General features: G+C 35.0%; 53 protein-coding genes, 2 tRNA genes and 7 pseudogenes. 41 read left to right on the top strand and 21 right to left on the bottom strand.

Annotation, left to right across the window (positions count from 1 at the left end; translation table 11 throughout):
* The 9 genes from OZD70_RS04085 to OZD70_RS04045 all read left to right on the top strand — a co-directional run.
* Nucleotides 1-498, top strand: a 498-nt coding sequence (locus OZD70_RS04085) for a transposase (RefSeq protein WP_275020072.1), incomplete at its 5' end; no start/stop codon positions are given.
* A gap of 11 nt (nt 499-509) precedes the next feature.
* Entirely contained in the window at nt 510-1,016 is a 507-nt protein-coding gene (locus OZD70_RS04080; RefSeq protein ID WP_182182943.1) for a phage major tail tube protein, read from the top strand.
* 61 nt (nt 1,017-1,077) lie between these two features.
* On the top strand, nt 1,078-1,278 hold the full coding sequence (locus OZD70_RS04075; protein WP_275021075.1) for a hypothetical protein: 201 nt from the start codon (nt 1,078-1,080) through the stop codon (nt 1,276-1,278).
* A complete protein-coding gene (locus OZD70_RS04070; RefSeq protein WP_275021073.1) occupies nt 1,262-1,435 on the top strand; it encodes a type II toxin-antitoxin system RelE/ParE family toxin in 174 nt (57 codons plus the stop codon). Before OZD70_RS04075 ends, OZD70_RS04070 begins: the two co-directional genes overlap by 17 nt.
* Before the next feature lie 191 nt (nt 1,436-1,626).
* Complete coding sequence (locus OZD70_RS04065; protein ID WP_275021088.1) at nt 1,627-1,884, top strand: phage tail assembly protein; 258 nt, start codon at nt 1,627-1,629, stop codon at nt 1,882-1,884.
* A 109-nt stretch (nt 1,885-1,993) separates the two neighbouring features.
* Nucleotides 1,994-4,267, top strand: coding sequence for a phage tail tape measure protein (locus OZD70_RS04060; RefSeq protein WP_275021071.1), 2,274 nt, complete (start codon nt 1,994-1,996; stop codon nt 4,265-4,267).
* On the top strand, nt 4,267-4,614 hold the full coding sequence (locus OZD70_RS04055; protein WP_275021086.1) for a phage tail protein: 348 nt from the start codon (nt 4,267-4,269) through the stop codon (nt 4,612-4,614). Before OZD70_RS04060 ends, OZD70_RS04055 begins: the two co-directional genes overlap by 1 nt.
* Nucleotides 4,611-4,820, top strand: coding sequence for a tail protein X (locus tag OZD70_RS04050; RefSeq protein ID WP_010081876.1), 210 nt, complete (start codon nt 4,611-4,613; stop codon nt 4,818-4,820). Before OZD70_RS04055 ends, OZD70_RS04050 begins: the two co-directional genes overlap by 4 nt.
* On the top strand, nt 4,821-5,765 hold the full coding sequence (locus OZD70_RS04045; protein ID WP_275021069.1) for a contractile injection system protein, VgrG/Pvc8 family: 945 nt from the start codon (nt 4,821-4,823) through the stop codon (nt 5,763-5,765). It begins immediately after the preceding gene.
* Here the strand turns inward: OZD70_RS04045 and OZD70_RS04040 are convergent.
* Entirely contained in the window at nt 5,737-6,510 is a 774-nt protein-coding gene (locus OZD70_RS04040; protein ID WP_275021065.1) for a potassium transporter TrkG, read from the bottom strand. The two genes, OZD70_RS04045 and OZD70_RS04040, sit on opposite strands and share 29 nt — an antisense overlap.
* 64 nt (nt 6,511-6,574) lie before the next feature.
* Here OZD70_RS04040 and OZD70_RS04035 point away from each other — a divergent pair, with 64 nt between their 5' ends.
* Nucleotides 6,575-7,375 carry a hypothetical protein gene (locus tag OZD70_RS04035; protein ID WP_275021063.1) on the top strand — a complete coding sequence of 267 codons (801 nt, stop codon included), beginning with the start codon at nt 6,575-6,577 and terminating at the stop codon, nt 7,373-7,375.
* A 35-nt stretch (nt 7,376-7,410) separates the two neighbouring features.
* Complete coding sequence (locus OZD70_RS04030) at nt 7,411-7,686, top strand: hypothetical protein (RefSeq protein ID WP_275021061.1); 276 nt, start codon at nt 7,411-7,413, stop codon at nt 7,684-7,686.
* 2 nt (nt 7,687-7,688) lie between these two features.
* On the opposite strand, the gene OZD70_RS04025 is transcribed toward OZD70_RS04030, so the two are convergent.
* Both OZD70_RS04025 and OZD70_RS04020 read right to left on the bottom strand, forming a co-directional pair.
* Nucleotides 7,689-7,847 (bottom strand): hypothetical protein, encoded by a 159-nt coding sequence (locus OZD70_RS04025; protein ID WP_182182936.1) that lies wholly within the window; start codon nt 7,845-7,847, stop codon nt 7,689-7,691.
* 19 nt (nt 7,848-7,866) lie between these two features.
* Nucleotides 7,867-8,883 (bottom strand): substrate-binding domain-containing protein, encoded by a 1,017-nt coding sequence (locus tag OZD70_RS04020; protein ID WP_182182934.1) that lies wholly within the window; start codon nt 8,881-8,883, stop codon nt 7,867-7,869.
* 330 nt (nt 8,884-9,213) lie between these two features.
* Between OZD70_RS04020 and dcd the strand changes: the two genes are divergently transcribed.
* From dcd to OZD70_RS03985, 6 genes and pseudogenes are all read left to right on the top strand, one after another.
* Nucleotides 9,214-9,771, top strand: a complete 558-nt coding sequence (dcd, locus tag OZD70_RS04015; protein ID WP_182182933.1) for a dCTP deaminase — start codon at nt 9,214-9,216, stop codon at nt 9,769-9,771.
* A 359-nt stretch (nt 9,772-10,130) separates the two neighbouring features.
* Nucleotides 10,131-13,475 (top strand): annotated as a pseudogene (locus OZD70_RS05925) (glycoside hydrolase/phage tail family protein).
* Between the two features lie 68 nt (nt 13,476-13,543).
* Nucleotides 13,544-14,335, top strand: a complete 792-nt coding sequence (locus tag OZD70_RS04000; protein WP_275021055.1) for a hypothetical protein — start codon at nt 13,544-13,546, stop codon at nt 14,333-14,335.
* A 351-nt stretch (nt 14,336-14,686) separates the two neighbouring features.
* Complete coding sequence (locus OZD70_RS03995) at nt 14,687-15,901, top strand: multidrug effflux MFS transporter (protein ID WP_458695147.1); 1,215 nt, start codon at nt 14,687-14,689, stop codon at nt 15,899-15,901.
* A 57-nt stretch (nt 15,902-15,958) separates the two neighbouring features.
* On the top strand, nt 15,959-17,041 hold the full coding sequence (locus OZD70_RS03990) for an ankyrin repeat domain-containing protein (protein WP_275021053.1): 1,083 nt from the start codon (nt 15,959-15,961) through the stop codon (nt 17,039-17,041).
* Nucleotides 17,042-17,082: 41 nt separating this feature from the next.
* On the top strand, nt 17,083-17,229 hold the full coding sequence (locus OZD70_RS03985) for a WPE palindromic element domain-containing protein (protein WP_265034299.1): 147 nt from the start codon (nt 17,083-17,085) through the stop codon (nt 17,227-17,229).
* Nucleotides 17,230-17,369: 140 nt separating this feature from the next.
* Here OZD70_RS03985 and OZD70_RS03980 read toward each other — a convergent pair whose 3' ends face one another.
* Nucleotides 17,370-19,508, bottom strand: a complete 2,139-nt coding sequence (locus tag OZD70_RS03980; protein WP_275021052.1) for a transketolase family protein — start codon at nt 19,506-19,508, stop codon at nt 17,370-17,372.
* A gap of 105 nt (nt 19,509-19,613) precedes the next feature.
* On the opposite strand from OZD70_RS03980, the gene rpsD reads away from it, so the two are divergent.
* From rpsD to OZD70_RS03935, 9 genes are all read left to right on the top strand, one after another.
* Nucleotides 19,614-20,228 (top strand): 30S ribosomal protein S4, encoded by a 615-nt coding sequence (gene rpsD, locus OZD70_RS03975; RefSeq protein WP_064125441.1) that lies wholly within the window; start codon nt 19,614-19,616, stop codon nt 20,226-20,228.
* A 9-nt stretch (nt 20,229-20,237) separates the two neighbouring features.
* Nucleotides 20,238-20,324: transfer RNA gene (locus OZD70_RS03970), tRNA-Leu, on the top strand.
* A gap of 30 nt (nt 20,325-20,354) precedes the next feature.
* Entirely contained in the window at nt 20,355-20,555 is a 201-nt protein-coding gene (gene iscX, locus OZD70_RS03965) for a Fe-S cluster assembly protein IscX (protein ID WP_064125440.1), read from the top strand.
* 269 nt (nt 20,556-20,824) lie between these two features.
* The gene (locus OZD70_RS03960) at nt 20,825-21,169 is read left to right on the top strand and encodes a hypothetical protein (protein ID WP_275021050.1); all 345 of its coding nucleotides are present in this window, start codon (nt 20,825-20,827) and stop codon (nt 21,167-21,169) included.
* A gap of 45 nt (nt 21,170-21,214) precedes the next feature.
* Nucleotides 21,215-21,556, top strand: coding sequence for a DUF721 domain-containing protein (locus OZD70_RS03955; protein ID WP_182182927.1), 342 nt, complete (start codon nt 21,215-21,217; stop codon nt 21,554-21,556).
* Between the two features lie 37 nt (nt 21,557-21,593).
* On the top strand, nt 21,594-21,908 hold the full coding sequence (gene rpmB, locus OZD70_RS03950) for a 50S ribosomal protein L28 (protein WP_006279619.1): 315 nt from the start codon (nt 21,594-21,596) through the stop codon (nt 21,906-21,908).
* Nucleotides 21,901-22,779, top strand: coding sequence for a lipoyl synthase (gene lipA, locus OZD70_RS03945; protein ID WP_275021047.1), 879 nt, complete (start codon nt 21,901-21,903; stop codon nt 22,777-22,779). Before rpmB ends, lipA begins: the two co-directional genes overlap by 8 nt.
* Nucleotides 22,780-22,817: 38 nt before the next feature.
* Nucleotides 22,818-23,534, top strand: coding sequence for a bifunctional demethylmenaquinone methyltransferase/2-methoxy-6-polyprenyl-1,4-benzoquinol methylase UbiE (gene ubiE, locus OZD70_RS03940; protein ID WP_182182923.1), 717 nt, complete (start codon nt 22,818-22,820; stop codon nt 23,532-23,534).
* Nucleotides 23,531-24,637 carry an FtsW/RodA/SpoVE family cell cycle protein gene (locus OZD70_RS03935; RefSeq protein WP_275021045.1) on the top strand — a complete coding sequence of 369 codons (1,107 nt, stop codon included), beginning with the start codon at nt 23,531-23,533 and terminating at the stop codon, nt 24,635-24,637. Before ubiE ends, OZD70_RS03935 begins: the two co-directional genes overlap by 4 nt.
* A 186-nt stretch (nt 24,638-24,823) precedes the next feature.
* Here OZD70_RS03935 and OZD70_RS03930 read toward each other — a convergent pair.
* Nucleotides 24,824-25,198 (bottom strand): annotated as a pseudogene (locus OZD70_RS03930) (nuclease/transposase family protein); the annotation flags it as partial.
* Nucleotides 25,199-25,397: 199 nt separating this feature from the next.
* Here OZD70_RS03930 and OZD70_RS03925 point away from each other — a divergent pair.
* A pseudogene (locus tag OZD70_RS03925) lies at nt 25,398-25,775 on the top strand (IS3 family transposase); the annotation flags it as partial.
* A 54-nt stretch (nt 25,776-25,829) separates the two neighbouring features.
* Here the strand turns inward: OZD70_RS03925 and mutS are convergent.
* The 4 genes from mutS to OZD70_RS03905 all read right to left on the bottom strand — a co-directional run bounded on the left by mutS (nt 25,830) and on the right by OZD70_RS03905 (nt 31,013).
* On the bottom strand, nt 25,830-28,340 hold the full coding sequence (gene mutS / locus OZD70_RS03920; RefSeq protein ID WP_275021082.1) for a DNA mismatch repair protein MutS: 2,511 nt from the start codon (nt 28,338-28,340) through the stop codon (nt 25,830-25,832).
* 215 nt (nt 28,341-28,555) lie between these two features.
* Nucleotides 28,556-28,681 carry a hypothetical protein gene (locus OZD70_RS03915; RefSeq protein WP_275021042.1) on the bottom strand — a complete coding sequence of 42 codons (126 nt, stop codon included), beginning with the start codon at nt 28,679-28,681 and terminating at the stop codon, nt 28,556-28,558.
* 176 nt (nt 28,682-28,857) lie between these two features.
* Nucleotides 28,858-29,685, bottom strand: a complete 828-nt coding sequence (locus OZD70_RS03910; RefSeq protein ID WP_275021041.1) for an ankyrin repeat domain-containing protein — start codon at nt 29,683-29,685, stop codon at nt 28,858-28,860.
* Nucleotides 29,686-29,870: 185 nt separating this feature from the next.
* Nucleotides 29,871-31,013, bottom strand: a complete 1,143-nt coding sequence (locus tag OZD70_RS03905) for a Fic family protein (RefSeq protein ID WP_275021040.1) — start codon at nt 31,011-31,013, stop codon at nt 29,871-29,873.
* 404 nt (nt 31,014-31,417) lie between these two features.
* Here OZD70_RS03905 and OZD70_RS03900 point away from each other — a divergent pair, with 404 nt between their 5' ends.
* Nucleotides 31,418-32,104 carry a TerC family protein gene (locus tag OZD70_RS03900; protein ID WP_275021039.1) on the top strand — a complete coding sequence of 229 codons (687 nt, stop codon included), beginning with the start codon at nt 31,418-31,420 and terminating at the stop codon, nt 32,102-32,104.
* A 676-nt stretch (nt 32,105-32,780) separates the two neighbouring features.
* On the opposite strand, the gene OZD70_RS03895 is transcribed toward OZD70_RS03900, so the two are convergent.
* Nucleotides 32,781-33,953, bottom strand: a complete 1,173-nt coding sequence (locus OZD70_RS03895) for a porin (protein WP_275021038.1) — start codon at nt 33,951-33,953, stop codon at nt 32,781-32,783.
* A gap of 32 nt (nt 33,954-33,985) precedes the next feature.
* Nucleotides 33,986-34,801: a hypothetical protein gene (locus OZD70_RS03890; protein WP_182182910.1), complete on the bottom strand. Its 816-nt coding sequence runs from the start codon at nt 34,799-34,801 to the stop codon at nt 33,986-33,988.
* 329 nt (nt 34,802-35,130) lie between these two features.
* Between OZD70_RS03890 and OZD70_RS03885 the strand changes: the two genes are divergently transcribed.
* From OZD70_RS03885 to OZD70_RS03865, 5 genes are all read left to right on the top strand, one after another.
* Nucleotides 35,131-35,208 (top strand) — tRNA-Arg (locus OZD70_RS03885).
* Nucleotides 35,209-35,290: 82 nt separating this feature from the next.
* A complete protein-coding gene (dnaJ, locus tag OZD70_RS03880) occupies nt 35,291-36,409 on the top strand; it encodes a molecular chaperone DnaJ (protein ID WP_275021037.1) in 1,119 nt (372 codons plus the stop codon).
* Nucleotides 36,410-36,748: 339 nt separating this feature from the next.
* On the top strand, nt 36,749-38,383 hold the full coding sequence (locus tag OZD70_RS03875; protein ID WP_275021036.1) for a ribonuclease J: 1,635 nt from the start codon (nt 36,749-36,751) through the stop codon (nt 38,381-38,383).
* 100 nt (nt 38,384-38,483) lie between these two features.
* Complete coding sequence (locus OZD70_RS03870) at nt 38,484-38,924, top strand: hypothetical protein (RefSeq protein WP_275021035.1); 441 nt, start codon at nt 38,484-38,486, stop codon at nt 38,922-38,924.
* A gap of 23 nt (nt 38,925-38,947) precedes the next feature.
* A complete protein-coding gene (locus OZD70_RS03865) occupies nt 38,948-40,210 on the top strand; it encodes a Tol-Pal system protein TolB (RefSeq protein WP_182184161.1) in 1,263 nt (420 codons plus the stop codon).
* On the opposite strand, the gene OZD70_RS03860 is transcribed toward OZD70_RS03865, so the two are convergent.
* The 6 genes and pseudogenes from OZD70_RS03860 to OZD70_RS03835 form a co-directional block, all read right to left on the bottom strand.
* Nucleotides 40,201-40,416: a hypothetical protein gene (locus OZD70_RS03860; protein ID WP_275021033.1), complete on the bottom strand. Its 216-nt coding sequence runs from the start codon at nt 40,414-40,416 to the stop codon at nt 40,201-40,203. The two genes, OZD70_RS03865 and OZD70_RS03860, sit on opposite strands and share 10 nt — an antisense overlap.
* A gap of 79 nt (nt 40,417-40,495) precedes the next feature.
* On the bottom strand, nt 40,496-41,089 hold the full coding sequence (locus tag OZD70_RS03855) for a Maf family nucleotide pyrophosphatase (RefSeq protein WP_275021031.1): 594 nt from the start codon (nt 41,087-41,089) through the stop codon (nt 40,496-40,498).
* A complete protein-coding gene (infA, locus tag OZD70_RS03850; protein WP_275021029.1) occupies nt 41,067-41,330 on the bottom strand; it encodes a translation initiation factor IF-1 in 264 nt (87 codons plus the stop codon). The genes OZD70_RS03855 and infA overlap by 23 nt, the downstream gene beginning before the upstream one ends.
* A gap of 96 nt (nt 41,331-41,426) precedes the next feature.
* Nucleotides 41,427-41,693 carry a hypothetical protein gene (locus OZD70_RS03845; protein WP_275021026.1) on the bottom strand — a complete coding sequence of 89 codons (267 nt, stop codon included), beginning with the start codon at nt 41,691-41,693 and terminating at the stop codon, nt 41,427-41,429.
* 5 nt (nt 41,694-41,698) lie between these two features.
* Nucleotides 41,699-42,838 (bottom strand): annotated as a pseudogene (locus OZD70_RS03840) (hypothetical protein); the annotation flags it as partial.
* A gap of 150 nt (nt 42,839-42,988) precedes the next feature.
* Nucleotides 42,989-44,266, bottom strand: coding sequence for an adenylosuccinate synthase (locus OZD70_RS03835; RefSeq protein WP_275021025.1), 1,278 nt, complete (start codon nt 44,264-44,266; stop codon nt 42,989-42,991).
* 180 nt (nt 44,267-44,446) lie between these two features.
* Here OZD70_RS03835 and OZD70_RS05920 point away from each other — a divergent pair.
* Nucleotides 44,447-46,116 (top strand): annotated as a pseudogene (locus OZD70_RS05920) (hypothetical protein).
* Nucleotides 46,117-46,166: 50 nt separating this feature from the next.
* Here the strand turns inward: OZD70_RS05920 and ccmC are convergent.
* Entirely contained in the window at nt 46,167-46,877 is a 711-nt protein-coding gene (gene ccmC, locus OZD70_RS03810) for a heme ABC transporter permease CcmC (protein ID WP_275021016.1), read from the bottom strand.
* Between the two features lie 142 nt (nt 46,878-47,019).
* On the opposite strand from ccmC, the gene OZD70_RS03805 reads away from it, so the two are divergent.
* The 4 genes from OZD70_RS03805 to OZD70_RS03790 all read left to right on the top strand — a co-directional run bounded on the left by OZD70_RS03805 (nt 47,020) and on the right by OZD70_RS03790 (nt 48,606).
* Entirely contained in the window at nt 47,020-47,838 is an 819-nt protein-coding gene (locus tag OZD70_RS03805) for a pyruvate, water dikinase regulatory protein (RefSeq protein ID WP_275021014.1), read from the top strand.
* A gap of 69 nt (nt 47,839-47,907) precedes the next feature.
* Nucleotides 47,908-48,036: a type B 50S ribosomal protein L36 gene (ykgO, locus tag OZD70_RS03800; protein ID WP_006279631.1), complete on the top strand. Its 129-nt coding sequence runs from the start codon at nt 47,908-47,910 to the stop codon at nt 48,034-48,036.
* Nucleotides 48,037-48,085: 49 nt separating this feature from the next.
* A complete protein-coding gene (locus tag OZD70_RS03795; protein WP_275021013.1) occupies nt 48,086-48,400 on the top strand; it encodes an FtsB family cell division protein in 315 nt (104 codons plus the stop codon).
* Nucleotides 48,401-48,411: 11 nt separating this feature from the next.
* Complete coding sequence (locus tag OZD70_RS03790; RefSeq protein ID WP_182184213.1) at nt 48,412-48,606, top strand: hypothetical protein; 195 nt, start codon at nt 48,412-48,414, stop codon at nt 48,604-48,606.
* A gap of 98 nt (nt 48,607-48,704) precedes the next feature.
* Here the strand turns inward: OZD70_RS03790 and OZD70_RS03785 are convergent, their stop codons facing one another.
* Nucleotides 48,705-49,634, bottom strand: a complete 930-nt coding sequence (locus OZD70_RS03785; RefSeq protein WP_275021010.1) for an AEC family transporter — start codon at nt 49,632-49,634, stop codon at nt 48,705-48,707.
* Between the two features lie 284 nt (nt 49,635-49,918).
* Nucleotides 49,919-50,002, bottom strand: a pseudogene (locus OZD70_RS06130) (N-acetyltransferase); the annotation flags it as partial.
* Nucleotides 50,003-50,018: 16 nt separating this feature from the next.
* Here OZD70_RS06130 and OZD70_RS05915 point away from each other — a divergent pair.
* Nucleotides 50,019-50,144, top strand: a pseudogene (locus OZD70_RS05915) (multidrug effflux MFS transporter); the annotation flags it as partial.
* Nucleotides 50,145-50,155: 11 nt separating this feature from the next.
* Here the strand turns inward: OZD70_RS05915 and prfA are convergent.
* On the bottom strand, nt 50,156-51,235 hold the full coding sequence (gene prfA, locus OZD70_RS03780) for a peptide chain release factor 1 (RefSeq protein ID WP_275021009.1): 1,080 nt from the start codon (nt 51,233-51,235) through the stop codon (nt 50,156-50,158).
* 95 nt (nt 51,236-51,330) lie between these two features.
* On the opposite strand from prfA, the gene yihA reads away from it, so the two are divergent.
* Both yihA and argB read left to right on the top strand, forming a co-directional pair.
* Nucleotides 51,331-51,927 (top strand): ribosome biogenesis GTP-binding protein YihA/YsxC, encoded by a 597-nt coding sequence (gene yihA, locus OZD70_RS03775; RefSeq protein WP_275021080.1) that lies wholly within the window; start codon nt 51,331-51,333, stop codon nt 51,925-51,927.
* A gap of 4 nt (nt 51,928-51,931) precedes the next feature.
* Complete coding sequence (gene argB / locus OZD70_RS03770; RefSeq protein ID WP_338062935.1) at nt 51,932-52,843, top strand: acetylglutamate kinase; 912 nt, start codon at nt 51,932-51,934, stop codon at nt 52,841-52,843.
* Nucleotides 52,844-53,020: the final 177 nt, after the last annotated feature.

The raw sequence follows: 53,020 nt of genomic DNA, 5'->3' as shown, positions 1-53,020 counted from the left end.
CGAATAACTGGTATGGATTTTACTAAAGTTCCAGGGCTTGATATACTAAGTATACAGACTATAATTTCAGAAACTGGTATAAACCATAATAAATGGTCAACAGAAAAACACTTTTCATCGTGGTTAGGACTCAGCCCTGCCAATAAAATTACAGGAGAAAAAGTGTTTAGCACAAGAACGCGTAAAGTCATTAATCGTGCTGCGAATGCATTTCGAATGGCTGCTAATTCTGTAGGAAATAGTAAAAGTTCATTGGGTGCATACTACAGAAGATTAAAAAAACGATTAGGAGCACCAAAAGCAATAACAGCTATTGCAAGAAAAATAGCATGCATATTTTATAGTATGCTCAAATACGGACAAGAATATGTAAAAAAAGGAATGGAATACTATGAAATACGATATAAGGAGAGAGCTGTAAAATTTTTGATCAAAAAGGCACGAGAATTTGGCTATACTTTAGTGCAACAAGAGGAGCTAGTTAAAGAAGTTTCTTAGAAGAAAGCGAAGTGTTACCCAAAATACTGAGAAATTTTAACGTATTTGTAGATGGTCGTGGTTATGCAGGAAAAATAGATGAAATTACGCTACCAAAGCTTACCATAAAAACAGAAGAGTACTGTGCTGGTGGTATGGATATTCCAATAAATATTGACATGGGCATGGAAAAGCTTGAAGCAGATTTCACTTTTGCTGAATACGATACAGAGCTCTTTCGGCTATTTGGGTTGATAAATGGAAATTCGGTATCTTTGACGCTCAGAGGTGGAATGCAAGGTAGTGGAAGTAATGATATTGGAGCAGTAATAATCAATTTAAGAGGCATTTTTAAAGAATTTGATTTTGGTAACTGGAAACCTGCTGAGAAAGCAACGCTGAAATGTACTGTAGCTGCCCATTACTATAAACTTACTATAGGCGGTAATGAGCTGATAGAAATCGATGCTGAAAATATGATTAGAAAGATAAATGGTGTTGATCAAATGGCCTTGCTACAAACGATTCTAGGGATCTAATATGGTTGACAAAATTACATAAAAATGTTAAAATATAAGAAGTTGTAGGTATATAGTTAATATGGATTCTAAAGCTCATACAAATTCCATAGAGCAGCTAACTGGTTTGCTTGTTAGTGTAGCACAATCTCAAGACAAGTCCGTTTTAAAGTTATTAACTGAATTAATGGAAGAAGAAATTGAAGATATAGAATTATCTAAGATTGCTGACAAACGCTATAAAGAAAAGAGGGTTAAACATCAAGATGCCTTCTGGGATTAAGCCTTACAATATAGACTATTCAGAATCTGTTATAAAGAAAGACATTCCGGCTCTTCCAGCAAAAGTAAAGTTAATGATTAAGAAGGCAATAATGGAGCGTCTAACAGTTGATCCAATTGGATTTGGAAAGCCATTAAAACATAACTTAAGTGGATAACGCAGTCTACGGGTGAGTACCTATCGTATACTTTATTATATAGATGTACCAGAACATACAGTAGTTATTACTTCAATTGAACACAGAAAAGATTCTTATCAAAGCTAATCCTATTTATAGCACCATACAAAGAAATTAGTTATGTAAAAGCTGATATAGACTTTTATTTAATTAAATTTTTAAGGAGGAACATACAAGCTATAACACTTAATAACCCAATAACAGTTGATGGAATTTCTGTCTCAGAACTTACTGTTAGACGTCCAAAAGTTAGAGACTATCTTGCAATTGAACACTTAAATGGTAGTGACCTTAGTAAAGAAGTAACTTTGACTGCCAATTTGACATCAGTTGCAAAAGAAGCAATTGAAGAGTTAGATATTGCTGATTATGTGAAAATTCAAGAGGTATTAAAGGATTTTTTTTCACCGATTATCCAAAAAACTTGAGATTAGAAGTATTAATGTTCAGCTCTGTTGTAGGAGGCGGGGTTGAACAAATACTTGATATGGAGATTAATGAATTTATCTTATGGCATAAAGCAGCGAGGAAGGTATAATGTCAACGTTATCTATAAAAATTGGAGCAGTCCTAGATGGCAGTTTCAGTACTGTAATAAAAGGAAGTAGCAGTCAACTTACTCATCTTGGTGAGAATATAAGAAAGCTTGACTCATCTTTAAAATCAGTATCAAAGTTTAAGCAGTTAGGTCATGATGTTTTGACTAGCAAGAGGTCATGGAAAGGCTTTGAAGATCAAGTAAAATATTTAGCTAAACAAATGAAGGCAATAGAGAAACCGAGCAAAACTTTAAAAGCAGAATTTGACAAGGCCAAAACCTCCGCAATAAAAGCAAAAGAAGCATATTTGAAAAAGAGAGATGCTTTGCATTCATTTAATGAAGAAGTAAGAAAAAGTGGAAGAAATATTAAGTACTTAGTAAGTGACCAACATAAACTTGGCTCTTCTATTGAAGTATTAAAAGGTAAGTATGGTAAGCTTGGATCTGCAATACGTAGTCACCAAAGTTTTTTAGCAAGCAAAGCACATTTTAAGTCACAAATTATAGAGACTATTGGGCTAGGGCTAACGCTTGCAGCTCCAGTTAAAGTTGCAATTGACTTTGAAAGTGCTATGGCTGATGTTACAAAAGTGGTAGATTTTAAAAAAGGAACGGATGAAGCAACTAAATTTGCAAAGAAGTTAAAAGAGATGTCACGTACTATACCATTATCAGCCACAGAACTGGCACAAATAGCTGCAAGTGGTGGTCAACTTGGTATCAAGAAAGAAGATCTTTTTATGTTTACAGAAACAGTGGCAAAAATGTCTACAGCATTTGATATGTCTGCAGAGCAAGCAGGTGATTCTATAGCTAAACTCTCTAACGTTTATGGAATTGATGTTAGTAAAATGGAATACGTTGGTAATGTAATCAATCACTTATCAGATAACACTGCTGCCAAAGCAAAAGATATGGTTGAAGCTCTAGCAATAGTTGGTGGTACTGCAAAACAATTTGGTCTTGACATCAAGGAAACAAGTAGTTTAGTAAATGCCTTCGTTAGTTTAGGTAAACAACCAGCAAAAACTGCAACTGCTATAAATGCTCTACTTAGTAAACTTCAGACTGCTGAAGAACAAGGAGGGGATTTTAAAGCAGCATTAGAGCAAATGGGAATAACTGCAGAAGAAATAGTACAAAGAATAAGCGAAAACGGCGAAGAAGCATTACTCTACTTTTTTCAAGCTCTAAAGAAAATGGATAACCAGGAACGTTCTACAATCCTTATGAAACTTTTCGGTCAGGAATATCAAGATGATATTGCATTATTAGCTGGAAGTTTTAACAAATACGAAAATGCTATAAGGTTACTAGCTGACACAGAAGAGTACAAGAGCTCGTTGCAGAAAGAATTTCAAAACCGTGTAGACACCACAGCCAGTAAATTACGACTTCTTCGCAACGCAATAGCTGAAGTTGGTATGAACCTGGGTTCAGTGATGCTGCCTACTTTAAAATCTATAGCTGAATTTTTACAAGAAAAAACTAGAAGCATAGCGTTATTTGCAGAAAAATATCCAACTTTAACCAAAGCAATCATGGGTACTGTAGCAGCCTTGATAAGTTTAAAAGTTGTAGCAGTGGGACTAGGATACGGATTTACATTGCTAAGAAGTACGATTTTTAGTCTGAAAGCAAACCTACTTGGAGTATTTTCATTTTTATCAGCTACAGTTTTTCCTGCAGTAATAACAGGACTAAGAGCAGTAACACTCGCTATAATGAGTAACCCTATAGGACTTTTAATTACTGGACTTGTCACTGGCGCAGCACTTGTTATAACTAACTGGCAAAAGGTAAAAGACTTTTTCTCTAGCTTTTGGAAATCGATAATAAAACCCATAGAAGAAGCTTTTTCATGGATAGGTGAAAGTATATTTGGAAAAGTATTGGGAAATAGCCCACTGAAAGAGTTTGAAAAAAGAAAAACTGAAGTAAAAGCAGTGCACACTCCCCTAAAAATTAATATTCTCAACAGTGGAAATCCTGTGCTAGGTAACAGTATAATTAAAGAATTTTCAAAGAGAAATAAAAATAGCTTCAGAGTCAAAAGCCTTATTGAGGAGACAGAGAGCGATAAGATATTTGCAAGGAGTAAGTTTGAAAATAAAGAACAAAATAAAACTCAGAACATCACTAATAATTACACTATCAGCATTAAAGCAGAACCTAACCAAGATGTTCGTAGTCTTGCAAATGAAGTAATAAAAAGGATAAGAGAAAAGTCACGTGATGTTTTATTTGATACGGTAGAGACATTTTATTGATGCTATCTCTTGGTCCGTATAAGTTTGCTTCCACAAGTTTAAAGTATAGCAGAGAAAATCGTTGGAGCACGATTGAGTGTATTGAAAATATGCCACTATTACAAAATATCGGTCAAGGTGTAGAAAATATAGATTTAGAAGGAATGATTTATCTGCATAATCTCAACGTGCTAAATCAATTAAAGAGTGTGAAAGAAACTGAAAAACCACATATTTTAGTAGATAGTTTAGGTAATATTTTAGGACAATTCGTAATTACTAGGTTAGAAGAAAAGCAGATGTATTTTTTACCTAATGGACTACCGAGAAAAATTGAATTTAGTTTGAGTTTAAAAAGCTATAGATGACTATATACTATGTGAGTAAAGAAAATGAGATGTTAGATCTGATTTGCTGGAAACATTACGGATTTACTGATGGAGTAGTGGAATTAGTACTAGCAGAGAACTTGGGTTTGGCAGAATATGGAAGCTTTTTGCCCGCAGGATTAAAGATAAAGCTTCCTACTATTAAGAAAATAGTACAAAAGTCAAAATTAAAGGTCTGGGAATAAATGCAGCCAGATTTTATAATAGATAAATGTGAATCAATTAAAGATAGAGTTATATCATTGCACCTTACAGATGAATCAGGAATAATAGATGATGTAGTTGAAGTGTGTGTTGATTACAGGGATGAAAACATAGATATTCCGAATGAATTGAACATAGCACTAGGTTATAAGGAAATTGGAATCTTTCCAATGGGTATATATACAGTCAACGAAGTGACTATACAGGGTCCACCTAAGACTCTACTAATCAAAGCTCATGCAACAAATTTAAGAATATCTTTGAAGGCAAAAGTATCAAAAGAATGGCGCCAAATTACCATAGAAAACTTAGTAAAAGAAATAGCCCAAAAACATGGATATGGATACAAAGTCGCTGAGGAATTTAAGAATATATTGATACCCCATATTAATCAGGCAGATGAAAGTGATATAAGTCTGTTAACAAAGATCGCAACAGAGCGTGAAGCAATGGCAAAATTAGCTGGTGGGTATATATTGTTTATTTCAAAGAATATGGCAAAATCAGCCACAGGAAAAGCTTTAGGAACAACGACTATTAGACCTCAAGATACAATTAACTGGAAAGTGCATTTTACTGTACGTGATAAGTATAATTCAGTAGTGGCAAAATGGCATAGCTATGAAAAGGGTGAAACTATTAAAGAAACAGTTGGTAGCGGCGAACCAAGTTATATTATGTTAGAAATGTACTCAAATGCAGAATCAGCACTAAGTGCAGCAAATGCTAAGTTAAAACAACTAAAGCGAAATAATGCAGTATTGGATATCACTATACCTGGTAATCCAGATTTATTTGCAGAAGCTAAACTTAATCTTATAGCTTTTAATCAAGCGGTAGATGGTGAATGGATAGTTAACAGAGCGGAGCATACTTTAAATAGCTCAGGTTACCTTACTATGTTGTCAGCATCTTTGAGTAAGTAATGTTAATAAAAAATGAGTAAATGATCGTTATGACTTCTAACGTAGGGTTATTGTAGTGCCCTATAGAATCATTATAGTTAGCAAATCCACCAGTTGATACAGCGGACATTCCGTGACATATTGCGTCAAATAGTGTCATACTAGCCAGATAATAGGAAAATATACATAACAAAATTAGGCCATAATATATTGCTATAATATGAATTACTACGCTTCGCGTGTTCGGCAACTTCCTTTTTGTAGCATCTGAATATTCAGAATAAAGTAAATTATTTAGGCTGAGAATCTTAAACATAGGAAAAACTGCAATTCCTAAAGTGATTACACCAAAACCCCCCATGCCGTGTAGCATTGCTCTCCATAGCAGTATTCCCGGAGATTGTTTTTCAATATCATTAAATATAGTTGCCCCTGTGGTTGTGATGCCAGATATCGTTTCAAATAATGCATCAACATAGCTCAGATTATCAAAATAGAAAGGAATAGCTGCAAACAAAGACAAGGCAATCCAGACGCAACTAGTAATTGCAAAAATTGCCGGCATGCCATTTAATTTACCGAGTAAAATAAAAATTACGCCAGATGTGCAGGTAATTATGAATCCAGCGAGAAAATTTTTCCATTCGTAGCTGAGATATTTATTAGTAATAGCAGGAATAAGCATTGCTAAGCTAAGTAACAATAGGAATATTCCCACAATAAATACAATTGAACGTAAAGTTTGTAAACGTTGATGATTTTTCATAATACTTGACTTGCTTGTAAATATGTGTGATAACAAAACTTATTATAGAAAATAGAGGTAAAATATGACTGAATTAACTAATACGCAACAACAAATTCGAACTTCATTAATTACAGCAATCATCAATAACAACCTTAAAAAGGTCCAGGACATATTTAACAATGATGAATATGATGATATACAAGCAGCTTTGATACGGAGAGCTCCGATTGGTGACAAAGATGTCATTTTACATTTTGCTATTACTCGCCTTAAAGCTGTAGTTAAAGATCAAGAAAATCTTGAAAAAAGCGTAAAGATCATTGAACTAATTTGGCAGAAAACTAATCAAAAAATTCGTGGTTCTGTGTGTGGCTATGCAATAGAGAGTTTTCAAAACTTTCAAAGAGAAACTGGCCTTAGTTACATACCTGCTCTTAAAACACATATTCAAGAAATAGAAGAGCACAGGAGAGTAGAGAATCTTATTATTACACTAATATTTATAATAATAAGTCTTGATGTTAATCAAGTTAAAGCAGCATTAGAGAATTGTGGTACAGATGCAGCAAGGGTTTTAGAGCGAAAGGTATATTGGAATAATGGAAGAGTAGATGCCTTTTTAGTTTATCCTCTGAAAGTTAAATGTAGTAAAGAATTGAACCAAGAAGATGTGGAAAATATAAAAGAGATCACTAAACTTCTTTGGGATAAAGCTTCCCCTGATGTTCGTGACTTCTGGCTTGAAAGTTACATAATTAATGAAGAAGGTCAAATTACAGGAGATAACTATATAATAGATTCTCTTGAAGAGCGACAAAGAATGTATGCTAATATAGCTGGTGAGGGATGGCTTGAAGACTTGATTAAAGAAGTTAAGGATTAAAAAAGAGCAGAGAGGAGGAGCTTAGTAAACGTGTATTGGAAGATATTGAGGAAAAAAAACCTATTGCAGATAACAAAACCCCAGAAAAGAACGATACAACCTTCTGGAGTAAACACAAAGGGAAGATTGCTCTAAGCATTGTTGGACTATGCGCAGCTGGTGCTGTTGTAGCCTATGTGCTAGCGTATCCTGCAGTTGCACTGGCTTTAGCAGTTTTGGCAGCAGTTATATTAATAGGTGCTGGTATTGCTAAGGTTTTAGAAGATCCAAGTGTAGAAGGATTGTCTACATCAAAGAAACAAGGAGCGTAGCATTAATCAATATAATGTGATATATAGTAAACGATGTCATTCCAGTCTGGAATCCAGGAAACTTTAGCAAGCAAACTGATTTGGTGAGTATAAAAAATGGAAACCTGGATCCCAGTGTCACGCACTGGGATGACAAAAAAAGGAGGCTGCTGGGATAACAAGGAGAAGGAAGTGTTGCCGTCACATTATATCATGAACCTTTGCTGAAGCTTTCTTTATATCTTCACTTGAAAGTAGGATTAAACCAAGCCTAGATAGGTACCCATCTTCAATGCCGATCGAATCTATAATTTCTTTTATGAATTCTCTTAATCCATCAACAGTATCCAGGTGTTCTTTCTTTATATAAAGGTATAGAGGTCTTGCTAATATATATTTTCCCGATGATATATTTTCGTAAGTTGGCTCAATTCCTGCAATTGTGCTCCCTTGTATTTTATCTTGATTCCTCATTAAAAAGCTAAAACTAAATATCCCTAAAGCGTTCTTGTTACTTTTCAATTTTTGTATTATTATGTTTTCATTAATTCCAACTTCTATATACCTTCCGTCATCCCTTATATTACCACATGCTTTCTTTCTTTCTTCCTGATCTTTATAATTCTCTTTGAAAATTCTCGAGTTCATGCATGAATATTGATCAAGCATAATAGAATTAACCAAAGTTTCGTATGTGCCTGTATTTTGATGTGGACCATAAATTTCAATTTCTGTTTTTGGTAAGGCTTGATTTATATCAGACCAAAACTTCTTATTATTTTTTACTAATTTATCATTTTCTTGAGAATATGCAGATAAAGTTTCAAATAAGTCCTTCTTTGTGAAATCAAATCTATGGCTTTGATTTGAATTTGCAATGACAATTCCATCATAGCCAATGATGATCTCTATCACTTCATTAATTTTATTTCTTTTACATAGTTCTCTTTCTACTTCCTTCATAGGGCGAGATGAAGTGGTGATGTCTGGCGTGTCTTCCCCTATTCCTGAGCAAAACATTTTGAACCCTGATCCACTTCCTATCGATTCCACAACTGGAGTCTTAAAAGAGAATACACGATTGAACTCCTCGGCTACAAATGAGATAAAAGGAAAAACGGTTGAAGATCCAACAATTCTGATGTATTTCCTGGCATCAGCATTTGACAGCGGCGTGAATAATACGAATACAAAAATCAGGAAAAAGTTTCTAAGCATTATTTTTAGTTAAGAATATAAATCTAATTATTGTAATAAAAAATCAAACTGAAAAGCTTTAATTTTCTCTTGTGATTGATCTATAGCTAACCCAATTGACCGCTATTTCAATTGCATGAACATTGTAACAATGGTGTCTGCAAGCAGCTTACTGTACGAACATTGTGATTTGAGAGCAATTTCCACTAGGAGGATGTCATCCCAGCGCCATGCGTATAACTGTACGAACATTGTGATTTGATACAAGCTACTTGCATGACAAAAGCTACAGTTTACATTTAAATTTTATTTTATATTATTGTAAGTATTACACAACTTTAAGGGGCAATTATGGCAGTTATGCCAGATAAATGGATAAGAGAAAAAGCTGAAAATTTTGGAATGATAGAGCCTTTTGTGGATCACAAAAGCAGCAAAGGTGTCATATCTTTCGGACTATCATCTTATGGTTACGATGCAAGAGTGGATAATAAATTTAAAATTTTTACTAACGTTAATTCAGCCATCGTGGACCCTAAAAATTTCTCTGAGAATAGTTTTATAGATAAAGAAACAGGCGTATGCATAATTCCACCAAATAGCTTTGTGCTTGCAAGCACAGTGGAATATTTTCGTATACCAAGAAATGTACTGGTCATTTGTGTTGGTAAATCAACTTACGCAAGGTGTGGAATTATAGTAAACGTTACTCCCTTAGAACCTGGATGGGAAGGTCATGTCACACTCGAATTCTCAAATACCACCCCACTTCCTGCAAAAATTTACGCTAATGAAGGTGCATGCCAATTCGTATTTTTAAGCGGCAAAAGTGAGTGTGAAAAATCATATGATGATATGAAAGGAAAATATATGAATCAGCATGGTATCACTTTGCCGCTGGTGAAGTGATTGCCATGAGAGTGGTAATTTTTCACTTCCGCACTTTTTCATTGTTGCTTACAATGATTATAGCTACATGGTTTACTCGTGTGCTTTTCTTAATTAAAAACTTTAACTATTTATTATAAGCTATTGAATTTCCTACTATTTAGTGGCAAATTGTCATCCAAGTGGCTGTAAAACGACAAATTCGTCATTCCGCTACTAGTTAGCGGAATCTATGCCGAGATACCGCGAATGAATCGCGGTATGACGGTTCGTGGCAGCATAACGATAAGCTCGTCATCCCGCTGCTTGTTAGCGGGATCTATCCGCGGCGGCATGACGTAGAGCCTACATTAGCTATAGAAACAAAAAGGAGGATTATCATGTCCACAATAATTTTATCATCAATTTTTGGTCAAGCAGGCAGCATTTTTGGGCCAATTGGCCAGATTATCGGTTCAGAACTCGGTGCTCTTCTTGGTGTGCAGCTAGATGGTGCGATGTTTAGCCTTGATGCTGAGCAGAAAGTAACGCATGGTGCGAGGCTAAAAAATCTGCAAGTTCAAACCTCAACCTACGGCAGGACAATTCCGATTATCTATGGCACTGCTCGCATTGCAGGGAACATTATTTGGTCACAGCCAATAAAAGAAGAGGCGATAACCACCAAAAGCAAAATTGGAAAAGGTATGAATGTTGAGTATAATTACTATGCAACGCTTGCAATTGCGACCTGCAGGGGGAAAGTAGAAAAATTAAACAGAATCTGGGCAGATACAACATCACTTAGCTTTGATGAAATAGATTATACTTTTTACAGCGGCAGAGAAGACCAAGATCCCGATCCATTTATGTCATCAATTGAAGGAGAGAGAAATGTGCCGGCTTACAGGGGAATATCTTATATAGTCATCAAGAATTTTCCTTTAGCAGACTATAATAACCGCGTTCCAGTATTCACATTTGAAGTGCAGACTATATTAAAGCCTAGCGGATTTTCAGTAGTAGAAAATATTCAGAATATCAATATAATACCAGGCTCAGGAGAGTTTGTATATGATACAAAAATACAGAAGAAAATCGCGCAAGAGAAAATAAGCAGCAACCAATATATCCCATATGGGCTGGCGCAAAGGGTAAATCATAACAACCACACTAAAAAGAGCGATGCAGTGCTTTCTTTGGATCAATTAAAGGGAGATTTACCAAATGTTGAGTGGGTATCGGTAGTAGTCAATTGGTTTGTGAATGATCTGAACATTAAAGATTGTAAAATATACCCTGCAGTTGAATTTCAAGATGATTCCGCAATATTACCTGATGATTGGCAAGTAGGAAGTAGTACCAGAGATGATGCTCAGCTAATTTCAAAAGATGATAATGGAAACCCAAGATATGGTGGCACAGTTAGTGATTCAGCGCTAATAAGATATATAGAAGAGCTACACAGCAGAGGCTACAAGGTGATGCTCTATCCAATGCCCTTGCTTGACACAGAAAACAAAGAGTGGCGAGAAAGATTGAGCGGGACCCCTGGGGATATAAGTGATTTTTTTAAGAATCAGTACAACAAATTTATAGAGCATTATGCAAGCATTGCCAAACAAACTAAAGTGGAAGGGTTTATCATTGGTTCTGAATTTGTTGAACTTACCAAAATCAGAGATGAACAAGGTAATTATCCTGCCGTTATAGAGCTAGTTAAGCTTGCAAAGCAGGTGAAACTTGATCTTGGAAAGGAAGTAACAGTTACCTACGCCGCAGATTGGAGTGAATACCATTCATATGATGGTTGGTACAATATGGATGAACTGTGGTCTTCGGAGTATATCGACGTTGTTGGCATAGATGCTTATTTTCCACTGACTGATGGGCCAGAGCCTCCTTTTGGTTATTCCGCGGAAGATGTAATGTGTGGTTGGAGCAGTGGAGTGGGGTATGATTATTTCTATGATTACTCAAAAAGTGAGCCTGAAAAAGTAAAGTATAACGACAGCAGGTATGCGTGGAAAAATATAGAAAAATGGTGGAGTGAAGCTCACATAAACCCCGGCGGTAGTAAAACAAAATGGCAACCAAAAATGAAAAAAATATGGTTTACTGAATATGGATTTCCCAGTATGAACGGCTGCACTAATGAGCCAAATGTGTTTGTTGACAAAGGCAGCATAGAGAGCAAATATCCACGATATTCAAACGGAGAGGTGAGCTTTCTTTCGCAAAAAATTGCAATTGAAGGAATGCTAAAAAAGTGGCAAAGCTCAGAAATGGTAGAAAAAATGTTTCTCTGGGCATGGAATGCAAGGCCATTTCCTTACTTTCCCAATTTATGTGATGTGTGGGATGACTGCCATAACTGGCAGACAGGCCATTGAATCCAGGGAAAAATTTCACAACTCAATATTTCTGACGTGTTATCTGATTTGCTGCAAAAGGCAGGTTTAAAAAATGATCAGTTCGATACAAGCAACGTCAAAGGGTTATTGTCTGGATATGTGATAAACGACCAGCAACCCGTACGTTCAATTATTAAAATGCTGCAAAGTTGCTATTTTTTTGATGTGGTTGAACAGGACTCTAAACTGAAATTTGTTCAAAAGGGCAGGGAAGTTACAACTGTAATGCCAATTGGTGAAACGGTTTTCAGTAACAATTCAAAGCAAATGCAACTTGTTAATATTAGTCAACTGGATTTAAACAATAAAGTTAACGTTGTTTATTTTAATCGCAATTTTGGCTATCCAATTGATGTTAAATATGCTGAGTTGCCAAAGCAAGGCACTGCTATAACAGTTGAAATACCGCTCATTATGGAGGAAGGAGAGGCGCAAAATATCGCTGAAGTTTTACTTTATTCTTCGTGGCAAGAGAGAAATATATACAATTTCAAGCTGCCGATAAAATATGCGTGGCTTGTGCCAAGTGATGTAATAACGATTTTAGACGTTGAGAAAAAGCATACGGTGAGAATTGTAAAAACAAAATTTGAAAGCATGGCCATTCAAGTAAGTGGTGTTGGTTATGACAGCTCCATATATAAGCTTTCTTTTCCTTCAACAAGGTCACTTATGCTGAAGGAACACCCTCCTTCTCACATCAGCAAAACCATCATAGAAATAATAGATTTACCGCATGTTAAAGGTAATAGCGCAAGCTTTACTTTAATTAATGAGGAAAAGAATTGGAAAGGAGCAACACTCTTTATTTCGTACAACGATAAGGATTATAAGCCTATCGCAAGCACAAATAAACAGTCTACTTACGGATATGTAATAGAATCTACCGACGAGGGGCTTATAGTAGTGCTACGTTTTGGTGTATTGAGTTCTTCATATAACCATTATTTAAGTGATGGTGTCATTCCAGCGCTTGACCATATTTCTCCTGGATCCCAGTGTCTGGGCACTGGGATGACAGAAGAGGGTTTTACAAGCACTAACGTTAGTACTATAAATGTAAGCAATTTAGCACTGGTTGGAAAAGAGATAGTAAAATTTCAGAGTGCCGAACTTATAGATAAAAATAAATATAAGCTTAGTAACCTGATTAGAGGGCAAGAAGGCACTAAAGAGCATGAGCATATAGGACGTGAGAAATTTACCTTACTTGATGATTCAATAATTTTTTTTGAAGTGCAATCAGGGAGAAAATTTTACCTCAAAGCAGTGACTTATGGTAACTCGCTGGAAAATACGGAAGTAAAAGTGATAAATTCATTTAGTAATTAAAATTTAATAAATACACATTAGAATAAACATAAATACTGTTAATAGTGGAGGTTACAATATCGAAAAAAATGGTCAATGCGTTGAAAGCTAAAGTGAAGGAGAGTAAATATAATAATTTAAGACCTACAGAAGAAACGCTCAATAGCGGGTATGAGTTTGTTTATGAATTTGCTCATAATTTTATTATTAATAGAAAGGTAATAGCTAATGACTTCATTAACAACCTATGTTCAAAACATAAAAATCTGATTCAACAAGATAAAAACGGCAAAAAGGATTATCGTCTATTTGCTAAAGCAGTTTTTACAGAAATGTTTGAGTATGCTGGTGCAAAGGTTCCCAATGACTCTATTATAGAAAAATTGATAACTGATTATAGTACGTTCAACAATAGGAGTACGTATATAATGCTTGTCCTTTCTCAGAATCAAGCACTTCGTCCATTTGAATTGCACATAGGTAACTACTCTCTCTTCAAACCAAAAAGAATTTGTATGAATTGTGACGATCCCAATTGTCTAAAGTTCAGTTTTAGTGTGAATGAGGGTGTATATAATAGTGATGGAGTTTTAGTATGTAATCTACATAATTCAGTGAAGTTTAAGCTGAAATGTAAGGATGGAAATGTAACATATGAAGATGGTAAAGTACTTCTTACCATTCCTAAAGAGCTGAAAAACTATAAAGTAAATGATAAGAATCTGTTTGATATTATTGTTGAATATTTTCAGAAGTTCTGTGAAAAATTGGACTTTAATTTTGAAACAAAAGTGGAACATAGCCTAGGTAAACCACTTAAAGTGTTAAATGATGTAAATGCATCACATGATAAGAATTTAAACTTAAACCTGAATAATTAAAGATAAGATATTGAAATTCAGGCTTTTTATGATTTTAGCTTAAGATTCCAGTGTCAAAGCGCATAACTGTACGAACATTGTGATTTGAATCCACAAGGGAGGATGTCATCCAAGTAGCCTCCTTCTCCTGTCACCCCAGTGCCCTGACTACTTGAAATTTAACTTTAAATAAGTGGCTGCATGCATAATAAAGACTAGGTCCCAGTGTCTGGGCACTGGGATGACACCCTACTGGGTAGAACCTTCACAGGCTTTTTCTCGAATAGCTACTCTTAATTTCAGTAGTTAAATTAATATACTAATGAAAAAAATATATTATAATCAAGTGTATTTAATCCAGTAAATCATTAAGTGAAAACAGCTCTTTCGCAAAATATCATCTCTCTTATTATAATATTGTCTGTAGCAATTGTCGATATGGCAACTGACCTATACTCAGTTGCACTACCAAGCATTGCCAATTATTTTAAAGTAGAAGGCAGTGTAGTGCAGCTTACAATTAGCTTGAATCTAGTTGGATTTGCAGTATCTGGATTAATTTATGGGCCATTGTCAGACTATTATGGTAGGCGTCCAATGATGCTGATTGGTATGACAATTTTTACTTTGGCAAGTGTCATGTGTTATATAGCCGACAGTATTATGCTCTTGATACTAATTCGCTTCATACAAGGAGCAGGGGCTGGTGTTGCAGGTGTTGTTGGGTATGCAGCAATAAGGGATATGTACTCGGGTAGTGAATACTCGAGAGTAATTTCAAAGTTAAATATGGTAGTGGCATTCTCACCTGGAATAGCTCCAGTGGTGGGCAGTTATATAATTTCACATGGGTATAGTTGGAAATTTTTGTTTTTTATTATGTCACTTGTAGCAATTGCTATGCTTATTTTTATTTACTTTAAGTTACAAGAAACGCTCACTGTGAATAAAAATGAAACCAGTATAACTACTAATATCTTCAAGCAATATATATTAATATTTAGAAATTATCGTTTCCTTGGGTTTTCAGCCATTCATGGATTAACTTTCATGTGGCTTTGGGCATATGTTGCTAACTACCCTTTCATATTTGAATCAATGGGCATTGAAGTACAGTATTTTGGCTACCTCATATCGATCATAGTCATATTTTACATAATTGGAACTTTAATTAATAGAAGGTATGTACCAAAAGTAGGGGTTAGCAAAATGCTAATAATAGGTTTGGTGTTACCGATAATATCCGATAGTTTATTGGTATATTTTTATTTCGCGGACAAATTAAATATATTAATTCTTCAAGTTGCCTGGATTCCAGCCAATATTGGGCTTGCATTAGTAATCAGCAATAACGTAACTTCTGCTTTAGAAACGATCAAAGGTATAGGGCTTGGTAGTGCAATCCTCTCATTCTGCAATATGATGTTTGGGGCTATTGGAATATATATAGTAGGAAAATTTTTTCGCTATGGTATTTTACCAAACTTACTATTAACAATAATATGCTCTACAATTGCAATTCTTATGTACAGTTGGCTCAAATGTACTGAAAAACACGGGCATTATTTGCGTGATCCAGGAATATAAAGGTCATAGATTATTAACGATTTTATTATAACAATATAGCTTTACAGGAGGTGTGGGATGAGTAATGTAAATGAAGGTATAGGTAATGATTTAATTCAGGCTGCTAAAAAAGGTGATATTAATGAAGTAAGATGTCTAATAAGTGAAGGAGCTGATGTTAATGCATATGATGGATCTCAAGGTAATTCTCTATATTGGGCTGTTAAAAATGATCATTCTGATATAGCAAAAGTTCTATTAGATAATGGAGCAACTTTTATTGCTTATGACTCTTCTCGAGAACGCCACGTGTTAAGTAAATACGAAAAAGTAGAAGCTGAGCATTGTAAGGTTTCTCTACATCTGGCTGCTAGGCTTGACAACTTGGAAGCAGTAAAAGATCTATTAGGGAAAGGGGCAGATATTAATGCACAAAATGATAAAGGAGAGACTCCTTTACATTGGGCTGCTGTAAAGAACCATAAAGGGGTAGTAGAAGCCCTATTGGATAAAGGGGCAAATGTTGATGCAAAAGATAATAGTGGATGGACTCCTTTACATTGGGCTGCTCAAAATAACAACAAAGAGATAGTAGAAGCCCTATTAGATAAAGGGGCAAATGTTAATGCAGTAGACGAAGATGGAAATACTCCCTTAGATTTAACTACTAACGAAGAAATAAAAACTCTATTGCAAAACGCAGAAAAAACTGATCTAGTGGATGAATCATCGACAGATAGTAAAGGGGATCAAGAGGAAGATGCTGGTACACAACAGGAAGAAAAGCAAGAAGGTAATGTTCAACCAAGATCAGACATTACAGGACAAAATTCAGATAATACTGAACCACAATCAGACAATAACAAAAAAGAAGAGGAAAAAACCAACACCATCAGTGCAGAAAAAGGAACTGATATAAAAGATGAAGGTGTGAAGGCTGTTGCTCCCATAGAAACTGCACAAACAGAAGAACAGCCGAGCTCTTTTTTTGGTAGTTTGTTTAATATACTTATGAAGCCTTTTTCATTAGTTGCATTATTTTTTGGTGGGTTTTTTTCATGGTTGTTTGGGTCTGATGAGCCAATACAATCATCATCTGAATCTGACCAACCAGTTGTATTAGAATCACCAAGTAGTTCAGAAGGCAATGACATAATATAGCCAGAGGTTTACTAGATTCCAGCGTCACGCGCTGGAATGACATGGTGGTATGTATTCAAGTAGCTGACACTGGTTCCTTTATGACGGCAGTGCCCAGAGGTGTCATCCCAGTGCCCAGGCACTGGGATCCAGGAAACTTAATTGCAAGTAATGCATTGGGTTTGGTGAGTATGGGTTTTGCGTTATAGAATGAAGCACTTTTGGTGAATTTGTAAAGAAAACTAGATGCCAGTGTCAAGCACTGGCATGACATCATCTTGGATGGAAATCAACGTCACGCGCTGGAATGACAAAGAAGAGTGGGCTTTCATATGGTTATGCAAGAGGTCTACTGAATGTAAACCAGTTTCTCACACACACATTTTACTACGTGATCTGCACTGATATTGAAATGCTCATAAAGTGTTTTATAAGGTGCTGATTCTCCAAAGCTTTTCATGCCAATAAACATACCGTTTGAACCTATATATTTATGCCAACCCATTTCACTTCCAGCTTCAATTGCAACTTTGATGCTGTCATTATTTAATATCGCCGCTTTATATTCATCACTTTGCTCATCAAAAAGCCTCCAGCATGGCATAGAAACAACCCTTGTACCTGTACCCTTTTCCTGCAATTTCTTCCTTGCTTCAACTGCAATTTCAACCTCGGACCCCGTAGCAAATATTGTCACTTTTAATTCTTTTGAACATTCACACAAAATATATGCACCAAACTTCGATAGATTAGCAGATTGATCGATATCAAAATAGAGTTTGCGCATGTAATTGACATTTTGCCTTGAGAGCGCAAATAGTGCAGGTGATTCTTTTTTTTCGAGTGCAATGCTAACACACTCTAGAGTTTCAACTGCATCGGCTGGCCTAAAAATATACAAATTTGGTATAGCGCGCAAAGAAGCTAAATGCTCTATTGGTTGGTGAGTTGGGCCATCTTCTCCTACTCCAATTGAATCATGAGTCATTACATATATAACCTGCTGCTTCATCAAAGCTGAAAGACGTATAGCAGGGCGGCAATAGTCGGAAAATACCAAAAAAGTGCCACCATAAGGAAGAATTGCGCCGTGAAGAGCCATACCATTCATACATGCTGCCATAGCGTGTTCTCTCACTCCATAGTGGACATAAGAACCACTATAATTATTACTATCTATTACCTGCATGTGCTTATATTTAGTGCAATTTGATCCAGTAAGATCCGCCGATCCGCCGATTAATTCCGGCATATGTTGTGTTAAAAGTTCCATTACCATGCCGAAAGAAGAACGTGTAGCTTCGTTTGGCATTAGCTCACATATTTGTTTCTTCAGGTCAGCTAAAACACCAGCGATATTATCCGGCAAACGCTTATTGAGTCTTCTTTTTAGTTCTTCATTTTTTTCTCTGGATTCCAGTGTCACGCACTGGAATGACACCGAATTGATGTTATCCGGCAGACGCTCATCTAGTCGCCTTTGAAGTTCTACATGATACCCTGTCATCCCAGCATTCTTTTCTGTCATCCCACTGCTTGACACTGGGATCCATTCTTTTTCTTCTTCACTGGTCAAGTGCTGGAACGACATCGAATTGTAATTTTGTTTTGCTCTCTCAACAGTTTTCATCCAGGCATTTTTTACATCATCTGGCACATGGAATGGTTCATAATTCCAATTTAATTTCTCTCTCATCTTTTTTACATCTTCCTCCGTAAAAGCACCACTATGAGCAGAGGATGTGCCAGCACGACTTGAGAATTTTCCGATAATGGTTTTGCAGCAAATAAGCGATGGCTTTTCTGATTTTTGTGCTCGCTCTATTGCCAGGGATATGGCATCAAAATCATGGCCATCAATTTTGTCAACATTCCATCCATACGCTGAAAAACGCTTTTCCACATCATCAGAGCAGGAAAGGCAAGTAGTGCCATCTATAGAAATATCATTGTCATCGAAAAGGGCTATTAATTTATTCAATTTAAGATGCCCAGCAAGTGATGCTGCTTCATGGCTTATTCCTTCCATAAGACAGCCATCCCCTAGCATTACGTAAGTGTAATGATTGATTCTGAATTGCTTTTTAAGGATTGATTCAGCAAGTGCCATGCCAACAGCAGTGGCAAACCCCTGACCGAGCGGGCCTGTTGTTGCCTCTACTCCGGAAGTCAAGCCAAACTCTGGATGACCTGGGGTCTTGGATCCCATTTGCCTAAAGTTTTTTAGCTCATCTACGCTAATATAACCTGTCAAATATAATATTGAGTATAGTAACATTGACCCATGACCGTTTGACAGAACGAAACGGTCTTTGTTAAACCATTTAGAATCATCAGGATTATGATTCAGATATTTAGCAAACAAAATAGTTGCAACATCTGCCATGCCAAGTGGCATACCTGGGTGTCCAGAGTTCGCTTTTTGTACTGCATCAATTGATAAAAACCGGATGGCGTTTGCCATAGATTCCAAAGATAGATGATTCATAGAAAAACTTAAAAATAAAGTATAAAAGATTATACCAGCAAAAACAAGTTGACACTGAGTGCTAAAATCCTTAATAATCTAAAGTTAAATCGTGAGAGTTTTTATATGACAACTGTTATCACTAGAAAGTATAGAATCAGCCGTAGGCTTGGTGTAAATTTATGGGGTAGAGCTAAAGACCCAGTAAACAAAAGGAAATACCCTCCAGGTCAACATGGTACTCTTGGATTCAAGAAGTTATCCGACTTTGGTAAGCAGTTTGCTGCGCATAAGAAATTTAAGTTTTACTATGCAATTTCAAGTAAGCAGCTCAGACGTACATTTTTAGATGCTTATAACAGAAGGGGTTATACGGCTGATAATTTTATCGGTATTTTAGAATCAAGGCTCAGTTCTGTTTTATACCACTCTAGTCTTGTGCCAACAATTTATGCAGCGAAGCAGCTCATATCTCATAAGCACGTTACAGTTAATGATAAGGTGGTTAACATATCGAGTTATCGAGTGAAACCAGGTGATATAATAAAAATAAGAGAAAGGGCAGCAAAAATCCCTGTAGTAGTAGAGGCTGAACAAAAACAAGAGCGCAAGGCTCCGGATTATTTAGAAACAGATAGTAAAGAGCATTCAGTAAAGTATTTGAGGTCACCTCAATATTCTGAGGTTCCTTATTCAGCAGACATGGAAGTCAATTTAGTAGTAGAGTTTTACTCTAGATAGATAAAAAAAGCCCGTGTGGCGGAATCGGTAGACGCAGCGGACTTAAAATCCGTGGGTTTTGCGACCTTGGGAGTTCAAGTCTCCCCATGGGCACCAATTTAACTTAGTAGATAAATACAAAAAAGTATGAAATGGCTTGATATAGAAGATATTGTAGAAGCTCTAGAGGAAAAATTTCCAGATGAGAATATAATTAACATTAGATTCACTGAGCTTAAAAAAAAGGTCTTGAGTTTAGAGGAATTTGATGATGATGAAAAACGCTGTAACGAAAAAATACTCGAGGCCATTCAAGCAGCTTGGATTGAGGAAAGATTGACCACATAGCAATAAACCATACGCAAATGTGATTTCTATTACAGTTTTCATATTGATTATGCTATTTTTTGGATCTAGCCTGGCAAGTTAATAATAATTTAACCAATTACAATTAAAACAGCTAGAAGGTTAATTATGAGGCAAAGATGGCAGCACAAAAATTTTTGAATGGAACGACTTACTTGACAAGTGCTACGTTGAAATAAATTTTACATAAAATACTGCTTTTACGGTGTGAGGCTAGAGGTTTGTAAAGCAGTTAGAAGGTTGTCATCCCAGTGTCAGCTACACAACTGTACGAACATTTATTTTTGTTAAACACAGCAAATGGTGTCATGCCAGTGCTTGACACTGGCATCCAGCTTCTATGCAACTTAATTAAAAACGTTTATTTTAGCGCAAGACAACTACCTTTAGCTCATCAGCTCAGTTATAAGCAAAATTTCTGGATTCCAGTGTCAAGCACTGGCATGACACCATTTGCTGTGCAATTTACCTTCAAAAATGAATGTTCGTACAGCTATGTGTCTGAGCACTGGGATGACATCCTCCCTGGTGGACTCAAATTACAATGTTCGTGCAGTACGCACTGGAATGACAGGGCTTTAAGAAATCCAATGTAGTGGTAAACCTTACTTATTTAGTTATACTAGAAACAAAACAGAAAAATGCTCAAGCGTAGCGGGCCAAAGAAATTAAAGTCTATAATTGAAAATTACGCATTAAAATGCATGAAAAATAAGATTAGCAAAAATGAAATACGTCTGATTTTAAACTGGCGAAATATAGTAGGGAAAGAAATAGCAGAGTGTACAAAACCGAAAAAGATCTCATATGCACAGAATGTAAATTCTGGTGTATTGCATCTAGTAGTAACAAATGGCAGTAAAGCATTAGAAATTCAGCATATGATTTCTCTTATAATAGAAAAAATTACGATATTTTTTGGCTACAAAGCAGTATATGGTATAAAAATTAAGCAAGAGAGTATTGACTATTTGACTATATAAGGTAATCTAAGTACATAGAATAATTTGGTATATTGAAGTGAGTAGAGTTTGTGAATTAACAAATAGAAAAAAATCTTTTGGTAATAAGGTATCACATTCGAATCGTAAAACAAAGCGTACCTTTCTTTTAAATTTACATAAGGTTACGTTGACAAGTGATATATTGAATAAAAAGTTTAGATTTCGTGTGGCAACAAGAACTTTGAGAACTATAGATTACAAAGGTGATTTAGATGCTTTTTTGCTCAACACAAGAACGATTAAACTAAGTGAGAAAGCGCAGAAGATAAAAAGAAGGTTGAAAAAAGTTTTAGTAAAGCAAGAGGTAGAGTTAGCCGTTTCAGATGCATAGTAAGCCTCTATGGCTCAGAGCAAAAGCTCCAACTGGTAAAGTATTCAATGAAACCTTAAACACCGTTAAACTGCATAACTTACATACGGTATGTGAAGAAGCTGCATGTCCAAATATTGGTGAATGTTGGAATAAACGTCATGCTACTGTGATGATTCTTGGTTCTGTTTGCACTCGTGCTTGTGCATTTTGCAACGTTGCAACTGGCATTCCTGATAAACTAGATCCTCATGAGCCAGAAAATTTAGCAAAAGCGATAAAAAAGTTAAACTTAAAACATGTTGTCATTACCTCTGTTGATCGTGATGATTTACCAGATGGTGGCGCAAATCAGTTTATACAGTGCATAGAAGAAATTAGAAAGATAACTTCAGAAACAACAATAGAGATTTTAACTCCTGATTTTTTAAATAAGAAAGGAGCATTTGAAGCAATTGCTGTTGCATCACCTGATGTCTATAACCACAATATTGAAACAGTGCCGAGATTGTATGCAAAAATAAGACCACGAGCTCGCTATTTTCATTCACTATATTTGTTGAAGATGGTAAAGCAGATTAATCCTAAAATTTTCACAAAGTCAGGGCTTATGGTTGGTCTTGGAGAAACAAAAGAGGAAATACTTCAGGTTATGGACGATTTACGCAGTGCTGAGGTTGATTTTATTACAATTGGTCAATATCTACAACCAACTCCAAAACATGCAAAACTTGATAGGTATGTTACCCCAGAGGAATTTGAGCATTATAAATACGTTGCTTACTCCAAAGGTTTCTTAGTGGTTGCATCAAGCCCACTGACTAGGTCATCATACCATGCTGAAGAAGATTTTAACAGGCTCAAGGCCTGTCGTTATGTTAATTCAAATTAATTTTTACTAATTATAAAGGAGTTGAGCGACTTTACGTAATGTCTACTATAAAAATCGAGAAGAAATCACAATTAGTTAAAGAGGTATTCGATTCCGTGGCAAGTCGCTACGACACCATGAATGATATAATGAGCCTCGGAATGCACAGATTATGGAAAGACAAAATGATAAATAGTGTGCATTTTACAAAAAACTCTAAGGTTTTAGATGTTGCTGGAGGAACTGGAGATATAGCAATAAGAATAGTAAGAAAAGAGCCAAGTGCTAAGGTTACAGTATGTGACATAAATCAAAATATGCTAAGCAGAGGACGTGATAAAGCTATAAATTCAAACCAAATTAATTTTGATTGGGTATGTGCGAATGCAGAAAGTTTACCATTTGAAGACTCCGAATTTGATTATTGCACAATAGCTTTTGGCATTCGAAACGTTTCTGACCGCAAGAAGGCTTTAAATGAGGCGCACAGGGTATTAAAACCACATGGGAAATTTATCTGCTTAGAATTTGCCCCTATGCACTATCAAAATGAGATATTTACCAAACTTTATGACTTATATTCATTTAAAGTAATTCCTAAAATTGGCAGCATAGTTGCTAAAGACAGGAGTTCTTATGAATATTTAGTGAAGAGCATTAGAGAGTTTCCAACTCAGGCTGATTTTAAAATGGAAATTAAAGAGGTAGGCTTTAAGAATGTTGAGTTTCATAATATGAACTATGGAATAGTGGCATTACACATTGGAACAAAATGAATATTAAATTCTGGTATAGAACGCTGGATTATTATCTCATCCTTTCAGTGCTTTTTTTGCTCACTATAAGCTTCATTCTTGTTTATTCAGCAAGCCCTGTAATTGCGCAGCGTCTTTCTTTACCACAAGATTATTTTATACGGCACCATACAATTTATATAGTCCTGTCACTAATTACCCTGGTGACATTTTCTTTTCTCAACACAAGAACTATACTTAACCTCTCATTCGCAGGTTTCATTTTATTTACTATTTTAGTGGCAGCTGCGATAATATTTGGTATAGAGGTAAAAGGTGCGAAACGATGGTTACATATTGTCAAAATTTCAGTTCAACCATCTGAGTTCGTAAGGCCATTTTTTTCTGTTGTTATAGCTAGTATCTTAGCCAGCGGAATGAAGTTTAAAATGCACATATCAATCATAATATTTCTGTTAGTTTTTGTGTTGTTACTTTTGCAACCTGATTTCAGTATGGCCATGCTTTTAACATATTCTTTTATTGGTCAAATGTTTATTGCATGTATACCACTTTTATACTTTCTATGCATAATAGGAATGGCTACAACTGGAACTACAATAGCTTACTTATGTCTCCCACATATAAAGCAAAGGATTTACAATTTTGTCTTTTTTACGCAACGCGATAACTTTCAAGTCACAAAATCATTAGAAGCATTCAAAAGAGGTCAATTAACTGGTGTCGGCCCTGGTGAAGGTAGCGTAAAAACCTCTCTTCCTGATTGTCATACAGATTTTGTGTTTTCTGTTTTAGCAGAAGAATTTGGTTTGATTACGTGCTTAGCCACATTGATGTTATTTGGCATCATTTCCGCCCGCTTGCTTTACGTTGCATATAGGGAAAATGAATTATTCAATCTATTGGTGATTCTTGGTATCTCAATTCAATTCATTACACAATTCATAATAAACACAGGGGTAACATTGAGTGTTTTTCCCACCACCGGCATAACCCTGCCACTACTTAGCTATGGTGGTTCTTCTCTTTTATCTTCAAGCATCGCACTTGGCATAATGCTGTCTTTCAGTAGAAATCAAGCTATCGCATTAAAGTTTCGTGAGCGTGTTATGCTTCTGGACTAGCTGCTCACAACTATTATTGGTATCCCTCCAAAGTGGGTATCTGTTCAGATGAGTGCAAGAGATATTATGAAATCTGAAAGAGTTATGTGGAAATTTTTCAGAAAATATTCCACTGACATGCTGAACAACAAATACATCACTATGTCGTTTATCGCAAAAACTTATATTTTTTGTAACCATTCACACTTAATTCCGCAATTCTTTCATGGAAAGACCAGTAGTTTGAGCTATGATATCAATAGAAACCCCGGCTTTAAGTAGATTTTTTGCAACTTCAATTTCCCTTTCTTTTCTGCTTTCCTCTTTAGCAAGATCAAGTCTGTATTCAAGAATGGCTTCTTCTTTGTGCAGATCCATTATTCTTTCTTCATAAGCTACTAGATCTTTTTCATTCCAGTGAAACTTATCTAATTCATCATATGCTAGCTTTATTATTGGTGATTTTTCCGCAATTTTTCTGAGATCTTCGTCCGTTGTTTCATCTGCATATTGTTGTCTAAGTGAAAAAGGTCGCCCCTCCTCACTCGACTTCAAAACCTTACTATTACCCACAAATATAAATGTTTGTTGCATAGCTCTTAATGGCATAACTTTTGCTTGAAATAACTGTTTATATGGTGCAATTTACAGCTTTTAGTTGCTAAAATTATAACTCTTAGTTTAATAATTTTAATCTAATAAGCTTTCAGGTTAATAAAATTAAATTGTTTGAGTAAATACAATACTATGTTTTTATTTGTGGGTAATAGTAAGGTAGTTAATGAGTAATACAATGACAAAACAATTAGTTATGGATTCTTTGCTTATGGCTGTTAATAAACGCAACCATCCTGAAAATCTACTGTTACATAGCGATAAAGGCTCACAATATACTTCAAAGAATTATCAATATCTACTGGATATAAAGAATATTATACCTAGCATGAGTCATAAAGGTTGTTGTTACGATAATTCTGTTGCAGAAAGCTTCTTTAGCTCATTAAAAAGGGAAATACTTATTGATACTTCACAACACTCTGCTCAACAAACTAGAACTGCCATATTTGAGTACATAGAAGTTTTTTATAACAAACAGCGTAGACACTCCACTATTAACTATTGCATTCCAGAACAATTTGATGCATCATTCTCTTCGTAAAAAAACATTCCGAACTTTCTCTCCACTTTTTCTGGATAAGGCCAGAATTTCCTCTTAAGCCTTTAGCTCCTCAAATACTTCACTTGCTCTATTTAAAACAGAATCAGGAAAACCAGCAAGTTTTGCTACATGTATTCCATATGACTCATCTGCAATGCCTTCAATTACTTCATGTAGAAAGATAACCTCTCCGTTCCACTCTCTTATTTTTACACAAAAACATTTCACGTTCTTCAAGTATTTGCTTACTTTAGTTAATTCATGATAATGAGTTGCAAAAATGGCGCGGCACTTATTTACATTGTGAATATGTTCAATCACTGCATGTGCAATAGATAATCCATCATACACTCCTGTGCCCCTACCAATTTCATCAAGTATCACCAAGGAACGATCTGTTGCCTGATTTACTATCGTTGCTGTTTCGATCATCTCTACCATGAAGGTAGAATAACCGGCTGTTATATTATCTGTTGCACCAACCCTGCTAAATATCTTGTCAATCACTCCAATATGCGCACTCTCTGCTGGCACAAATGACCCCATGTGAGCTAAAACTGCAATGAGAGCGTTTTGCCTCAAGAAAGTGCTTTTTCCGGCCATATTAGGCCCAGTGATTAGATGTATACCAGCTAAATTGATGCTATTTGCAATGAATTTATCGTTAACTTCAACCACTGGATGTCTTCCATCGCGAATATTGAACTCTTTACTGTCATCGATAATGGGTTTTACGTAATTATTTTGCACTGCGAGCTCCGCAAACGTGGCTCTAATATCAAGTTTTGCCAAAGCATTTGCAGCAAGAGCAATTTTTTCAGATTCTTTAGCGACTTCACTACACAGTTCACTAAAAATTTTCACTTCTAAGCCGATTGCAGCATCACGTGCCGTAAGAATTTTATTTTCTAGTTCTTTCAATTCATTAGTAGTGTAGCGCATGCTATTTGCTAAGCTTTGCCTATGAATAAATATGTCCGAAGTTATTTTGTGATTTGCTGACACTTCAACGTAATAACCAAGTATATTGTTGTGTAATATTTTGAGTGCGGCAATGCCAGTTAGGTCGCGATAAGACTCACGGAGCTTGGTTACCAACTTGTTACTGTTGTTCAATATATAAGATAACTCAGATAATTCTGAGTTGTATTTTGGATTGATAAATCCTCCTTCTTTTACGGAACTGAGGTTGTTATCAAGTATAGCGCTGTTTAGAAGCTCGAATAGATCTTTATGATTACCAAGACTTTTATGTATTGTGCTTAGTTCACTCTCGTCACTACTTATCACCTGAGTAGTAAACACTGGTTCCTTTTCTCTGGTCAAGCACTGGAATGACATCTGAGAGTTAATTGCTGGTTTTTCACTTAAACAATAATTATGCAAGGTAGACAGAAACTCAGATAACTCTAAAGTTTTTCCTAGGCCTATTTTTAATAGGTTCATATCCTTTGGTGAACCACGTCCTAGTATTAAGCGCGATAAAGACCTCTCAATATCCGGAATGTTAGATAATATCTCTCGTATTTTTCTGCATGGCTCATGATTATTTACAAAAAATTGAGTGGTGCTGAGCCTCAAATTGATTGCCTTGGAGCAAGCAAGTGGTGAAGCGAGCATTTGTTTGAGCAGGCGTCCACCAGAGGCTGTAACTGTGTGATCAATAACTGAAATTAGTGAACCTTTCTTTTCACCAAATTGAGTTGTAAACAACTCAAGATTTCTCCTTGCTGAAGCATCAATAAGCATGAAATTTTGTTGCTTATAGGTTTTTGGGAATTCAAGCCTTGGAATGGAGCCCCTTTGTGTTACTCTGACATATTCAAGCAGTGCAGCGCACGCCATGATTTCTACTTTGCTGAAATTTCCTATACTCCCAAGTTCCCTGATTTTATAAAACTCGCATAACGTTCTGTGAGATTTACTATACTCAAAAAAACTCTGTGCGTGTTGTGTAATTGATATTTTATAATTTTTTAAAATCGATCTAATTTTTTCGTCCTCAATGAATTTTTCAGAAATTAATAATTCTCTTGGTGATATACGCAATAAATCGCTATCTAGAGCTTTCAAATTCGTTAAAGTGTGAAAAAATTTTCCCGTTGATAATTCAAGCCAACTAATAGCATATTTGTCATTTTGTTCAACTATGGACGCGAGATAATTATTGCTTTTATCCTCCAGTAGCGAATCTTCTATAATTGTACCTGGAGTTACAACTCGTACTACATCACGTTTTACTATGGATTTATAGCCCCTCTTTTTTGCTTCATCAGCAGTTTCTAATTGGTCACAGATTGCCACTTTGAATCCTAAATCTATTAGCTTATGCAGGTAAGATTCACTACTGTGCGCTGGCACTCCACACATTGGTATTTCTTGCCCATTTGAATTGCCCCTCTTGGTTAGCACTATATTCAGCAATTTTGCAGCTTTAATAGCATCATCGAAAAACAACTCATAAAAATCTCCTAGCCTATAAAATAGCAGATGATCCTTGTATTGAGCTTTCAGGTTCAAATATTGTTCCATCACAGGGGTGTTTTTTTCTCTTACGAAGCTCATAATATTTTTTAATATATTGTATTGATAAACGTTATTATAGATTATATTGCACATACATAAAATTTAAATAGGTGTATAGAAGGACGTTGAGCAAAATTTAAAACAATTAAATTTCCTGGATCCAAGTAGTCTTGGATGACACCCTCCTTGTATGTATTATAGCTAAAGTGACTTACGACAATTTGAAAAACAAAAATTCGTCATTCCGCTACTAGTTAGCGGAATCTATACCGCGCATAGCTGTACGAACATTCATTTTTGAAGGTAAATTGCACAGCAAATGGTGTCATTCCAGCGCGTGACGCTGGAATCCAGCTTCTATGCAACCTCATCAAAAACATTCATTTAGTGTAAGATCAGCTACTTTCCATGCTAGTTTGCTTGTGAATACGCAAACTTTTCTGGATCCCAGTGTCAAGCACTGGGATGACATCATAGGGGCACTGGGATGACACCTCACTGGTGGCCCAAACTACAATATTCGTACAGCTATGGAATGAACCGCGGTATACTTGGGTCAGCTATATGTAGGTTGTGGCTCTTCTTTATCATTTGCGGCAGTTGCACCATCAACAGATATTTCAGAACTAACAGTGCTAACAGTTTTTTCTATCGCTTTAGCCTGTTCATAGTCTTGACTCAAAAAACACATGGCCAGTCCAACAGCTATACTAGCAACAAGAACAAGTGCTATCATTACACCTAGTATCATACCACCAGAAAGACTTACTGCAACACACACACCAGCTCCAAGTACAACACTAAGAAAACCACCAATTATCATGCCAGGCACTAAACTGCCTATCATAGCGCTTTCTTTTTTCGTATTAGCTTGTTTTTTCATACTTTTAATAAGCACTTCTTTTGTTTTTCCTTGAGCTAAATCTAAAGGAATTTTATTATCCGCGTTTTGTATCAAAGGATTTGCACTATATGTAACAAGAAGGGTGATTATTTCTTCAGTTTTATTACCTATAACTGCATGATGTAGTAATGTATTTCCCTTTTCATCTTTAAAGTTTATATGAGTACGAAGTTCCTCATCTAGATTTCTTACTGGGTTGTTTTTTGCATATATCCTAGGTTTTATCGCTTCATCTAAGTATTGTATTACTTGTTCTAGTGATTGCTCGCCAGGATTTTGTATAAAATGAAGCAGAATTTTGTGTATTATCGCTTCCTTTGTAGTTTTTGGGCATCGTAAAGCACATGCAAATGTGTCTTTATTAATAGTTATTTCTTTGTTTTTTCCAAGAAAATCTTTTAACTTCTCAATTCTATTTATACTGTTATTTTTGCCAGTAATTATCGATTGTAAAGTTTTTCTGTTATTGTCACCAGTCATGCTATCCTCCTTGGTTTGATTGCATTGCTCATTAATAAATAATATAATAAATCCTGCTAAAAGTCAAGCAATTGATTAATAAGTTAATACAATCTTCCAAAAGGAGCTCCTTACTTTTTGTTCAGCATGTCCATTGGATCAGACTCTTTAAGCTTGCTGTTTGCTGAATTTATTCATCACAATAGCTACAATGTGCTATCGAAGTTCTCTGTAATCTTAGTTGGTTCTTCTAGAATATTCAAAATATCAGTTGCACAAAAAACCCGATCTCTCTTTCCTTGAGAAGTTTGTGAAACGATGCCTAAATCTTCAAGCTTTACGATTGCTCTTTGGGCTGTTGTAAATACGATACCTAAGTTTTCAACTACTTTCCTTATAGTAAAGTAAAGGTTTACAGCGAGATACCTTACAATACCACTCGCAACTCCTTCAGTTTTAGAACTAACTTCAGTTTGCCAATTCGCAATCAAAATGTTAATTCGTTCTGCTCTTGACAATGCATCCAATGATTGCAGTACTACACCATTTAAGAAATAAGAGAACCAATCATGCCACGTGCCTCTGTTGCTTATATTGTAAAGTTGGTCATAATACTCACTTCTTGTAGCTTCAAAAAATGCACTTAAGTATAACAGAGGTGATGGTAATAATTTTCTTTCGATCAGAAGTAATGTTATTAATAAACGTCCAATACGTCCATTGCCGTCCAAGAATGGGTGAATCGCTTCAAATTGATAATGACATAGGGCTATATGTATAAGTGGGGGTAATGTTCTATCATGTAGAAACTTTTCAAAAGAGTTCAAGCAACCCATCAGTTCACCTGGCATTGGTGGCACATATTTTGCTGTGTCTATTGTACATCCTGGGCTTCCAATCCAATTTTGCACTCGGCGAAATTCTCCTGGCCTTGCACTTTGCATCAGCCTCCCGTGAATTTCCTTAATTAATCGGAGCGACAGTGGAAGAGATTGTAAACGTTTTAGTCCATAATCGAGCGCTGATATATAATTGCGTACTTCTTGTAAATCATCTGGATTGCGATCTACATTAGCACCTGCTTCTTGAGCCAAAATTTCACCAAGAGTTGCTTGAGTTCCCTCGATTCTACTTGAAAGAAGTGCTTCACGTACTATAAAGGGTCGCATGAGAAGATGAGGGTTAGGCAATTTAGCTCCTTCCCTGGATAACATACCCAAAATATGATCTGCTCTGGAAAGACTATTAACTAAATCATTGTCCCATTCAAATTTTGGCGGCAAGGGAAATGCCTGATAACCAGCGAATGCTCTAACAACTTTACCCGGAGGTGATTCTTTAATATCCATTCATTCAACCCAGCACACAATGTTCATAGTATATGTATTATTTTCAAATAAAGTCAAAAACGAAAATAAGTCTTTATCTTGTTTGCGTGTATGAAAATAAGAAACTCTCTTATTATTGATTTTGCTCAAAAACGAAAATAGAAGAAGCTGCTGAACTTTATATTATAGCTAACCCAAGAAAGGGTTTCCTACGTCATACCGCGATTTATTCGCGGTATCTCTAGATCCCGCTAACAAGCAGCGGGATGACGAATTTTTGTTTTTCAAATTATCGGTAAATCTAAGTCACTTTAGCTATAGCAGTTATCCTGTTTTTCTGGAGAGCTGCTATAAAACTTCTGAGTGAAGTCACTTAATTTTTACACATCTATTGTAGAGTAAGAAGAGCCGAATTTGGGACAAAAATGCTAGCTGATGCTTGGACTTTACTGACACTTACACTACTTGAAACTATACTTAGTGTAGACAATTTAATCTTTATTTCTCTAGCAATAGATAAGGTACCAAATGTGCTGAGAGAAAGAGTGCGCCTTATGGGCCTTGGATTAGCGCTATTAATGCGTTTTGTAATACTATTTTTTACATCATCTATATTGTCAATGCAAAAACCTATATTTCACACTGCATCGCTAAATATTTCAGCAAGGGATTTACTTATGATTGCAGGGGGATTATTCCTTATTGTTAAAAGCTCTATGGAGTTACGAGATGACATCTTTGTATGTAAGAAAAATAAAAAGAAAGCAAACGTTAAATCAAAATTTTTTTTAGTTGTGCTACAAATTATATTAATAGATTTAGTTTTTTCAGTTGATTCAATATTAACTGCTGTAGCACTAACTTATAACATGATAATAATTGCCACAGCGTTTACATTTTCCATGCTAGCAATGCTGTTTTTATCAAGTTATACCGCCCAGTTAATCAAATCTAATCCAGGTTTAAAAGTAATTGCTATCTTATTTGTTTTACTTGTCGGTGTGTACCTTATACTTCATGGATTTCATATAGAATTACCAAAAGGATATTTGTATTCTTCATTTATGTTTGCACTGCTTGTGAAAATTATAAGCAAAATAAAGAAAACGTAGTGTGTACTCACTCAAGCGAGATTTTCCTATAGATTTAAGGTAATAAGAGGAAGTAGTAATGTTTTCTTTAATTAAGTTTAGTATGCCTTCTATTTGATCCATTATTGCCTCCATTTTCTGCAATAATAGTTCTTTATGTCTTTTTTGCGTTACTTTCAACACCTATTCATACCGCCATGGTATCTCTTAGCCGCTAACACGTAGCGGGATACTTAACCATCATCTACACCGTCATACCGCCGCGGTATCTCAGCCGCTAACAAGCAGCGGGATGACGAATTACTAGACCTTTACAGGGATGACGGTTGTCGTTTAGCTATAAATGTTTAAAAAATTTACCAAACAAAAAAAAGGCAAAAGAAGCCCCGTGGTGCGAGTTTTGACTCTATATTACTGTAAGTGGCGCTGTAATAATGTGCTAACGCTTAAAATAAGCGCGATTTGGCTGAATGTAGAAAAAATAAAAAAGACATGCAGCCGCTATGATTTTATGTAATCCGCCAATAAATACTCTGAGTTTTTTACTGAATTTTGTCATTGAGCCTGCAGGTCAAAAACAAGTTTTGAGTCATAAATACCCTTAGCACTACAATAAGGGCCCTGGCGAGGTTTGTCAAGTAAGTTTTTCGTTTCTATGTTATCCGCTACTTGGATGACAGGAGGCAATGTAACCTAATTAAAAACTTAATTTCAGTCCAGTCAAGAGCACATAACCAGAGTTGCTATTTTCTACTTTAGGCTCTTTGGTACTAAATTTTACAATATCGAAATAGTATGAAGTGCCCATAAAAAATGGATATTCAAGGCTTAAAGCATATGATGTTAACTTGTTTGTACCTTTGCTTGCAATGTTCCTACCACTATTGAAATATGTTAAACTCAATTTGCGAGAATCAGAATGGTAAGCGATACCTGAATTCATATAATACGTGTTATTTATTTCAGGATTACGCTTCTCGCCTGATTTACCACCATTATCATATGAAAAAGTGCAATCAAGATCGAACAATTTTAGCTTCAAACCAAAATTCCAGTGCAGTAATTGATTACGACATCCATAACCTTCAGGAGTTCCATCTAAGCAACCAGTTAAATTTTCTCTTGCAAATTCACCAGTTAAGGCAGTAGTAAAATTTATATCGTCTGATAGGCCATTTTTATAGGAAAGGCCAGCAGCAATTAGATTGCTATATTGTAAGTTATTTTTTCCTGGGACATAACTGAACCCGAGTTGAAAGTTATAGATTTCAGGGGAGATGTAGTTAATTGATGGTTGTTTTAACCCTAGTTCGAGTCCATTATAATCGCTATAAATATTGGGCTTGACCCAGAACACCTTGTCTTTATCATATCCAGGGCCATTATCTCTGTTTTTGTTACCACGCAAATTTGCATAATTTGTCCAATGACCATTTACTCCTCCAGCAGCTGCATAAATTTTTGAAGTGTTAATTAACATGCTCTGACTAACTAAACTTCTTTTACCATATTCAATTGATCCAAGCACCTGATTTTTAATGATGAAATACCATTCCTCCATGTCTAACTTTTCTATGTCTAACGCTTTTAGGTTTGCAATACCAGAAACTCCTGCTTTAACATTAAACCCCATTTGAGTATTTGGATAAACTTGCTGTAAATAAAGAAAGCGCAAGTATGAATAACTTGAAGTTTTATCCTTAGCCTTAGCACTGAAAGAATCTCTGTTGAAGGCGTAGCCGAATCTCAAATCTATTTTTCCATCTAGTTCTACATAAAATATTTCCTTATCCAAAATTGTTCTAGAGCTAGCACTACTCTGCAAAAATAATGATGAAAGCAGTGCTACCAGGTAGTACCTTAACTTCATAAATAAACTTAATATAAATAAAAAACAACTTTTCAGAAGGTGCCGCTGGTAGATTTTGCTGCCCGTTTTTGAGCTATATTCCCATAAATTATTGATACATTTGGTAATTTTCGCTTTAATAACTGCTTATTAATGGCAGAATGTATACGATTAATTATTTTAGACGTACTTTTTACATCGCAGTTAATCAAAACAAAAAGCACTTTATTCTCATCAATATACCCTAGAAAATCATCACTACGGCAATTTTTATAAAAATGTTCTATGATAACTTTCAGTGCATCATTTATCTCACTACAGCTACTATTTAAGCCAATCACTCCTATAGCTGCATTAATTTGATGTTGAAAGGCAAAATTTAATATAACGTATAACTCTAGAATAGTAGACTCATTGTTTGGTATATCGAATAAGTTATGGTTTTTATATTTTTTACCCATTAGATATTCATCTCTAAAGATTCCTAATTTACGAGACAAGCTGATATCACGTATCAATAGCTCATAATTTATTTTATTACTAGTAAATTGTGTAGTGCGGAAAACTTTTACTTTTGTCTTTATATCTTCTCCTTTAGCATCAGTTAAGGAAAAACCTATCACTTTAGGTAATACATCAAGTAAATCGTGTCCATTTTCGGTATACTCTAAATAACTCTTCATGTCGTCAGCTGCTCTTGCACTTAAAATATTGATTAACGGCTTATTAAGTAAATTTCCTTCCTCGTATTTTAACAAATTCCTTGCGGTTTGATTAAGCCCTAAAATTAATACGTTTTTTTTCTTATTATCCTGACAAACAGATACCACAGCATCATCTTTCCTTCTTGCAGTTATGAAATCATCCATACTTTCATTCTATACAGCATATTTATAAGTATAATAAGATTATATTAAAATTTGCTTACTTATTAATATGCTTGATTAGATATAGATAAAATGTCATACGGGATAGCTTTGTTAGTTGTTTTAGGTGGTAATAAATGGATAGTCAAGCAAAATTACATTTGTAACTTTGCTTGACTTATCCGTTTTTTTTGAGCTTGACCATAAAATGATTCTTAAGAAAATAAATGCAATTTTTTGCAGGTTTCACGTATGATAAAAATTAACAGTTTTATTTTTAGCCAAATTAATTGAATCGAGCTACAAAACCTGCTAAAGTTAACTTTATGAAAGCACCCTTAGCTCAGTTGGATTAGAGCATTTGACTACGGATCAAAAGGTCGGGCGTTCAAGTCGCTCAGGGTGCACCACATTTTATAGGAAACAGAAGTCACACTTGAAATTAATATATGCAATACCTATCTTTAAAGGTTAAACACTAAACTATTATATATGAGCAAAAAAGACTACTATGATCTGCTGGCAGTAGGAAGAAATGCCAGTATTGATGAGATAAAAAAAGCGTATAAAAAATTAGCGTTAAAATATCATCCTGATAGAAATCCTGGCAATCAAGAAGCAGAGGAAAAATTTAAAGAAGTAACAGCTGCATATGAAGTTCTATCTGACTCTGAGAAAAGGGCAAGCTATGACCGTTATGGCCACGAAGGTGCTTCTGGTGGGTTTCAAGGCTTTAGCTCTGCAGGAGATTTTAGCGACATATTCAATGACTTCTTTGGTGGAGGATTCGGTGGTGGTGCAAGTAGATCAAGAGCAAAGAGGAGCACGACAGGAGTGTCTGGAGCAGACCTACGTTATGATCTTGAAATTACCTTAGAAGATGCATTTAAAGGAATACAAGCGCCTATACATTATGTGACAAATGTAAAATGTGATATATGCCAAGGCACAGGTAGCGAAGGAGCAATTAAACCAGTTCAGTGCCCCACATGCCAGGGAAGCGGTAGGATTAGAACTCAGCAAGGCTTTTTTACCATCGAAAGAACATGTACTACATGCTATGGAGAAGGAGAAGTAATACAAAATAAATGTAAGAAATGTGGTGGAAGTGGACGTAGAAGAGATGAAGTAAATATATCCGTTTCAATTCCAAAAGGCATAGAAGAAGGAGCTAAGGTAAGGATAAGTGGTAAAGGAGAAGCTGGAACAAGAGGTGGAAAAAGTGGAGATTTATACGTATACGTGAAAATAATTTCCCATAAAATCTTTGCTAGAAACAAAGCAGATTTACACTGTAAAGTGCCTATAAGAATGACACTAGCAGTGCTTGGTGGCGAAATCGATGTCCAATCAATTGATGGAGCTAAAATAAAAGCAAAGGTCCCTGAAGGCACTCAAACTGGTACCAAATTACGTTGTAGGGAAAAGGGTATGCCATATATGAACTCACATGTTCGTGGTGATTTATATGTACAGGTAATAGTTGAGACTTTAAATCCAAAAAATTTAACTAAAAAGCAAATTGAACTATTAAAAGCACTTGAAGAAGAGGAAAATGCAAGTGTACAACAGCAATCTGAAGGATTTTTTAGTAAAGTAAAAAAAAAATAAGAAATCTGCTAAATGACATGAAGGAGTAACTGTTTACACTTAATCCTGCAATTCTTTGACCTTATTAATGGAAAACTTAACAATAGTGTTATTATTAGCCAAGAGAAACTTCTTAGTTCCTTATAGCTAAAGTAGCTTAGGTTTACCTACAATTTGAAAAACAACAAATTCGTCATTCCGCTACTCGTTAGCGGAATCTATGCTGAGATACCGCGAATGAATCGCGGTATGACGTAGGAAAACCTTTCTTGGGTTAGCTATAAAACTATGTAAAAGCAATAAATTTCTTTATTTAAGACCGAAGTTTTGCTATCCTCAGGTTTTAATAATTTAAATTTAATGAATATAAACAAAAATGAGTTTTTATTTCTTCCGCTTGGGGGAGTAGGAAGAATTGGGATGAATGTTAGCCTATATCATTATCAAGGTAAGTGGATTATGATCGACCTTGGTGTTGGTTTTGCAGATGAAACTATGCCAGGTGTTGAGCTGCTCATTGCTGATGTAGATTTTATTGCTCAAAGGAAAAAAGATTTGCTTGGAATAATAATTACACATGCACATGAGGACCACTGCGGTGCAGTGCCCCACTTGTGGGAAGAGTTGCAGTGCCCCATATATACAACAAAGTTTACGGTTAATTTTCTTAAGGAGAAACTAAAGGAGTTTCGATTAGAAGGTACAGTACCTGTGAAAGAGGTGGACATAAATGGCAGCACAAATTTGGGTCCTTTTACCGTCGAGTTTATAAATATAACTCATTCAATTCCTGAGGCAAATTCAATATTAATTAGCACTGAAATGGGTAGTGCACTCCATACCGGAGACTGGAAATTTGATCCAAAACCTGTTGTTGGATTAACTTCTAATATAGAGCGTCTAAAAGAAATTGGCGATAAAGGTGACCTGCTTGCAGCAATTTGCGATTCAACCAATATATTAAGCAAGCATCACCCTGAGTCAGAAGGTGAAATTTATAATAATATTTATAACATAGTAAAGCGGTCTAAAAAATTAGTTACTGTATCGCTATTTGCTTCAAATGTGGCACGAATTGAAACGATAAGCCAAGCTGCAAAAGCACTAAATAGAAAAGTAGTTTTACTTGGTAGATCTTTATGGAGAATCGTAAAAGTTGCACAAGATAGTGGGTGTTTAACCGATTCTCCTCAGTTTCTTGAACCAAAAGAAGCAGTAAATTTTCCAAGGGAAAAACTGGTGCTTCTTTGCACAGGTTGTCAAGGTGAGCCACTGGCAGCAACTTCAAGGCTTGCTAATAAGAGTCATCAAGCATTTAAAATGCAGCAAGGTGATACCATGATCTTTTCGTCAAAAATCATTCCTGGAAATGAAATTCGTGCGCACAACATGCTCAATGCCTTTATTGAGATGGGGGTAGAAGTTGTTACTGAAAAAACAGAGCATGTTCATGCTTCTGGGCATCCAACAAGAGAAGAGTTAAAGGAAATGTATTCTTTAATAAAACCGAAGATGTCTATTCCAGTTCACGGCGAATATATTCACACGCATGCACATGTAAAATTTGCTAAAGAGTGCGGTGTGGCAAAAGCAATAATGGTTGCACCAGGTGATATTGTTAATTTGGAGAACGGAGAAAAAGTTGATTCAATCAATGTTGACTACTTTGGTATTGATGGTATGCTGCTACGTCATCCGGAGAGCAGTGTTATAAAAATGCGTAAAAGAATGAGAGATGCCGGAGTTATTGTGGTAACAGCAGTTGTAAACAAGAAAAATAAATTGCTTACTAAACCGAAAGTATTTGTACCTGGTGTTTTTGAAGCGCTAGAAGATGCAGCTATTATACAGAAAATTGTCAAGAAAGTTGAGTCGTTGTTTAGTTTGCAGCCAACAAAAAAAATTAAAAATAAGATTGAAAGTTCAATATTGAGTATCTTAAAGGAATATTTACTAAAAAGACCTATAATTGAAGTCCAGATAGAACAGGTATAGAAATGTACCTCTTTTATTAACCATTATTTGAGTAAGAAGTTAACAATGTATTCTTTGATGTTATTTCAGCATGCAATACTGGAATCCATAAAAAAAATCAGTGTCAAGCACACAACTATATGAACGTTGTGATTTTAGAACAATCCCTGCCGGTAGGGGTGTCATCCCAGTGCTCCGACACACAGCTGTACGAACATTTGTTTGCAGAGGCAGTGTGTTAGCCGATTTTACCTCAAACACAAAGGTGTCACCCCAGTGCTTGACACTGGGATCCAGCAAAATTGATTTTAAACAAGCGCACTATACAACATTGTCGATGAAATTGCCAGAAAACTGGATTCCAGTGTCAAGCACTGGAATGACACCACCTGCCACCTACAAATTGCAATGTTCGTATAGTTATGTGTCAAGCACTGGGATGACATCAGAGGTTAATGTCACCTACTGTAATACGAGAAGTTCGAACAGTTGTGTATCAGCTACTTTCATGACGTCGTTTATTGTGCAGTTTACCTTCAAAAGTAAACGTTTGCTGGAATGATAGAGAGCAAAGCAGGAAGTCTAATGAAGTTATTCGTTCAATTAATATTGCTTGTTTCGTTATTTATTCCTTATTTTACAAAAGCTGCTTTATATGTTGATATAAAAAAAAGCAGTGTTGGTAACATTGGTCTTGTTGTATCTAAATGTACGTGTAAAACAGCGCTGGAAAGCGAATTAAGTGAAAATATTGCAAAGGTAATAGGAACAAATTTATCTAATTGTGGCTTATTTAATGTAAAACGTGGCGCGGAAGCTGAATTTAAATCTTGGAAAAGCGATACTGTAGTCACAGTAAGTTTAAGCGAAGTATCTGGTAGTGCATTAGAGCTATCATTTCGTTTATTTGACACTTTTACAAAAAGAGAATTACTTACTCAGTCAGTTGTTTTTCCGGCAAAAGACTGGAGAAAAATTGGTCACCTCGTTTCGGATGTGATACATGATAGACTGATTGGTGAGAAAGGGCACTTCAACACAAAAATCACGTATATTGCTGAAGAAAAAGATAGCAATTATAAATCCGTACGTAAAATTGCTGTGATGAATCAAGATGGAAGTAATATAAAATACTTAACAAATGGCGATAGATTTGTGTCAACACCGAGATTCTCACCAAATGGAAAAGGTATTGTTTATATCTCATACGCAAATGGTAAAAGTTATATAGTATTAAAAAATTTAAAAGACCACACTGAATCAATAATCAGCGCATTTGAAGGAGTTATTTCTGCACCAAGATTTTCTCCTAATGGTAGATCTCTTTTAATTTCCCACTCATTGGGTGGTGAAACGAATATATTATCTTTGGATTTAAGTAGTAAACGGACAAAAAAAATTACTAAAGGTTCAGCTATAAGCACTTCTCCCTCCTTCTCTCCAGATCAAAAATATATGGTTTTTAGTTCTGATATAAGTGGGAGTCAGCAACTGTATGTTATCGATTTTACTAATAAAAGTAAAAAACCTAAAAGAATTAGTTTTGGAAGTGGAAGATATGCTACGCCTGTTTGGTCGCCAAAAGGAGATCTGATAGCTTTCACAAAGATTCAGTCAGGAAAATTTTACATAGGAGTTATGAAGCCAGATGGCAAAGAAGAACGTCTACTTTCAGAAGGGCATAGAATTGAATCTCCGGCATGGCTACCAAATGGTAGAGAAATCATTTTCACAAGAACAGAATCACCAAGCAACTCTAAACTATATTTAGTAGACTTAGTAAAGAAAAATCAAAAAATGGTTTCCACTCCCACAAATGCTTCTTTACCGGATTGGTCTTATTCTTGAACTACTGAGCTGCATGCTCCACAGCATTGATTTATTGCCACATTAATAAGATATCCCGCTACACCACCTACTATAGTACCAGCGATTCCTGATAACACAACAGTTGCAATTACTCCAATAGCAGCAATTTCAGGTATAATCCCATTGATAGGTATGCGGTTTACAACTACTTCAGTGACGAAAAAAGACAGATTTATTGGGCACATTTGTTAAGGGATTTCGAAAGGCTATCTACCCACTTTAAATGGTGCTATATTGGGCCTTAACTTGACGCGTATGGTTTATTTAACACTCCCAGTTAAAATAATTACTTAGCAAACAATAGGTTTCATGTAATGGTAACCCTATAACGGAAAAGTAGGAGCCGCGTAAGAACAATACGAACATCCCAGCTAGGCCTTGTATATTGCATCCCCCTGCCCTATTTTTCCACTCTTCTGATGCTAAATAATACTTAATTTCTTGTTCACTGAGACGTTTAAATTTCACTATCGTAACCACAGTTCTAATATGTTGTTTAGATTGATCGGGAGTTAATAGACACACACTAGTATATACTCTATGCCTTCTTCCTGATAACAAGCGGATGCATTTTTCTGCTTGCTCAACGTTTTCAGCTTTAAGCAATATCCTTCTACCACAAGCAACAACTGTATCAACACCAAGCACAAAGTAATTTGGATTTGAACTTTGTATTTTCTCAGCTTTACTTTTTGCCATACGGATTGAGTAATCCTTCGGAAGTTCCTTTTTCAAAGGAGTTTCGTCTATATCTGCTGGCAAAACTAAGCCTGGCTTAATATTGATTTGTTTTAGTAAAGCTATACGCCTTTTCGATGATGAAGCAAGAATAAGATTATTTAGAGATCGTTCTGTCACTTGTACCTTTAAGCCTTCTAATGATCCGACCTTTTTTCGCATTCCTATCGTAAATGCTCATCTCAACTAACACCCTATCCGCTATAATAATGCGTATTTTACTTCTTCTCACTTTCCCTGATACATGACAGATAATCTCATGTTCATTATCCAGTTTCACTCTAAATTCTGCTGCAGGTAGTAAAGCAGTTACTGCCCCTTCCACTTCAAAAATTGTTTTCGATTTCTCGTCTTTTATCATATGTTATATTATAATTTAATAATCTTTTTCAGTCTACTATAGATTTTAAATTATTATCAACACAAAAGACCTTTTGCACCCAACTTAAGTTGCTACTTAACCTCCAATAACCTTACCTACGTTTCTACTCTCTGCCACCTTCTCAACAGAACTTATAGAACTTATTTTAGAAGATAAATCATTATCACAATTTTCCTCATCGCTATCAAGGCTTGAAGATCTGGATAATCCTTTCTCCTTTTGTTGTTGAACATAAGACTCATTATCAAGCTCACTAGAAACGCCCCCTTTTAGGATATAAAATTGATCGTTGAGGCTCCTTTGTCCATCAACACGAATTTTTTCTTTTAGTCCATTAAGCATTTCTATATAGATTCATTTTGCAAATTATTATTAGCAGTAGGTACAACATCAGCAGCCTTACTCTTTTCTAGTGATTTCATTACAGCATCATATAAGGAGAGACCTTGAATATATAATTCATCGTTTTGCTTTATTAATTCTAGGATCTCCTCCGATGACACAAAATCTTCGCCATTAAATTTTAGTATTTCAGTTATGCCATCGCTACTCACATTCATAATCATGGTACACATTCCTGATCCATCTTTTGCAGGCCAAGTGCTTGTCATTCCATAATATGCGCCTTCTTTAAATTTATAATATCTTTTCTTATCTTCTTGATAAGCGTATATTTCATGTTTTTTATTGCAATAGATATTCAATTCTTTCTCTTGCTGTAAAATGTCACTAATTCTTGTTGGCTCACTTCTATTGTAATTAATAAGGTTAACATTCAAAACTCTATGAGCGTTATCAGTTTCTGTGTAATAAGCTTGAAGCTCTACGTCTTTCCTCTCAAAATATTTACTTGCAGCTTTTTTTCCCTGCTCTGCCAACTCTATACATTTATCTATATCTTCCTTAAAGCTCTTATTAACAGACTCTGTTACTGCTTTATCTATGTACGTTTGTTTAAAATCTCTATCGTTTATTAGGTCATAAAAACTCCATTCATCTCCAAAAGCCCCCTGCACGTAAGTGAAATTCTTTTTTTTCTTTAGTTCTCTTAAGAACCACACCTTTTCTTTCAGATTTTTCAGTTGAAAGCTTATCCTTGCCTTTACACTAGAGTTTTTGGCAGGAATACTAACTTCTTCTAATTCTTTAAGTAATTTATTATCTTTTATAATTGAGTAGCAAAACTTTACAATAGCAGAATTTGCAAACGAAGGATCTTTTTTTATACCTTCATCAATAATTTCTTTAAAACGTGCAAATTGAGGTAAAACATAAAAATCGATTATTTCTTTTTCTGATCTCGTTTTATTAGCATAAGAGATATCACCTAATTGTGAATATAACTCTTTGAATGTATGGTAGATAAGCGTAGAGTAATAAACTTCCCTATTCAGTGAAGTTGGTCCAATACAAAAATGCTTTTCAAATTGATCACCTATTTTTCCTGCCTCTGCTGCTTTGTCTCCCTTAGTCAAATCTGCAATCATAATATGCCTCCTTTAACTATATTTATATTATAACATATATTAAAAAAAACCACACTGCTCACTGTACGTTTACAGTACTACCTTGCATAATAGACTGTTTGAAATTACACAAGTACCTTTTTTTATTGGATAAAAGTTAACAAGACGTTTTCATATATTTTTAAGCTTAATAACATCTTCTCTATTTGGACTAGTTGAAATTAGATGAATTGGTATACCTATTAATTTTTCTAACCCTTCTATATATTTTATTAAATTGATAGGCAATGCTTCAACCGACCTTTTACCTTGAGTGTTTTCTTTCCAGCCAGGAAACTCTTCATATATTGGCTCTAATTCCTTTTGTATTGAATGTGATGCGGGTAAATAATCATACATTTTCCCGCTGTACTTGTAACCAATGCATATTTTAATTGTATCAAAAGAATCAAGAACATCTAATTTGGTTAATACAATGCTTGAAACTCCAGAGAGTTGCACAGCTTGGCGCACTAAAACTGCATCAAACCATCCGCAGCGCCTTCTTCTATTGCTTACTGTTCCAAGTTCCTTGCCTATAGAAAATAAGCTGTCACCAATCTCGTTATTTTGTTCAGTAGGAAATGGACCATTGCCCACTCTTGTTGTATAAGCTTTTACCACACCAATAATGTAAGCATTGGAGGATAATCCTGAGCCTGTTATCGCTTGCGATGCTACGGTATTACTTGAAGTAACAAAAGGGTAAGTTCCGTGGTCGATATCTAAAAATGCGCCTTGAGCGCCTTCAAATATTATTTTCTTACCTCCTTTCATAAAGTCATTTAGTATCTTCCACACAGGTTTTTTATATAAAAGAAATTTTTCTGAAATCTGTCGAATTTCCTTTAATATTTCTTCTTTTTTAACCACCTGGTAGTTAAGGCCTTTTCTGATGGCATTGTGGTAACTCAGGAGAGCATCCACTCTTTGATTAAGCTCATCTGCGTTTTCTAAGTCACAAAGGCGTATAGCTCTCCTGCCAACTTTATCTTCATAACATGGCCCTATCCCTTTGTTTGTTGTACCAATTTTGTGATTTCCGTTTAGATCTTCAAATAGCTTTTCCTTGTCCTTATGTACGCTAAGTATTAATGGACAGCTCTCGGATACCATCAAGTTGTTATAGTTTACGTCCACTCCTTTAACTTTCAATGACTCTATTTCTGAGACTAGAGCATGTGAATCAAGAGCAACACCGTTTCCTATAATAGATATTTTGCCCGTTCTCAAAACAGCAGAGGGCAGTAAATTTAATTTATAAACCTCATCATTTATTACTATAGTGTGCCCTGCATTATTTCCTCCCTGAAATCTCACAACTACATCTGCGTTTTCAGAAAGATAATCTACTATTTTACCCTTGCCTTCGTCACCCCATTGCAGACCAACAATTACAATATTATTCATCACTATTTTCTAGATTAATACGTAAATATTAATGCAGCATGCTACAAATGAAAAGAGAAATCTACGCCTTCCCTGTATTCCTAAAATAAAGAAATATATTATCGATCTTCTTAATATATTCTCAGATTATTCATCATTATATAATATAATTTACAATACTTTTACAGTGAGGTATTAATTATGAAAGAGGCAAAGGGAAATAATAAGAGTCCAGCAGTTAGATTAAAGACCACAGCTAAAGAGTTCAATTTTAATAAATTAAGAGCAGATCAAGCTAATAAATTAGCAAATTCTGATGAAACAATGTTCTTAGATTTTCAAAGGATGAATTTTATTATTAACGGAAAAGAAATAGATAAAAATTTTATTATTGCACTTAAGGAATGAGCTAAGCACCGCAAAAGCGAACTTTTTAATAGTGATGATATATATAATGACAAAATATTTAACAAAAAAGGAACAAGAGAAATAGATACGGATCATGGCAAAGCATTTGTTGCTTCAGTACTTGAAGATATTGAGAAAGAGCTTGTAAGTAATGCATTGGGTGAGCTATGGAAAAATCACCGTGAAAATCCCAAAACTGGCAATCATCAAAAAACCGATTCATATAAGAAAGAATTTGAAGAATTTTACAATGTTGGCCAAGGGTATATCCATCTATTACCTACAGAGAGAGATGAAAACAAGGATTACCGTTCCTTTGCAAAAGAAGTTTTCAAGAAAATGTTTAGATACGCTGGAGCAGAAGTTCCAAGTAATGCTATTTTAGAAGAGCTAGTCACTAATTGTAATCAAGCAGGGTATGGAGCTGGTATATTTATGAATCTCATGCCGCACTCAGTAGTTGTAATTTAACTCCACACAGTCCTAAAAAAGCGCTAAACATTTACTGCACTGACCACAATCGCATAAAAGTGACGTCTGATATGGCAATGCCTATAACCACGATTGACAATCCGGAAGAGAAAATATGTGACCTATCCAGCTCATTAGAATTCACACTTGAATCTCAAGATGGTAAAAATAGTATAACATATAAAGAAGGTAAATTATCACTTACTATTCCTGAAGAATTGAAAAACTATAAAGACAATGGCAAGACCTTGTTTGACATTATTAAAGAATATTTTTAGAAATTCTGTGCAAAATTAGGATTTAAACCTGAGACAAAAATACAAATAGATCATAGCTTAGGTACTCAAATCAAAGTAAACAACTATTTAGATGGTACAATATCTACTACAGGATCGGATGCAAATGAAGAGTTTATCAATCTTTTAAGCGAAAATCTCAGAGATAGGTTGTTGAGATCAGGCTCTGCTCTAGAAGATACTAATGATTTTGTTGCAATCAAGGTGTCTACCGCTATGGATCTATTGAGTGATTATGCTAAATTGGAAGATGATAAAGAAAACAGAGAGTTATTAATAAGTGAAGTAGCAGATAATTTAGGGCTTTCCTTTCAAGGTAAAACAGCATCAGAAGTATTGAAAAAATCTGATGATAAAACAATAAAGTTAATGCATACAGAAGGCATAGAGAATAACATAGGTCAACATACAATGGAATTAAGATCTTTACCTTCTTTGATAAAAGGTCAGGTTAATCATAATCAAGTGCAGTTTGTTGTAAATATTTTTACCAATTTAATTATTGAAGGAAAAAGCGAAGTATACAAAGAAAAAAATGCGATTAATGCAATTGATGCAGTTTATCAGAAGGTGGATAAGGCAATTGTTGAGCAAGAAAAAAAAGTAGACAACAAACAAGGTATAGAAAATGAGAAATGGACAGATAGAATAAAAAAACAGAGATTATCTATGGAATCACATGGGCATTTACATTAAAGATACTGGTAGGCTCTCTAGCATACTCTTCTATAGAATTGCAAGACTATCTAATACCGCACACTAATTTCTCTCTTTATCTTATATAAATTAATTAAGTAAAGCGAATACAGTATCCACACTACTAAAAAAAATGTGGTACAAAACATAAACATTACAATGAGTGGCAACAGCAAAGAACTTTCTATTGCTACTCCACCTCTTCTCAAAATGCTTGCTGGCTGATGGAGAGTAGACCATAAATTCACAGAAAATTTTACTATAGGAATATTTATAGCACTAAAAATGGCAAATACTGCTGCTGATTTTTCTGCCCTCGCTTCATTATCAAAAGCACTCCACAATGAAAGGTAGCTAACATATAGGAAAAATAAAATTAGCATTGAAGTAAGCCTTGCATCCCATACCCACCAAGTGCCCCAGGTTCCTTTTCCCCAGATGCTACCTGTGATTAAGCATATTGCAGAAAAGACTGTCCCTGCAGGAGCAGCAGCATGCGCTAAAACACCAGCAATGCTATTGCTCCATACCAACGAAATGAAACTGAGTAATGCAATTAATCCATATATTCCAAGAGCAAGCCATGCAGAAGGCACATGAATGTACATAATTCGTACAATTTCTCCTTGTTTATAATCTTCTGGAGAGAAGAATGACGCCAAAGACATTCCAATTAAAAAACATGCGAAACAAATAATCCCAATCCAAGGTAGTGCTTTTTTAGAAAAAGAAGTGAAATTTGTAGGCTTTAATAAAAACATTCGTTTTGAGAATAATTGTGTTAAGAATTTATCAATTAGTTTGAGTTTTATCAACAAGATAGTTTTTCTATATTTACGTAGTATAATAAATTAGCACAATTTCAGTAGCAGATTGCTTGCTATTATTTTTAGTATAACGTTGATGACCCTTAAAAAGCTTAATCTACACTTAGTATCAGATTCAAGTGGTGAAACTGTTATATCAGTTGCAAAATCAGCTCTGAAACACTTTCGTTCTGTAGAAACAATTAAATATGTTTGGTCTTTTGTGAAAGGAGAAGAGCAGGTTGACAAAATTTTGGAGGAAATTAATAAGAAAAGTGATGAGCATAACTTTGTTATATGCACTATTACTGATGATGAGCTAAGAAAATATCTAAAAGATAACTGTATAAAGTTGAAAATTCCCTATAGAGCAATATTATCACATATTATTAGAGAAATTTCGTCCTATCTTGAAATTGAAAAAGACGAAAAGCTTGACTTGCATACTGAGATAAATAACGAATATTTCCAGCGCATTGAGGCAATAAACTACACTATTAATCATGATGATGGACAAAGTATTCAAGATATTGATAAAGCAGATATAATTTTGGTTGGAGTTTCACGTACATCAAAATCTCCCACCAGTACGTATTTAGCTTATCGAGGCTATAAGGTTGCAAATATTCCTTTTGTTAGTGGAGTACCCTTTTATGTCAACTTGGCAAAATTAAAAAACAAACTAACGATAGGGGTAACAATAGACGTAAGTAGGCTAATAGAAATACGCAAAAATAGACTTGCTTCAATTAATAACGAAGATAACAATATATATGCTAATCCTGAGAAAGTAGAAAAGGAAATTAAAGAAGCAGAGGAACTATTTAAGCAGAATAACTGGCCAATTATTGATGTCACGCAAAAGTCAATCGAAGAAGTATCAGCAACAATTATACAGTATTTTAATAAAATGTGAAAAATTTATCAATTGACTAACTCTCTGTAAGTGATCATAATGCAAGGTAATTTAATTCTTACTATAGATATGAAAGTCAAAGGGTCGCTAAAATCTCATCGTAACAGAGATAAAAATTGTAAAGTTGTGAAAAGGGGTGGTAAGATTTACATTATAAACAAGGTAAAGCCAAGATGTAAAGCGCGTCAAGGTTCTTAGCTTTTTGTTCACCTTTTCATATTATACATTTCTTGTATGTGAAAGTACGGTGCTTATATCTAAAAAGAAGCAAAAGTTACTGTGTTTAAGCACAGCCCTGCTCATTTCTTCTCTTACATTATATTTCAGCATTAGCACAATTACAGGTAAACGTGGCTTATTGACGCTAATAGACTTAAAAAAAGAAATCGAGTACAATAAACTTTTGCTAAAGGATGTCTCTTCTAAAAAGAAAAAGTTGGACAACAAAGTATTTGGCTTATATGAAAAAAGCTTAGATTTAGATCTGCTTGATGAGCAAGCAAAAAATGCTTTAGGTTATGTGAACCCTGATGAACTTATGGTTGTTCTTGACGTGGAATAGCGGTAGACTTCTTGCGTTACCTACTGTCATCCCAGCACTCCTTTCTTGTCATTCCAATAGCTGACACTGCCCTCCTTTGTCATCCCAGTGCCCCTATGATGTCATTCCAGTCTGGGATCCAGGTTGCTCATAAGCAAACTAGCATAGAAAGTGGTTACAATGTTTTCGATGAGATTGCAGGAAGGCTGGATCCCAGACTGGAATGACATCATCCTTTTTCCTGGATTCCAGCGTCATGCGCTGGAATGACAAAAAAGTGGGCTATTGATTTTTCATATGGTTATGCAAGCGCTTAAATTTTTGATCAAAAAGGAACAAGTTTAGAGAAAAATAATGATATTATTAGTGGAACATAAAATAGTCCCACTGCAGTACTGATTAGAAGCAACAGAGTAGCTTTATCTGGTTGATAATTCAAAATATTAGCAAGTATTATACTGGACCCAGAAATTGGAATAATAGCTAGCAACATCAGTGCTTTATATATACTCTCGTCGTATACACCTATAACATGTTTGTCTATAAGAACGATTCCTAAAACAAATAATGGCCAGAATACGTACTTTGCTGTAATAGTGATCAAAGCAAGCTTCCAATTTACTTTAAAGCTTGTAATATTCGCAATGCTCACTCCAAGTAGCACCATTCCTAGTGTAACAAATGTACTTCTAATATTCATCATAACATCTGTTAAAAAAGTAGGTATTTGTATATCGTATATACTTAAAAAGAAGCCCAGAACCATCGCATAAAGCGAAGGAAGTTTGAACAACTTTAATATGCATTCTTTTGCGGTATAAATACCATTTGCGGCTATGTAAAATCCTAAGCTATTTTCAAACAACGCCATTCCTATATAACAAACAACATATACAGATACTGAATCTTCATCAAATAAAGCCATGGCTATCGGCAGGCCAAAATAACCCATACTTGTGCTGCCCGAGCTAAACGCTAATATGTTTCTCGTGTTATCCTTAAATAAAAAAGAAGAAAGATAATACACTGATAAGGACATAGTGCTACCTATAAACCATATCAAAATCGGCAGAGAAATTACTTTTAAATTAACTTCTGTATGAGAGACTCCATATAAAATCACTATTGGATTAGCTATATAAAAGAGTATTTGAGATATAGTGTTTCTGTCAATTTTAAGACATTTTCCTGCTAAATAACCAATAAACATTGTAATATAAATAGGTAATATTTTTAGGAAAAGAGTAAGGAACATACTAGCCTATTGTGATACTTTTGACTGATAAAGTGATATTAGATCTTAAGGTATTATAAAAGTAAACAAAATTTATTTTCCAATTTATCCAGCTCATAGTTAATTAAAAAAGATTCACTTAGTGCCAAAATTTGTTTTTACATAGGACTTAAGAATGACATTTTTATGATAAAATTATGTTAAGTGTCTATAAAGCTTCTTGCATATTTTTGAATAATGATGAAAAATTAAACTGCTTGTGGTAATTTAGACGGACTGTTGAAAAAGTAAGAGGAAATAAATAGCTTCACATGAGGTGTTTCTAACCATTTTAATAACAGTAAAAAATGTTCTTCTTTCAACGCTTTAAATGTGAGATTTTTATTCATTAATTAAAAATCTCAAATGTTACTACCATCTTTGTTAATCCTGTCTCTAATTGCTAAGTTCATTGAAATTGACATTTCCGTATCTAGTTTTCCTGATATGGTGCATTATTTTAACGTATCAGAAGGCACAATTCAATTTACAGATGTGAGCGATTAACTTTCCCTGGCTAGCCTTCCTGCTTCATTACGTGAGATTAATGCCTCAATAAATTCATCTAGTTCACCTTCTTTTATAATCTGCTCTAGCCGATGTGAAGTTAGATTAATTCTGTGGTCTGTTATTCTTGATTGTGGAAAATTATATGTTCTTATGCGCTCGGAACGATCACCAGAGCCAATCTGACTTTTTCTCATTGTTGACCTTTCCATTTCTTTTTTTTGTCTTTCAATTTCGTATAGCCTTGCCCTCAATACTTTAAGCGCTTTAGCTTTATTTTTGTGCTGCGATTTTTCATCTTGCTGTATTACAATTATCCCTGTTGGCAAGTGGGTGACCCTTACTGCGCTGTCAGTTGTATTCACTGATTGCCCTCCAGGACCACTGGATCTATAAACATCTATTCGTAAGTCTTTTTCTTCTATTTTAAAGTCAACTTCTTCTACTTCAGGTAATATCGCAACAGTAGCGGCAGAGGTATGTAACCTTCCTGAGGATTCAGTTTCTGGCACTCTCTGTACTCTGTGCGCCCCTGATTCAAATTTCAACCTTGCAAAAACTTCTGTTCCATTAATGAGTGCAGAAGCTTCTTTATAGCCACCTATACCTGTATTAGAAATGCTTATTGGCTCGAACTTCCAATTTCTTCTTTCTGCATATTTTTGATACATACGAAATAACATTGCTGCAAATAATGCTGCTTCTTCTCCTCCTGTACCTGCTCTGATTTCCAATATTGCATTTCTTGAGTCATCTTCATCTTTAGGCAATAATGCTAACTTTAGTTTTGCTTTTACTTTTGGTAATAATACCTTGTGCTTTTCGAAAAATTCTTCTTTTGCTAACTCTTTTATATCACCTTCGCTGTTTTCATCTTTCATTATTTCTTCTAAGTCTGAAATTTCCTCTTTCAGCGTGTTATATTCATCAATTATCTTGATTATTGGCCTGAGCTCAGAGTATTCCTTTGAAAGGGTAATGAATTCTTTTTGACTTAAATTGGTAGAGTTTTCCAAGTTCCTTTCTATATCACTAAATTTTTTCTTTAAGTCTTGTAAATTATTCTCTATATTCATATAGTACAGATCTAGCTAAGTAATATATACTGAAATAAAAAATTTCTTATATCAAGCAATAACACTATAATATATCTACTACCTTCTACTTGAATATAATGGCAAGACAGATAACATCAAGCTGCAATTTCATATTTGGAGCTTCGGACATGAAATCATTACCAGATGAGTCGGCTCCAGAGATTGCGTTTGCTGGTAGATCAAATGTAGGAAAATCCAGTCTGATCAACTTACTGATAAACAGCAAAAAAGCTGCCAGAGTTTCCTCTAAACCTGGATGCACTAGACAAATAAATTTTTATTCTATGTACAATGATAAGTTCAGACTTGTTGACCTACCAGGGTATGGTTATTCTCATGCAGGTAAGGAGGAAATTATACAATATTTAAACTTAACTGAGTATTATCTAATTCAAAGAAAAAATCTAAGAAGAGTGTTTGTATTGATAGATAGCAAGGTAGGATTAAAAGAAATAGACAAAGACTTCATTTATTGGTTAACATATAATAATATTAACTTTAACGTTGTGCTAACAAAAATAGATAAAGTGAGTCAAAAAAGCCTAGATGCCATTCTAGAAGATACTCAAAAATGGATTAATAATGAGAATGTGTCAATTCATCAAATAAGCATACGTATTAAGCATAAAACAATCAAGGTAAGAGATGAGTTTTTCAAGTTTACAAGATAAAAAAATGAAAAGTAGTGAATTTTTAAAGGGTGAAGTATCATTTGAACAAAAAGCAGAAATATTACTTGAAGTGCTGTCTAGCATACCTAGCTTTGTGGGTGAAACTTTTGTCATTAAATGTGGCAGCATAACGATCTCAGATGAAACACTATTCTATACTTTTGTGCATAATGTTGTCTTATTAAAGCAGCTTGGTATAAATCCGGTGATAGTTCATGACGGAGAATATGAAATTAACTCAGTGTTAAAAATGCTGGGTATGGACAGTAAGTTTGTGAATGGTATCAGACTTACAGACAAAGACACTATGAAAATCATTGAAATGGCACTATGTGGTTCAGTTAATAAAAAAATTGTTCAGCATATAAATTCTGCTGGTGGTTCAGCCATTGGATTATGTGGAAAAGACGGCAACTTAATAAAAGCTGAAAAGATAAGCACTACGCTTAAGGAAGACAGATCAAATAACATCGAAAAAATACTAGACATGGGATTCATCGGTAGGCCCACTGAAATCAATCCCGATATATTATTTTTTATTGAAGAATCAGATTTTATACCAGTTATTGCACCAATTGGTCATGGAAAAAATGGGGAAACATATCATATTGATGCCGATAGCACTGCAAGCACAATTGCAATTGCAGTTTCTGCATCTAAAATGATAACCTTTAGCGATACAGGTGAAGAAATAGATAAAATTGGTGGCAGGAAGATATCTGTTAAAAATTTAAATGCATCGATTGATTGTGGCAAAATTCAAGGAGAAAAATTTATTGGAAGGCTTATGGCATATACTAAAATGGTAGAGGAATGTGCTGGAGTTGTTCACATAGTTGATGGTAGAATACCTAACATTATGCTTGATTTATTTACTGAAAATAGTTCGAGCATATCAATTGTGAGTGATTTATAACTAGACAACTACACGAATAGACTTCTTGCATAACCATATGACGAGCTTTTCTTGGGAATAGAAACGAAAAAACTTACTTGACAAGCCTCACCAGCCCCCTTATCATGATAGTGAAGGTATTCAGTTATCTTCATCTGTGCAGATTAAACAGCAAGAAAACAACGTAGTTGGCGTCTT

This window comes from Wolbachia endosymbiont of Drosophila tsacasi, assembly GCF_028982115.1.
Lineage (GTDB): Bacteria > Pseudomonadota > Alphaproteobacteria > Rickettsiales > Anaplasmataceae > Wolbachia > Wolbachia pipientis_B.
Note: the sequence above shows the minus strand (reverse complement) of the source record. Positions and strands in the feature narration are given on the sequence as shown.

What these genes read in the sequence shown, in the direction of transcription:
- OZD70_RS04075 (WP_275021075.1), top strand. Translation starts at nt 1,078, where the DNA reads ATGGATTCTAAAGCTCATACAAATTCCATAGAGCAGCTAACTGGTTTG.
- OZD70_RS04070 (WP_275021073.1), top strand. Translation starts at nt 1,262, where the DNA reads ATGCCTTCTGGGATTAAGCCTTACAATATAGACTATTCAGAATCTGTT.
- OZD70_RS04060 (WP_275021071.1), top strand. Translation starts at nt 1,994, where the DNA reads ATGTCAACGTTATCTATAAAAATTGGAGCAGTCCTAGATGGCAGTTTC.
- OZD70_RS04055 (WP_275021086.1), top strand. Translation starts at nt 4,267, where the DNA reads ATGCTATCTCTTGGTCCGTATAAGTTTGCTTCCACAAGTTTAAAGTAT.
- OZD70_RS04050 (WP_010081876.1), top strand. Translation starts at nt 4,611, where the DNA reads ATGACTATATACTATGTGAGTAAAGAAAATGAGATGTTAGATCTGATT.
- OZD70_RS04045 (WP_275021069.1), top strand. Translation starts at nt 4,821, where the DNA reads ATGCAGCCAGATTTTATAATAGATAAATGTGAATCAATTAAAGATAGA.
- OZD70_RS04040 (WP_275021065.1), bottom strand. Translation starts at nt 6,510, where the DNA reads ATGAAAAATCATCAACGTTTACAAACTTTACGTTCAATTGTATTTATT.
- OZD70_RS04035 (WP_275021063.1), top strand. Translation starts at nt 6,575, where the DNA reads ATGACTGAATTAACTAATACGCAACAACAAATTCGAACTTCATTAATT.
- OZD70_RS04020 (WP_182182934.1), bottom strand. Translation starts at nt 8,883, where the DNA reads ATGCTTAGAAACTTTTTCCTGATTTTTGTATTCGTATTATTCACGCCG.
- dcd (WP_182182933.1), top strand. Translation starts at nt 9,214, where the DNA reads ATGGCAGTTATGCCAGATAAATGGATAAGAGAAAAAGCTGAAAATTTT.
- OZD70_RS04000 (WP_275021055.1), top strand. Translation starts at nt 13,544, where the DNA reads ATGGTCAATGCGTTGAAAGCTAAAGTGAAGGAGAGTAAATATAATAAT.
- OZD70_RS03990 (WP_275021053.1), top strand. Translation starts at nt 15,959, where the DNA reads ATGAGTAATGTAAATGAAGGTATAGGTAATGATTTAATTCAGGCTGCT.
- OZD70_RS03985 (WP_265034299.1), top strand. Translation starts at nt 17,083, where the DNA reads ATGGTGGTATGTATTCAAGTAGCTGACACTGGTTCCTTTATGACGGCA.
- OZD70_RS03980 (WP_275021052.1), bottom strand. Translation starts at nt 19,508, where the DNA reads ATGAATCATCTATCTTTGGAATCTATGGCAAACGCCATCCGGTTTTTA.
- rpsD (WP_064125441.1), top strand. Translation starts at nt 19,614, where the DNA reads ATGACAACTGTTATCACTAGAAAGTATAGAATCAGCCGTAGGCTTGGT.
- iscX (WP_064125440.1), top strand. Translation starts at nt 20,355, where the DNA reads ATGAAATGGCTTGATATAGAAGATATTGTAGAAGCTCTAGAGGAAAAA.
- OZD70_RS03955 (WP_182182927.1), top strand. Translation starts at nt 21,215, where the DNA reads ATGCTCAAGCGTAGCGGGCCAAAGAAATTAAAGTCTATAATTGAAAAT.
- lipA (WP_275021047.1), top strand. Translation starts at nt 21,901, where the DNA reads ATGCATAGTAAGCCTCTATGGCTCAGAGCAAAAGCTCCAACTGGTAAA.
- ubiE (WP_182182923.1), top strand. Translation starts at nt 22,818, where the DNA reads ATGTCTACTATAAAAATCGAGAAGAAATCACAATTAGTTAAAGAGGTA.
- OZD70_RS03935 (WP_275021045.1), top strand. Translation starts at nt 23,531, where the DNA reads ATGAATATTAAATTCTGGTATAGAACGCTGGATTATTATCTCATCCTT.
- mutS (WP_275021082.1), bottom strand. Translation starts at nt 28,340, where the DNA reads ATGAGCTTCGTAAGAGAAAAAAACACCCCTGTGATGGAACAATATTTG.
- OZD70_RS03915 (WP_275021042.1), bottom strand. Translation starts at nt 28,681, where the DNA reads ATGTTTTTGATGAGGTTGCATAGAAGCTGGATTCCAGCGTCACGCGCT.
- OZD70_RS03910 (WP_275021041.1), bottom strand. Translation starts at nt 29,685, where the DNA reads ATGACTGGTGACAATAACAGAAAAACTTTACAATCGATAATTACTGGC.
- OZD70_RS03905 (WP_275021040.1), bottom strand. Translation starts at nt 31,013, where the DNA reads ATGGATATTAAAGAATCACCTCCGGGTAAAGTTGTTAGAGCATTCGCT.
- OZD70_RS03900 (WP_275021039.1), top strand. Translation starts at nt 31,418, where the DNA reads ATGCTAGCTGATGCTTGGACTTTACTGACACTTACACTACTTGAAACT.
- OZD70_RS03895 (WP_275021038.1), bottom strand. Translation starts at nt 33,953, where the DNA reads ATGAAGTTAAGGTACTACCTGGTAGCACTGCTTTCATCATTATTTTTG.
- OZD70_RS03890 (WP_182182910.1), bottom strand. Translation starts at nt 34,801, where the DNA reads ATGGATGATTTCATAACTGCAAGAAGGAAAGATGATGCTGTGGTATCT.
- dnaJ (WP_275021037.1), top strand. Translation starts at nt 35,291, where the DNA reads ATGAGCAAAAAAGACTACTATGATCTGCTGGCAGTAGGAAGAAATGCC.
- OZD70_RS03875 (WP_275021036.1), top strand. Translation starts at nt 36,749, where the DNA reads ATGAATATAAACAAAAATGAGTTTTTATTTCTTCCGCTTGGGGGAGTA.
- OZD70_RS03865 (WP_182184161.1), top strand. Translation starts at nt 38,948, where the DNA reads ATGAAGTTATTCGTTCAATTAATATTGCTTGTTTCGTTATTTATTCCT.
- OZD70_RS03860 (WP_275021033.1), bottom strand. Translation starts at nt 40,416, where the DNA reads ATGTGCCCAATAAATCTGTCTTTTTTCGTCACTGAAGTAGTTGTAAAC.
- infA (WP_275021029.1), bottom strand. Translation starts at nt 41,330, where the DNA reads ATGATAAAAGACGAGAAATCGAAAACAATTTTTGAAGTGGAAGGGGCA.
- OZD70_RS03845 (WP_275021026.1), bottom strand. Translation starts at nt 41,693, where the DNA reads ATGCTTAATGGACTAAAAGAAAAAATTCGTGTTGATGGACAAAGGAGC.
- OZD70_RS03835 (WP_275021025.1), bottom strand. Translation starts at nt 44,266, where the DNA reads ATGAATAATATTGTAATTGTTGGTCTGCAATGGGGTGACGAAGGCAAG.
- ccmC (WP_275021016.1), bottom strand. Translation starts at nt 46,877, where the DNA reads ATGTTTTTATTAAAGCCTACAAATTTCACTTCTTTTTCTAAAAAAGCA.
- OZD70_RS03805 (WP_275021014.1), top strand. Translation starts at nt 47,020, where the DNA reads ATGACCCTTAAAAAGCTTAATCTACACTTAGTATCAGATTCAAGTGGT.
- ykgO (WP_006279631.1), top strand. Translation starts at nt 47,908, where the DNA reads ATGAAAGTCAAAGGGTCGCTAAAATCTCATCGTAACAGAGATAAAAAT.
- OZD70_RS03785 (WP_275021010.1), bottom strand. Translation starts at nt 49,634, where the DNA reads ATGTTCCTTACTCTTTTCCTAAAAATATTACCTATTTATATTACAATG.
- prfA (WP_275021009.1), bottom strand. Translation starts at nt 51,235, where the DNA reads ATGAATATAGAGAATAATTTACAAGACTTAAAGAAAAAATTTAGTGAT.
- argB (WP_338062935.1), top strand. Translation starts at nt 51,932, where the DNA reads ATGAAAAGTAGTGAATTTTTAAAGGGTGAAGTATCATTTGAACAAAAA.